This is a genomic window from Amycolatopsis sp. cmx-11-12, assembly GCF_046269425.1.
Classification (GTDB): domain Bacteria; phylum Actinomycetota; class Actinomycetes; order Mycobacteriales; family Pseudonocardiaceae; genus Amycolatopsis.
On sequence record NZ_JADNQM010000015.1, the window covers coordinates 55,305 to 112,032 of the forward strand.

At 68.5% G+C, this 56,728-nt stretch carries 54 protein-coding genes (2 of these 54 only partly in view); 24 read left to right on the forward strand and 30 right to left on the reverse strand.

The annotated features are described in order from the left end of the window. On the reverse strand, nt 1-371 hold the 5' portion of the coding sequence (gene dtd, locus ACLARN_RS21395) for a D-aminoacyl-tRNA deacylase (RefSeq protein WP_409493215.1). 55 nt of this gene lie to the left of the window's left edge; the window shows 371 of its 426 coding nt (coding positions 1-371); its start codon is at nt 369-371; its stop codon lies beyond the left edge, outside the window. Further along, nucleotides 371-1,867, reverse strand: coding sequence for a methyltransferase (locus ACLARN_RS21400; RefSeq protein WP_409493216.1), 1,497 nt, complete (start codon nt 1,865-1,867; stop codon nt 371-373). Before ACLARN_RS21400 ends, dtd begins: the two co-directional genes overlap by 1 nt. 27 nt (nt 1,868-1,894) lie before the next feature. Between ACLARN_RS21400 and ACLARN_RS21405 the strand changes: the two genes are divergently transcribed. Together ACLARN_RS21405 and ACLARN_RS21410 are read left to right on the forward strand one after the other, a co-directional pair. Next, nucleotides 1,895-3,160: an amidohydrolase gene (locus ACLARN_RS21405; protein WP_409493217.1), complete on the forward strand. Its 1,266-nt coding sequence runs from the start codon at nt 1,895-1,897 to the stop codon at nt 3,158-3,160. A gap of 17 nt (nt 3,161-3,177) precedes the next feature. Then, nucleotides 3,178-3,531, forward strand: coding sequence for a DUF3099 domain-containing protein (locus ACLARN_RS21410; RefSeq protein WP_409493218.1), 354 nt, complete (start codon nt 3,178-3,180; stop codon nt 3,529-3,531). Here ACLARN_RS21410 and ACLARN_RS21415 read toward each other — a convergent pair whose 3' ends face one another. Genes ACLARN_RS21415 through ACLARN_RS21430 form a run of 4 tightly spaced genes read right to left on the reverse strand, consistent with a single transcriptional unit; the run spans nt 3,532 to nt 6,778 of the window. After that, on the reverse strand, nt 3,532-4,404 hold the full coding sequence (locus tag ACLARN_RS21415) for a carbohydrate kinase family protein (protein ID WP_409493219.1): 873 nt from the start codon (nt 4,402-4,404) through the stop codon (nt 3,532-3,534). It lies immediately after the preceding gene. Continuing rightward, nucleotides 4,401-5,318: a pseudouridine-5'-phosphate glycosidase gene (locus ACLARN_RS21420; protein WP_409493220.1), complete on the reverse strand. Its 918-nt coding sequence runs from the start codon at nt 5,316-5,318 to the stop codon at nt 4,401-4,403. Before ACLARN_RS21420 ends, ACLARN_RS21415 begins: the two co-directional genes overlap by 4 nt. Nucleotides 5,319-5,327: 9 nt before the next feature. Further along, complete coding sequence (locus ACLARN_RS21425; protein ID WP_409493221.1) at nt 5,328-5,972, reverse strand: hypothetical protein; 645 nt, start codon at nt 5,970-5,972, stop codon at nt 5,328-5,330. Continuing rightward, entirely contained in the window at nt 5,972-6,778 is an 807-nt protein-coding gene (locus ACLARN_RS21430) for a sporulation protein (RefSeq protein WP_409493222.1), read from the reverse strand. The genes ACLARN_RS21425 and ACLARN_RS21430 overlap by 1 nt, the downstream gene beginning before the upstream one ends. A 58-nt stretch (nt 6,779-6,836) precedes the next feature. Between ACLARN_RS21430 and ACLARN_RS21435 the strand changes: the two genes are divergently transcribed. Continuing rightward, entirely contained in the window at nt 6,837-7,079 is a 243-nt protein-coding gene (locus ACLARN_RS21435; RefSeq protein WP_005164469.1) for a DUF3039 domain-containing protein, read from the forward strand. 123 nt (nt 7,080-7,202) lie between these two features. Beyond that, nucleotides 7,203-8,039: a hypothetical protein gene (locus ACLARN_RS21440; protein WP_409493223.1), complete on the forward strand. Its 837-nt coding sequence runs from the start codon at nt 7,203-7,205 to the stop codon at nt 8,037-8,039. A 119-nt stretch (nt 8,040-8,158) separates the two neighbouring features. Here the strand turns inward: ACLARN_RS21440 and ACLARN_RS21445 are convergent, their stop codons facing one another. Both ACLARN_RS21445 and ACLARN_RS21450 read right to left on the reverse strand, forming a co-directional pair. Further along, the gene (locus ACLARN_RS21445) at nt 8,159-11,296 is read right to left on the reverse strand and encodes an efflux RND transporter permease subunit (RefSeq protein ID WP_409493224.1); all 3,138 of its coding nucleotides are present in this window, start codon (nt 11,294-11,296) and stop codon (nt 8,159-8,161) included. 122 nt (nt 11,297-11,418) lie between these two features. After that, nucleotides 11,419-12,522 carry a YihY/virulence factor BrkB family protein gene (locus tag ACLARN_RS21450; protein WP_409493225.1) on the reverse strand — a complete coding sequence of 368 codons (1,104 nt, stop codon included), beginning with the start codon at nt 12,520-12,522 and terminating at the stop codon, nt 11,419-11,421. 262 nt (nt 12,523-12,784) lie between these two features. Between ACLARN_RS21450 and ACLARN_RS21455 the strand changes: the two genes are divergently transcribed. From ACLARN_RS21455 to ACLARN_RS21475, 5 genes are all read left to right on the forward strand, one after another. After that, nucleotides 12,785-14,539, forward strand: a complete 1,755-nt coding sequence (locus tag ACLARN_RS21455; protein WP_409493226.1) for a DEAD/DEAH box helicase — start codon at nt 12,785-12,787, stop codon at nt 14,537-14,539. 315 nt (nt 14,540-14,854) lie between these two features. Continuing rightward, a complete protein-coding gene (locus tag ACLARN_RS21460) occupies nt 14,855-15,988 on the forward strand; it encodes a sugar ABC transporter substrate-binding protein (protein WP_409493227.1) in 1,134 nt (377 codons plus the stop codon). Between the two features lie 86 nt (nt 15,989-16,074). Then, the gene (locus ACLARN_RS21465; protein ID WP_409493228.1) at nt 16,075-16,848 is read left to right on the forward strand and encodes an ATP-binding cassette domain-containing protein; all 774 of its coding nucleotides are present in this window, start codon (nt 16,075-16,077) and stop codon (nt 16,846-16,848) included. Nucleotides 16,849-16,865: 17 nt separating this feature from the next. After that, nucleotides 16,866-18,326, forward strand: coding sequence for a sugar ABC transporter permease (locus ACLARN_RS21470; protein WP_409493229.1), 1,461 nt, complete (start codon nt 16,866-16,868; stop codon nt 18,324-18,326). 11 nt (nt 18,327-18,337) lie between these two features. Beyond that, nucleotides 18,338-19,519: an ROK family protein gene (locus ACLARN_RS21475; RefSeq protein ID WP_409493230.1), complete on the forward strand. Its 1,182-nt coding sequence runs from the start codon at nt 18,338-18,340 to the stop codon at nt 19,517-19,519. Here the strand turns inward: ACLARN_RS21475 and ACLARN_RS21480 are convergent. From ACLARN_RS21480 to ACLARN_RS21490, 3 genes are all read right to left on the reverse strand, one after another. Continuing rightward, nucleotides 19,516-20,118, reverse strand: coding sequence for a TetR/AcrR family transcriptional regulator (locus ACLARN_RS21480; RefSeq protein ID WP_409493231.1), 603 nt, complete (start codon nt 20,116-20,118; stop codon nt 19,516-19,518). The genes ACLARN_RS21475 and ACLARN_RS21480 overlap by 4 nt on opposite strands. Beyond that, the gene (locus tag ACLARN_RS21485; protein WP_409493232.1) at nt 20,099-20,953 is read right to left on the reverse strand and encodes an alpha/beta fold hydrolase; all 855 of its coding nucleotides are present in this window, start codon (nt 20,951-20,953) and stop codon (nt 20,099-20,101) included. Before ACLARN_RS21485 ends, ACLARN_RS21480 begins: the two co-directional genes overlap by 20 nt. A 105-nt stretch (nt 20,954-21,058) precedes the next feature. Beyond that, a complete protein-coding gene (locus tag ACLARN_RS21490) occupies nt 21,059-21,238 on the reverse strand; it encodes a hypothetical protein (RefSeq protein ID WP_016332937.1) in 180 nt (59 codons plus the stop codon). 489 nt (nt 21,239-21,727) lie between these two features. Here ACLARN_RS21490 and ACLARN_RS21495 point away from each other — a divergent pair, with 489 nt between their 5' ends. Further along, entirely contained in the window at nt 21,728-22,144 is a 417-nt protein-coding gene (locus ACLARN_RS21495; protein ID WP_409493233.1) for a GNAT family N-acetyltransferase, read from the forward strand. Further along, nucleotides 22,144-22,812, forward strand: a complete 669-nt coding sequence (locus ACLARN_RS21500; RefSeq protein ID WP_409493331.1) for a DUF6885 family protein — start codon at nt 22,144-22,146, stop codon at nt 22,810-22,812. The genes ACLARN_RS21495 and ACLARN_RS21500 overlap by 1 nt, the downstream gene beginning before the upstream one ends. Here the strand turns inward: ACLARN_RS21500 and ACLARN_RS21505 are convergent. From ACLARN_RS21505 to ACLARN_RS21515, 3 genes are all read right to left on the reverse strand, one after another. Continuing rightward, nucleotides 22,787-24,226: an APC family permease gene (locus ACLARN_RS21505; protein WP_409493332.1), complete on the reverse strand. Its 1,440-nt coding sequence runs from the start codon at nt 24,224-24,226 to the stop codon at nt 22,787-22,789. The genes ACLARN_RS21500 and ACLARN_RS21505 overlap by 26 nt on opposite strands. A gap of 304 nt (nt 24,227-24,530) precedes the next feature. After that, the gene (locus tag ACLARN_RS21510; RefSeq protein ID WP_409493234.1) at nt 24,531-25,193 is read right to left on the reverse strand and encodes a response regulator; all 663 of its coding nucleotides are present in this window, start codon (nt 25,191-25,193) and stop codon (nt 24,531-24,533) included. After that, nucleotides 25,190-26,383, reverse strand: a complete 1,194-nt coding sequence (locus ACLARN_RS21515) for a sensor histidine kinase (RefSeq protein WP_409493235.1) — start codon at nt 26,381-26,383, stop codon at nt 25,190-25,192. The genes ACLARN_RS21510 and ACLARN_RS21515 overlap by 4 nt, the downstream gene beginning before the upstream one ends. Before the next feature lie 109 nt (nt 26,384-26,492). Here ACLARN_RS21515 and ACLARN_RS21520 point away from each other — a divergent pair, with 109 nt between their 5' ends. The 3 genes from ACLARN_RS21520 (at nt 26,493) to ACLARN_RS21530 (ending at nt 28,588) form a co-directional block, all read left to right on the forward strand. Next, a complete protein-coding gene (locus ACLARN_RS21520; protein WP_409493236.1) occupies nt 26,493-27,083 on the forward strand; it encodes a hypothetical protein in 591 nt (196 codons plus the stop codon). Then, nucleotides 27,080-27,289 carry a hypothetical protein gene (locus tag ACLARN_RS21525; protein WP_409493237.1) on the forward strand — a complete coding sequence of 70 codons (210 nt, stop codon included), beginning with the start codon at nt 27,080-27,082 and terminating at the stop codon, nt 27,287-27,289. The genes ACLARN_RS21520 and ACLARN_RS21525 overlap by 4 nt, the downstream gene beginning before the upstream one ends. A 99-nt stretch (nt 27,290-27,388) precedes the next feature. Then, entirely contained in the window at nt 27,389-28,588 is a 1,200-nt protein-coding gene (locus ACLARN_RS21530; protein ID WP_409493238.1) for a hypothetical protein, read from the forward strand. Nucleotides 28,589-28,650: 62 nt separating this feature from the next. On the opposite strand, the gene ACLARN_RS21535 is transcribed toward ACLARN_RS21530, so the two are convergent. Both ACLARN_RS21535 and ppgK read right to left on the reverse strand, forming a co-directional pair. After that, complete coding sequence (locus ACLARN_RS21535; protein WP_409493239.1) at nt 28,651-30,051, reverse strand: RNA polymerase sigma factor; 1,401 nt, start codon at nt 30,049-30,051, stop codon at nt 28,651-28,653. Between the two features lie 246 nt (nt 30,052-30,297). Next, nucleotides 30,298-31,059 (reverse strand): polyphosphate--glucose phosphotransferase, encoded by a 762-nt coding sequence (gene ppgK / locus ACLARN_RS21540; protein WP_409493333.1) that lies wholly within the window; start codon nt 31,057-31,059, stop codon nt 30,298-30,300. 67 nt (nt 31,060-31,126) lie between these two features. On the opposite strand from ppgK, the gene ACLARN_RS21545 reads away from it, so the two are divergent. Further along, a complete protein-coding gene (locus ACLARN_RS21545; RefSeq protein WP_409493240.1) occupies nt 31,127-31,945 on the forward strand; it encodes an inositol monophosphatase family protein in 819 nt (272 codons plus the stop codon). A gap of 3 nt (nt 31,946-31,948) precedes the next feature. Here the strand turns inward: ACLARN_RS21545 and cei are convergent, their stop codons facing one another. Further along, nucleotides 31,949-32,629 carry an envelope integrity protein Cei gene (gene cei, locus ACLARN_RS21550; protein ID WP_409493241.1) on the reverse strand — a complete coding sequence of 227 codons (681 nt, stop codon included), beginning with the start codon at nt 32,627-32,629 and terminating at the stop codon, nt 31,949-31,951. Nucleotides 32,630-33,081: 452 nt separating this feature from the next. Here cei and ACLARN_RS21555 point away from each other — a divergent pair, with 452 nt between their 5' ends. After that, nucleotides 33,082-33,390, forward strand: a complete 309-nt coding sequence (locus ACLARN_RS21555; protein WP_005164528.1) for a DUF4193 domain-containing protein — start codon at nt 33,082-33,084, stop codon at nt 33,388-33,390. A gap of 126 nt (nt 33,391-33,516) precedes the next feature. On the opposite strand, the gene ACLARN_RS21560 is transcribed toward ACLARN_RS21555, so the two are convergent. Next, nucleotides 33,517-34,011 carry a DUF3093 domain-containing protein gene (locus tag ACLARN_RS21560; RefSeq protein WP_409493242.1) on the reverse strand — a complete coding sequence of 165 codons (495 nt, stop codon included), beginning with the start codon at nt 34,009-34,011 and terminating at the stop codon, nt 33,517-33,519. A gap of 24 nt (nt 34,012-34,035) precedes the next feature. Here ACLARN_RS21560 and dut point away from each other — a divergent pair, with 24 nt between their 5' ends. Beyond that, a complete protein-coding gene (dut, locus tag ACLARN_RS21565) occupies nt 34,036-34,518 on the forward strand; it encodes a dUTP diphosphatase (protein WP_026467910.1) in 483 nt (160 codons plus the stop codon). Continuing rightward, nucleotides 34,518-35,171 carry a DUF3710 domain-containing protein gene (locus tag ACLARN_RS21570; RefSeq protein ID WP_409493243.1) on the forward strand — a complete coding sequence of 218 codons (654 nt, stop codon included), beginning with the start codon at nt 34,518-34,520 and terminating at the stop codon, nt 35,169-35,171. Before dut ends, ACLARN_RS21570 begins: the two co-directional genes overlap by 1 nt. On the opposite strand, the gene ACLARN_RS21575 is transcribed toward ACLARN_RS21570, so the two are convergent. After that, a complete protein-coding gene (locus ACLARN_RS21575; RefSeq protein ID WP_409493244.1) occupies nt 35,168-35,875 on the reverse strand; it encodes an alpha/beta fold hydrolase in 708 nt (235 codons plus the stop codon). The two genes, ACLARN_RS21570 and ACLARN_RS21575, sit on opposite strands and share 4 nt — an antisense overlap. A 103-nt stretch (nt 35,876-35,978) precedes the next feature. Between ACLARN_RS21575 and ACLARN_RS21580 the strand changes: the two genes are divergently transcribed. Both ACLARN_RS21580 and ACLARN_RS21585 read left to right on the forward strand, forming a co-directional pair. Continuing rightward, entirely contained in the window at nt 35,979-36,359 is a 381-nt protein-coding gene (locus tag ACLARN_RS21580) for an OB-fold nucleic acid binding domain-containing protein (protein ID WP_409493245.1), read from the forward strand. A 9-nt stretch (nt 36,360-36,368) separates the two neighbouring features. Further along, complete coding sequence (locus tag ACLARN_RS21585) at nt 36,369-37,094, forward strand: DUF3159 domain-containing protein (RefSeq protein WP_409493246.1); 726 nt, start codon at nt 36,369-36,371, stop codon at nt 37,092-37,094. Nucleotides 37,095-37,105: 11 nt separating this feature from the next. On the opposite strand, the gene ACLARN_RS21590 is transcribed toward ACLARN_RS21585, so the two are convergent. Together ACLARN_RS21590 and ACLARN_RS21595 are read right to left on the reverse strand one after the other, a co-directional pair. Beyond that, nucleotides 37,106-37,762: a potassium channel family protein gene (locus ACLARN_RS21590; RefSeq protein WP_016332961.1), complete on the reverse strand. Its 657-nt coding sequence runs from the start codon at nt 37,760-37,762 to the stop codon at nt 37,106-37,108. Further along, the gene (locus ACLARN_RS21595) at nt 37,762-38,427 is read right to left on the reverse strand and encodes a potassium channel family protein (protein WP_409493247.1); all 666 of its coding nucleotides are present in this window, start codon (nt 38,425-38,427) and stop codon (nt 37,762-37,764) included. Before ACLARN_RS21595 ends, ACLARN_RS21590 begins: the two co-directional genes overlap by 1 nt. A 98-nt stretch (nt 38,428-38,525) precedes the next feature. Here ACLARN_RS21595 and ACLARN_RS21600 point away from each other — a divergent pair, with 98 nt between their 5' ends. The 3 genes from ACLARN_RS21600 (at nt 38,526) to ACLARN_RS21610 (ending at nt 42,337) form a co-directional block, all read left to right on the forward strand. Continuing rightward, nucleotides 38,526-40,559, forward strand: coding sequence for an APC family permease (locus ACLARN_RS21600; RefSeq protein WP_409493248.1), 2,034 nt, complete (start codon nt 38,526-38,528; stop codon nt 40,557-40,559). Further along, nucleotides 40,556-41,761, forward strand: coding sequence for a class I SAM-dependent RNA methyltransferase (locus ACLARN_RS21605; protein ID WP_409493249.1), 1,206 nt, complete (start codon nt 40,556-40,558; stop codon nt 41,759-41,761). The genes ACLARN_RS21600 and ACLARN_RS21605 overlap by 4 nt, the downstream gene beginning before the upstream one ends. Before the next feature lie 330 nt (nt 41,762-42,091). Continuing rightward, nucleotides 42,092-42,337: a hypothetical protein gene (locus tag ACLARN_RS21610; RefSeq protein WP_409493250.1), complete on the forward strand. Its 246-nt coding sequence runs from the start codon at nt 42,092-42,094 to the stop codon at nt 42,335-42,337. Between the two features lie 78 nt (nt 42,338-42,415). Here ACLARN_RS21610 and ACLARN_RS21615 read toward each other — a convergent pair whose 3' ends face one another. The 5 genes from ACLARN_RS21615 to ACLARN_RS21635 all read right to left on the reverse strand — a co-directional run bounded on the left by ACLARN_RS21615 (nt 42,416) and on the right by ACLARN_RS21635 (nt 49,048). Continuing rightward, the gene (locus tag ACLARN_RS21615; RefSeq protein WP_409493251.1) at nt 42,416-42,562 is read right to left on the reverse strand and encodes a hypothetical protein; all 147 of its coding nucleotides are present in this window, start codon (nt 42,560-42,562) and stop codon (nt 42,416-42,418) included. 345 nt (nt 42,563-42,907) lie between these two features. Beyond that, nucleotides 42,908-44,167, reverse strand: coding sequence for a DUF222 domain-containing protein (locus tag ACLARN_RS21620; RefSeq protein WP_409493252.1), 1,260 nt, complete (start codon nt 44,165-44,167; stop codon nt 42,908-42,910). 319 nt (nt 44,168-44,486) lie between these two features. Next, nucleotides 44,487-46,040 (reverse strand): GMC family oxidoreductase, encoded by a 1,554-nt coding sequence (locus ACLARN_RS21625; RefSeq protein ID WP_409493253.1) that lies wholly within the window; start codon nt 46,038-46,040, stop codon nt 44,487-44,489. Continuing rightward, nucleotides 46,037-47,548, reverse strand: a complete 1,512-nt coding sequence (locus tag ACLARN_RS21630) for an APC family permease (protein ID WP_409493254.1) — start codon at nt 47,546-47,548, stop codon at nt 46,037-46,039. Before ACLARN_RS21630 ends, ACLARN_RS21625 begins: the two co-directional genes overlap by 4 nt. 15 nt (nt 47,549-47,563) lie before the next feature. Continuing rightward, nucleotides 47,564-49,048, reverse strand: a complete 1,485-nt coding sequence (locus ACLARN_RS21635) for an aldehyde dehydrogenase family protein (protein WP_409493255.1) — start codon at nt 49,046-49,048, stop codon at nt 47,564-47,566. Nucleotides 49,049-49,267: 219 nt separating this feature from the next. Here ACLARN_RS21635 and dxs point away from each other — a divergent pair, with 219 nt between their 5' ends. Beyond that, nucleotides 49,268-51,172: a 1-deoxy-D-xylulose-5-phosphate synthase gene (gene dxs, locus ACLARN_RS21640; protein WP_409493256.1), complete on the forward strand. Its 1,905-nt coding sequence runs from the start codon at nt 49,268-49,270 to the stop codon at nt 51,170-51,172. Between the two features lie 151 nt (nt 51,173-51,323). Here the strand turns inward: dxs and ACLARN_RS21645 are convergent, their stop codons facing one another. The 4 genes in view from ACLARN_RS21645 to speB are tightly spaced (at most 21 nt apart) and all read right to left on the reverse strand, a layout consistent with a single transcriptional unit that may run on beyond the window. Next, the gene (locus tag ACLARN_RS21645; RefSeq protein WP_409493257.1) at nt 51,324-52,766 is read right to left on the reverse strand and encodes a purine-cytosine permease family protein; all 1,443 of its coding nucleotides are present in this window, start codon (nt 52,764-52,766) and stop codon (nt 51,324-51,326) included. A gap of 21 nt (nt 52,767-52,787) precedes the next feature. Beyond that, nucleotides 52,788-54,194, reverse strand: coding sequence for an aminobutyraldehyde dehydrogenase (locus tag ACLARN_RS21650; protein ID WP_409493258.1), 1,407 nt, complete (start codon nt 54,192-54,194; stop codon nt 52,788-52,790). Continuing rightward, complete coding sequence (locus tag ACLARN_RS21655) at nt 54,191-55,846, reverse strand: thiamine pyrophosphate-binding protein (protein ID WP_409493259.1); 1,656 nt, start codon at nt 55,844-55,846, stop codon at nt 54,191-54,193. The genes ACLARN_RS21650 and ACLARN_RS21655 overlap by 4 nt, the downstream gene beginning before the upstream one ends. Then, nucleotides 55,843-56,728, reverse strand: the 3' portion of a protein-coding gene (speB, locus tag ACLARN_RS21660) for an agmatinase (RefSeq protein ID WP_409493260.1). 68 nt of this gene lie beyond the right edge of the window; only the last 886 of its 954 coding nucleotides appear in the window; its start codon lies off the right edge, out of view; its stop codon occupies nt 55,843-55,845. The genes ACLARN_RS21655 and speB overlap by 4 nt, the downstream gene beginning before the upstream one ends.

Here is a 56,728-nt window from a genome sequence, read left to right on the forward strand (position 1 = left end):
ATGGCCCCGAACCGGCCGGTTTCGACCCGCGCGCCGCGTTCGCGCAAGGCGTCGACGACGGCCGTCACGAGCGGTTCGGCGAGTTCGGGCCGGGCGGCCGCCGTCCACGACGGACGGCGGCCTTTGCGGGTATCGCCATAAAGGGTGAACTGGCTTACGACAAGTAGGGGAGCGCCGGTGGTGGCACACGACTCCTCGTCACGAAGTATGCGAGCTTCGTGCAGTTTGCGTGCCATCGTGGCCGCCTTCGTCACGTCGTCGTCGACGTGAATTCCCAGCAGTACCAGCAAACCCGGTTCGTCGATGGCGCCCGTCACCTCGTCGCCGACGGTCACGCTCGCTTCCGTGACCCTCGTCACCACCGCGCGCATCAGACGGCGGGGAGGAGCATGCCGTGCCGCACCAGTTCGCGGACGACGGGCAGCGCGGCGGCGGCCAGTTCCTCCGGTTCGAGCCCCTGCGCGGCCGCCAGGAGCACGATCAGGTCTTCCAGCGGCAAGGCGCCCTGGCAGCCGGCGAGCAGCCGGGTCGCCAGTTCGTCGACCTCGTGCGACCACCCTGGGCCGTCGGTGCGGTGCAGCCGCTGGACGGTCGTGGTCCAGCCCTCGTCGCCCGGCTCGGCGACGCTCTCCAGCAGGACACTTTCCGGGACACGGAAACGGACATCCAGTAACGAATCCCCGTTGGCGCGCAGCCACTCCACCCGGTCAAGCCAGTTCGCGGCCTCGGCGCCCAGTGGGTCGTCGTAGGCCTGGCGCAGGTCTTCGCACACGATCGTCGGCGTCTGGTTCGATGCGCGGCGAAGGGTGACGAAGCCGAAACCGATGCCCTGGACGTCGTTCTCGGCGAACCAGTCGAGCCAGGCGCCGGATTTCGCCCTGCCCTCGGGGGAGCGGGGGTCGATACCCGCGTCGCGCAGCCACGTGCCGACGTACAGACCCGGATCCGCGATGTCGCGCTGGACGAACCACGCGTCGGTCTCGGCGGGCAGCCAGCGGGTCACCCGGTCGCCCCAGTCCTCGCCCTCGACGTGCAGCCAGGACGCGAGGAGGTGGCCGGTGCCACCGTCGTTGAGGAACCCGGGCAGCTGCCGCACCACGAGCGCGCTGGCGTCGTCGCCGGCCAGGCCGGAGTCGCGGTAGGTGTAGTCCACGCGGGGCGGGCCGACCACGAACGGCGGATTGCAGACGATCTGGTCGAACCGGCGTCGCGCGACCGGCGCGAACCATTCGCCCCGCACGAGTTCGACGTCGAGTTCGTTGAGCCGGAAGGTGGCCGCGGCGAGCGCCAGCGCGCGGGCCGAGAGATCGGTGGCGGTGACCTTCTTCGCGTGGCGGGTGGCGTGCAGCGCCTGGACGCCGTTGCCGGTGCCGAGGTCGAGCAGGCTGCCGACCTCGCGACGGCTGGTCGCGCGGATCAGGCTGAGCGAGGCGTGCCCGACGCCGAGGACGTGGTCCTCGGGCACGGCCTGGCCGAGGATGTCCGCATCGAGGTCCGAGACCACCCACCACGAGCCTTCGTCGTCGCCGTGCGGGCGGACGTCGAGACCGGCTCGGTAGCCGTCGGCGACGGGGACGAGCACCATGGCGGCGACCGCGTCATCGAGGGACAGTGGCGCGAAAGCGGCCTCGACGTCCTTCTCCGATTCGGTCGAGCCCAGCAGGAAGAGCCGGATCAGCGTGCCGAGTTCGCCGGAGTCGCGGGTCGCGCGATGGGCGAGTTCGGGTTCGCCGCGGCCGAGGGCGGCGTGCGCGGAGCCGAGGGCGTCGACCACGCCGTCGGCGTCGTAACCCGTCCGGCGGAAGGCGTCCCGCAGCCTCGCGCAGACGTCGTCGGACAGGTCGGGGAAGGCCGCTGGTGTGCTCACGGTGGGTAATACTGCCAGGATGAGCTTGTGAGCCTCGAACGTGTCCTGGCACCGCTGCAGGCGGCGCTGCCCGGATTGGAAGACCTGTACACCGACCTCCACCGGCATCCGGAGCTGTCGTTCGCCGAAACCCGCACCGCCGCCGAACTGGCCCGGCGTCTGGAGGCCGACGGCTACGAGGTGCACACCGGGATCGGCCGCACCGGCGTCCTCGGCGTGCTGCGCAACGGGCCAGGCCCGAAGGTGATGCTGCGCGCCGACATCGACGCGCTGCCGGTCGAGGAGAAGACCGGCCTGCCCTACGCGAGCACCGCGCGTGGTGTCGACGCCGAAGGCCGCGACGTACCGGTGATGCACGCCTGCGGACACGATATGCACGCCACCTGGCTCTCCGGTGCCGCCTCACTGCTGGCTGCCGGGCGCGAGCACTGGTCCGGCACGCTGATGGTCGTCTTCCAGCCGGGGGAGGAGGCCGGGGACGGTGCCGTCGGGATGGTCCGCGACGGTGTCTTCGAACCCGCGGGCAAACCCGACGTCGTGCTCGGCCAGCACGTCGTACCCGGTCCGGCGGGCTGGGTGCTGACCAGGCCGGGTGTGATCATGGCCGCCACCGACGCGCTCCGCATCACGCTGCACGGCCGGGGCGGGCACGGCTCACGTCCCGAGACCACGGTGGATCCCGCGGTGCTCGCCGCGTCCGTGGTGCTGAAACTGCAGACCATCGTTTCGCGGGAGATCTCCGCGACCGAGTCGGCGGTGGTGACCGTCGGTTCGCTGCACGTCGGGACCGCGCACAACATCATCGCCGACCACGCCGTGCTCGAGGTCAACATCCGGTCGTTCGACCAGGCGGTGCGGGAGAAGGTCGTCGCGGCGGTCGAGCGGATCGTCAACGGCGAGGCGGCCACCGCGGGCGCGCCGAAGCCGCCGGAGATCGAGCGCATCGGCGCCTTCCCGGTCACCGAGAACGACGAGAAAGCCACCGAAGGACTCGCCGCCGCCTTCCGCGACCACTTCGGCGACGGCCGGGTCATGCCCGCGCCGCTGGTCACCGGCAGTGAGGACTTCAGCGAGTTCGGTCGCGCCGCCGGGGTGCCGTCGGTGTTCTGGCTGGTCGGCGGGCTGGACGAGGACCAGGTGATCTCCGCGATGACCGACGGCCGGTTCGAACAGGACATCCCGTCGAACCACTCGCCGCTCTTCGCGCCGATCCCGCATCCCACGCTTTCGGCCGGCGTCGAGACGCTCGTGGTCGCGGCCTTGCACCGGCTCACCCACCCGGGTGTCGGATGAGCCCGGCGAGTGGGAGCATGGAAGCCGGAGGTGGTGCTGTGAACGCGCCCGCCCACGGTCCCGAACCGAGGGAACCCGCTCCGGTGCTGATCACCGAAGCCGCCCCGTCCTACGAAGAGCAACTCGCCAAACGTAAGCGGAAGTACATCATCATGATGTCGTTCCGCATCCCGTGTCTCATCCTCGCCGGGATCTTCTACGAGACCTGGTGGCTCGCGCTGGCGCTGATCGCGATCTCGATCCCGCTGCCCTGGATCGCCGTCCTGGTGGCCAACGACCGGCCGCCGCGCAAGAGCGAGTCGGTCAACCGTTTCCAGGCCGAACCGACCCGCATCGAGGGCGGCGGCCACCAGGTCATCGACGGCGGCTGATCAGGGCTGCGGCCCGACCTTCGCGACCGCGCGGGCACCCAGCCGGGTGCCCGCCCGCAGGACCTCCACGGTGGACTCGCCGCGCAGCCACGCCGCCAGCACACCGGCGTCGAAGGCGTCCCCTGCGCCGGTGGAGTCGATGCAGTCGACGGGCTGCGACGGCACCGAAGTGATGGTGCCGCCCGCGTCGATCCAGCTGGCGCCGTCGAGACCCGCGGTGACCACGACCTCGCCCACGTAGTCCAGCAGTTCCTTCGCCGCCTCCGGATCACTCGACCCGGTCAGCGCGACCAGTTCGCTCGTGTTCGGCATCAGCAGGTCGACGCCGCGTACGTCGTCGAGGAAGGCCGCCGGATCGGTGATCAGCGTCGCCGCCTGCGGATCGACCGACGTCGTCAGCCCGGCCTTCTTCGCCGCCGCCAGCGAGGCGAGCGCCGCGGGCCGCGAGGACGGCTGCAACAGGACGTAGCCCGACAGGTGCAGGTGACTCGCCCCGGTCAGCGCCTCGTCGGTGATGTCGGAGGGACTGAACCGGGAGTTCGCGCCGCGGTCGGCGAGCATGCTCCGCTCACCGGTGCCGTCGACGAGCACCACGACGCAGAAGGTCGGCTCGTCGGGGTCCACCGCGAACTCGCAGCGGACGCCCGCCGCTTCCAGTTCGCTCTTCACCATGCGGCCGCCGGAATCGTCGCCGATCCGGGCGATCAGCGTGGTCTCCGCGTCTTCGGCGCGCAGCCAGAGCGCGGTGTTCGCGCCCGCGCCACCGCTGGTGAAGTGGACCTTCGCGCGGATGTCGCCGCCGTGCGGGATGGGACCCTCGTGCCGCGCGACCACGTCGAGGCCGACGTCGCCGACGACCACGATCCCGCTCATGCCGCGTTCCCGGCGAGCGCGACGGCGACCTCGGTGGCCAGTTCCGCGTTGGACAGCACCAGTGCCTCGTTCGCGTCGAGGCTCACGCCGCCGCTGGCGGTGTGGAAATGCTCCAGCAGCACAGGTGTCACGTCCTTGCCGTGCACTCCTCGCGTCCGCAGGAGTTCGAGCCCTTCGGCCAGCAAGCGGTCGTGCAGCTCTTTGTCCATTTCGGACGCTTCCGGAATCGGGTTCGCCAGCAGTACACCGGATTCGGCGTGCGCGCGATGCGCGGCGATGACCGCGGCGGCCCGCGCGGCGTCGTCGACCCGCCACGGCACCTCGAAACCGGACGAGCGGAGGTAGAACGCGGGGAACTCGCTGGTGCGGTAGCCCAGCACGGGCACCGAGTTGGTCTCCAGCACTTCGAGGGTCGCCGCGATGTCGAGCACCGATTTCACGCCGGAGCAGACGACCGTGGTCGGCACCTTCGCGAGCACGCCCAGATCCGCCGAGACGTCCCAGCTCTGTGCCGCGCCCTGGTGCACGCCGCCGAGGCCGCCGGTGGCGAACATGCCGATCCCGGCCGCGGCGGCGAGCGCCGCGGTGCTCGCGACCGTCGTCGCCCCGGACCGGCCGAGGCCGACGGCCGGGCCGAGGTCGCGCAGAGAGAGCTTGTCCAGGTCGGCGCCGGGCGCGCAGACGCGCTCCAGCTGCTCGCCGGTGAGCCCCACCAGGGGGACGCCGTCGAGCACGGCGATCGTCGCGGGGACGGCGCCGCCGTCCCGGACGACCTTTTCCAGCCGCCGGGCGACGTCGAGGTTGCGGCCGGGCGGGAGACCGTGGGAGAGGATGGTGCTCTCCAGCGCGACGACGGGGTCACCGGCGGCGAGGGCGGAGGCGACCTCTTCGTGAAGGGACAGTTGCGGAGTCACGAACGAACATCATCGGTGATGTGGGTCAGCGTCACGCCATCGGGTCAGTTCGTTCGCGAGGTTCTCCCGCGCCTTGCTCTCCCAGCGTGCCCGTGCGATGTCGCTGCGGTACAGCCGCGGCCGGGCCAGCAGGTTCTCCAGCACGGCCACGCGTCCCGCACGCCAGTCTTCGTCGGAGTAGATCGAGTACTCCGCCCGGACACCGGCCGCGTATTCCTCGTACACCTCGGGTTTGGCGCCGAGAATCGCGAGGTCGGCGTCGAGCAGTGCGGTGGCGAGGAGGTCTTCCCCCGGCGCGGAGTGCTCGATCGTGGCGAGGATCAGTTCCTCCGCGCGGGTGATGTCGGCCGCGGGGACCCCGGCGTTGGTGAGTTCGTCGCGGGTCCAAGCCGCGCTGGCCCGTTCGTCGTCGCCGGGGCGGGCGTCGTAGACGACGTCGTGCGCCCAGGAGGCGACGGCGACGATCGCCCGTTGCCGGGCACCCAGGCCGAACGCGACGGCGAGGTCACCGCTGTCGTGGGCGACGGCGGTGACGTGCCGGAGATCGTGATAGCGGCGGTGCGGCTCGGCGTAGCGGGTCTCGAGGTCGTTCCACGCGACCGCGGCGACCAGGTGATCGCCGCCGAGCCGCGTGATCGCGGGCAGCCAGTCCATCAGTCGAAGATTCCGCGCGACTTGGCCACTTCGTGCAGCCAGCCCTCGATCTGCGGCTCCCATTTGACCCGCTCCAGCGCGGCGTGGTCGACCTTGAACAGGCCGAGGAACTCCTGCCCGCGACCGCCGAACCCGCCGCTCTTGGACACCCGGACCCGTTTGGTCACCTCCAGCACGACCTGCGTCTCCGCCGCCGAGGACAGGAAGGTCACCGCCACCGAGGTGAAGACGTTCGCGAACCGCGGCGAGGGGGTGAAGCGGATCTCCTGGAAGAACGGGAGCTGCTGGGTCGCGCCGTTGATCCGGCCGCGTTCGAGCACGGCCTCGCGGAAGACGAAGCCGATCCGGCTGAAGGCGTCCAGTATCCGTTTCTGGGCGGGCAGCGGCTCGATCGCGGCGGCGTCGACGTCGGCCGGGTCGGTGACGGAATTCGCGATGTCGAGGCTGGTTTGCAGGCCGACGGCCATGCCGTGCAGTGGTTTGCCGAAGACGCTGGAGATCGGCGTCTCCCATGGCAGGGCGACCTCGAACGGGATGCGGATCTGCTGGCCGGGCGCGACGCGTTCGCGGCCTGCCAGCTGCTGGGTGCCGAATTCGAGGTCTTCGAACTTGGGGCTGTGCTCGTCCGGCGTCTGGACGCGGGCGAGCAGCTGCACCGAGAGACCGTTGATCTCTTGATCGACTTCGCCGCCGAGCAGCAGGACCTCGCCCCGCAGGGCGCGGCCGGGGGAGACCGAACGGTCGAGCAGCCGGGCGTCGATCTTCGCTCCGCCCGAACCGAATGTCGCGAGCACCTTCTGGAACATGAGCGAGATCCTGCCAGGTCCCCGGTGTGCGCAGGAGGTTTTGGGGCATTATGGAGGGGTGAGTACACAGACCCTTCCGAAGCCGGATACCCGTCCCGAGGGCACCGACGGCACCGACGACGACGCGCCGAAGATGTTCCACTACGTGCGCAAGAACAAGATCGCCGAAAGCGCGGTCATGGGCACGCACGTGGTGGCGCTGTGCGGCGAGGTCTTCCCGGTGACGAAGTCGGCGAAGCCCGGTTCGCCGGTCTGCCCGGACTGCAAGAAGATCTACGACGGTCTCAAGCCGGGCGACTGACACCTGGCCGTCCGGTGTCCGAAACCGGACAAGATCTGAAAATCCTTCACATGGTGGCTGTCCGTCCCGGTGATCGCTGGTAATCAGTACCCGCCAGCGAAAACCCGCCGGGACGGAGCCTTCATGCGTAGAACCGGGATCGTGCTCGTCATCGCCGCGTTGGTCGCGGTGTTCTCACCAGCCGCCGCCCAGGCCGTGACAGGCTGGACCACGGTCGGTTCGGACAACGCCCGCCCGCTCGACGAGGGCCAGGGCCTGGCCACCATCGAACGGCCTTCCGGGACCATCTACCGCTACACCGGGATCGCGACCGTGCCGGTCGACCTGTCCTCGAAGGGCTGGGGTCACGTCGGCGACCCGGGTTCGGCGCAAGGCTGGTACGTCGAGCCGTATCAGCGCGACGACCGGGGCGCGAAGCTCTTCCGTGTCGAGTCGCCGAACGGGACCTGGGCGAACTACACGCACGCGCTGGAATCGTGGGAAGCGAACAACAACTCGTTCGCCGCCGTGACCCCCGACGCGCGCTGGATGGTGGCGGGCGAGTGGGGCACGATGGACCGGCTGCTCGTGCACCCGATGCCCGGCGTCGCGCATACGAACCCGTCGGCGAACCTGCCGTACTCGTCCGCGATCCGGCTCGACCGGCCGGTGCGGGACATCCAGGGCTGCGACTTCGTCACCGCGACCCGGCTGCTGTGCGCGTCCGACGACCCCGACGGCTCGCTGTTCGGGACGACCAAACCGCTGCTGCAAGTGGATCTCTCCGGTGCGCTTTCCGGTTCGGACGTCACCGGCCGGGTGACCTCGCTGGGTCAGCTGCCTTTGAAGAGCATCTGTAGCGGGAACTTCGAAACCGAAGGCGTCGACGTCGCCGCCGACGGGATCCTGCGGGTCGTGGTCCTGTCGCCTTCGTGGTGCGTGGCCTTCGACAGCAAGACCTGGCGGTTCCGGAAGGCGTGACTCGCGTGATCAGACGGAGAACTCGCGTGGCTAGACGGAGAACTCGCGTGATCAGACGGGCAACAGCGTGTTGCCCCGCCGATCACGCGAGTTCTCCGTTCAATCACGCGAGTTCTCCGTTACCGCGCGGGCTCCGGAGTGAGATCCTCGGCGGCGGGAGTCGCTGAAGACCGTCGAGCATCCTTCTTCGCGCGGCGCTTTTCTTTCCGGGTCTCGACCATCGTGTACAGCGTCGGGACCAGGATCAGGGTCAGCAGGGTCGAGCTGACCAGCCCGCCGATCACCACGATCGCCAGCGGCTGCCCGATGAACCCGCCCTGACCGGTGAGGCCGAGCGCCATCGGGATCAGCGCGAAGATGGTCGCCGCCGCGGTCATCAGGATCGGCCGAAGCCGCCGCCTGCCGCCTTCGACCACCGCGTCGGCGACGCTCATCCCCGAAGCCCGGTACTGGTTGATCAGGTCGATCAGCACGATCGCGTTGGTCACCACGATGCCGACGAGCATCAGCATGCCGATCAGCGCGGGCAGGCCGAGCGCGGTCCCGGTGGCCAGCAGCAGCCCGATCGCGCCGGTCGCCGCGAACGGGATCGACACCAGCAGGATCAGCGGCTGGAGCAGGCTGCGGAACGTCGCCACCATGATCAGGTACACGATCGCGACCGCGGCCAGCAGCGCGAGGAACAGGTTCCCGAACGCCTCCTGCTGGTCCTCGCTGACCCCGCCGAGCTTGTACGCCGCGCCGCCGCTGAACGTCAGACCGTCCAGTTTGGACTGGATGGCCTTGGTGGTCGCGGCGAGGTCCGCGCCGGTGTTCTTGGCGGTGACCGTGGTGCTCAGCTCGCCCGAGGTGCGGTGCACCGCGGCCGGTCCGTCCACAGTGGACACGTTCGCGACGGTGTCCAGCCGGACGACGCCGGTGGCGCTCGGGATCGGCAGCGCCTTGATCGCGTCCACCGACACCGGGGCCGAGCCCGCACGCAGCACGATGTCGGTGCGCTGCCCGTCCACCGGTAGCTGGGTCACCGTGCGGCCGGCGATCGCCTGGTTCGCGATCTGACCGATCGTCGTGGCCGAAAGCCCGCTCGCGGCGGCCTTGGCGGCGTCGACCTCGACCTGCACGCGCGGCGAACCCTGCGCGAGGTCACTGGTCACCTCGGTCAGGTCCGGCACCCCGGACAAAGCCTGGCGGACCTGTTCGGCGGCGGGCTTCAGCGAGGCCTCGTCGGGAGCGGTGACGGTGATCGAGACCCCGTCGGAGTTGAAGCCGCCCGCTTCGGCGCCGATCTTGACTTCGCCGAGTCCCGGCCCGCTCAGCTTGCCCCGCAAGCGATCCGAGAGCGCGTCGAGGTCGGTGTCCTTGGCGACGGTGGCCTGGATGTTGGTCGCCGTCCCGCCACCGCCGAAGAAATTGCTCCCGCCGATGCTCACCTGATAGGTCTCGACGTCGGGTTCGGCGGCGAGTGCCTGCTCCACCGCGCCGGCTGCCTTCTCCTTGGCTTCGGAACTGGTGCCGGGCGGCAGTTTCTGCGAAAGGCTCAGCGTCGTCGATCCGGACTGGTCGAGGAAGTTCGTGTTCAGCTGCGACGCGAGCCCGACCGTGCCGCCGAAGATGATCAGCGCCAGCAGGACGACGGCGACGCGGCGCTGGGTGGCGAACCGGATCACCGGTACGTATCCGCGCTGGAGCAACCCGCGGCGTTCCTTGTCTTCCGCCGCCTGCCGCGTGAGTTCGGCCTCGTGGTCGTTCGCCGGCGTCTTGGGCGGCTTGAGGAACCAGTACGCGAGCACCGGCACGATCGTCAGCGAGACCAGCAGCGAAGCCAGCAGCGCCACGGTGACCGTGATCGCGAACGGCGAGAACAGCTCACCGACGAATCCGCCGACGAAGGCGATCGGCAGGAACACCGCGACGGTGGTGAGGGTGGACGAGGTCACGGCACCCGCCACCTCGCGCACGCCGTCGAGGACCGCGCGCTCTTTTTCCTCGCCGTACGCCAGATGTCGTTTGATGTTCTCCAGCACCACGATCGAGTCGTCGACCACCCGGCCGATCGCGATGGTGAGCGCGCCGAGGGTGAGCAGGTTCAGCGATAGATCACCGGTCCACAACGCCAGCAGCGCCACGACGACCGAAAGCGGGATCGACACCGCCGTCACGAGCGTGGACCGCAGCGACATCAGGAACAACAGGATCACGATGACCGCGAACGCCAGGCCCAGCAGGCCTTCGGTGGTCAGGCCGCTGATCGCGTCCTTGACCGGGGTGCCCTGGTCGAACACGACGCTCATCTCGGCGCCGATCTTCTTCGACAGCTCGGGCAGCTTGTCCCGCACCGATTCCGAGATCGCGACCGCGTTCCCGTTCTCCACCATGGTGATCGAGAGCCCCAGGCTCGGCTTGCCGTTGGTGCGCGTGATCGACGTCGGCGGCGCGAAGCCTGCCTGGACGTCCGCGATCTCACCTAGTTTGACCGGCTTGGGCGCCTGTGCACCGGGACGCGACGACGGCGAGGCCGACGGCGTCAGGTAGAGGTTCTTGATCGTGTCCACTGTGGTCGGTCCGCCGCCGACCTGGACGGTGAGTGTCTTGTCGCCTTCGGTGAGCGTCCCGGCCGGGACGGCGGCACCGGCGGTCTGCAAGGTGGTGGCGATCGACGATGGGTCGACGCCCGCCGCGGCCAGTTTCGCGTAGTCCAGCGCGATCGTGACCCGCGGTTGCCGCGCGCCGGTCACCGTGACCTCGCGGACGCCGTCGATCTTGCGCAGTTCCGGCGCGACCTCCCCGGTCAGCGCGGGCGCGAGCGCCTGCGGGTCACCGGTGGTCCCGGCGGCGAGCAGCACGACCGGGAGATCGTCGGTGGACCCCGCGGACACCGACGGTTCGGTGTTCTGCGGCAGCCGTGCCTTGACCCCGTCGACGACGCGCTGGATCTGCCCGACGGCGGCGTCGATGTCCGTGCCGAATTCGAACTGCGCGGTGATCCGCGACAAGCCCTCCGACGACGTCGAGTTCAGCTCTTCCAGGCCCTTCAGGCCCTGCAAACCGCCCTCGAGTGGCTCGGTGACCTGGCGATCGACCGCGTCCGGCGACGCGCCCGTGTACGGCGTGATGATCTGCGCCTGCGGGAACTGCAGTGAGGGGAACAGCTGCTGCTTGAGCTGCGGCAGCGCGAAAGCGCCGAAGCCGATGACCACCAGGGCGAGCAGCCCGATGAGACTTCGGTTGCGCAGGCTCAGTCTGGCCAGCGTGGACATGGCGGGATCCCCCAGGTAGTGCTCGGGAACATGTGGATTACCGCGAGCTTTTCATGGCGGGGGGTGGACTGGATTCACACTACGGGTGGAATCGGGCTACGACTTCGGGATGAGGTCGGGTGTCAACTTCGCCGTTCGGTCACCTGATCGGCTTCGCTCTGCGGTTCTTTGTTCACCGACTGTTCCGGTTCGCTCTCGTCGTCTTGACGGGGCCGCCGCAGCGGGACGGTCGTCCGTTCCCACAGTTTGCGGCCCTCCTCGGCGCGGATCCGCTCGCTGGCGCGTTCCATCTCCAGTCGCCGCCATTTCCGGCGCTGGCGTTTGGTCGCCTTGGCAGGCCACAATTCCTGGATCGCGCTGTTGAAGTACGCGCCGAAGACGACCGCGAGCCCGATGAAGAACATCAGCAGCAGGAACGCGATCGGCGCGGCGAGCGCGCCGTAGGTGTAGCCGGTCTTGGTGATCCAGTTCAGGTAGATCCGCAGGCCGATACTGGAGAGCAGGAAGAAGACCATGGCGAGCATCGCGCCCGGCAGCCCGCGGTGCCAAGGCAGCCTGCGCGGCAGGGACAGCTTGTACAGCGTCGTCAGCGCCAGCACGATCATCACGGCCAGCACCGGGTAGTACAGCGTGCCGACCCAGTACGACACCGTGCCGCGCCAGTCCGTGGGGAAGAACTGGGGGAGCAGGTCCGGCCCGATCGCCAGCAGCGGCAGTCCGACCACCAGGATGACCAGCCCGGCCAAGTAGAGCAACAGCGCGAAGATCCGCTGCCAGACGTCGTTGCGGACGCCGTACTGGTCGTGCGCCACGGTGATCGCGTCGACGAACGACGACATCGCCGACGAACCCGCCCACAGGGAGATCAGGAAGCCGACGGAGACGATCTCGCCCTTGCCGACGAACAGGATGCTGTTGACCGTCGGCTCGATGATGTCGTGCACGGCGTTGTCGCTGAAGATCGTCTTGCTGAAGGTGATGATCCGGTCGTGGACCGCGGTCACGACCTCCTGGCCGAACCAGTCGCCGACGAAGCCGAGGCAACCGAGGAGACCGAGCAGCAGCGGCGGCAGCGACAGCGTCTGCCAGAACGCGGCTTCGGCGGCCTCGGAGAAGATGTTGCCTTCCCACGCCTTGGTGAGCGTGCGGCTGAGCAGGCGCAACGGGCCCCTGCGGACCTTCGCGACCTCGGCGGCCGGCTCTTCCCGGCCGTTCTCCTCGCTCATGCAGCTCCTCCGCCAGCGCCGAGCGCCCTTGACGGTGTCCAGCATGGTCCATGTCCCGGCATTCGGCTCGCCACCCCTGGGTTTTTGGGTGAGTAAACCGACAACGGGGGTGGCGCTTCCGGCGTTCCACGGAGGCGGCGGGTAGGCTCACTGGAGTGCCCTCACCTCAGGCGCCGGCGTCGCGGCCGGATACCAAAGTGGGGGTTTTCGCTTGTGGCAAGGCGATTGACCAGGGGTTTCGGTGAGGGAGGAGGGGAACCGCATGGCGGAAACGGTTGAACGTGATCGAGGCGAGCTGGGCGCGCCTCCCGCGGCGAAGGACAGCACCGCCCGTCCGCTGCGTGCCTGGCAGCGCCGCGCGCTGACGAAGTACCTGACGAAGAAACCGCAGGACTTCCTGGCCGTCGCGACGCCGGGCGCTGGCAAGACGGTGTTCGGGCTCCGCATCGCCGCCGAGCTGCTGAGCGACCGGACCATCGAGAAGATCACCATCGTCGCGCCGACGGAACACCTGAAGCACCAGTGGGCCGCCTCCGCGGCGGCCGCGGGGATCGCGATCGACTCGAACTTCCGCAACGGCGCCGGTGCCACCTCGCGCGACTACCACGGGGTCGCGGTGACCTACGCTCAGGTCGCGGCGCATCCGACGCTGCACCGGGTGCGTACCGAGAACCGCAAGACGCTGGTCATCCTCGACGAGATCCACCACGGCGGTGACGCGAAGTCGTGGGGTGACGCGATCCGCGAGGCGTTCACGCCGGCCGTCCGCCGTCTCGCGCTGACCGGGACGCCGTTCCGTAGCGACGACTCGCAGATCCCGTTCGTCACCTACGAGCCCGACGGTTCGGGCTTCCAGCGCAGCAAATCCGACCACTCCTACGGCTACGCCGACGCGCTCGCCGACGGCGTCGTCCGGCCGGTCGTCTTCCTCGCCTACTCCGGTGAGGCCTCCTGGCGCACGAGCGCGGGGGAGGAGTTCACCGCGCGGCTCGGCGAGCCGCTGACCGCCGAGCAGAACGCGCGGGCCTGGCGCACGGCGCTCGACCCGGCCGGTGAGTGGATCCCGTCGGTGTTGCAGGCCGCGGACACCCGCCTCGCGCAGTTACGCGCCAACGGCATCCCGGACGCCGGTGGCCTGGTGATCGCCACCGACCAGGACTCCGCGCGCGCCTACGCCAAGATCCTGGAACGCCTCTCCGGCCAGACCCCGACGGTCGTCCTCTCCGACGACCCCAAGGCGTCCGGGCGGATCAAGGAGTTCTCCGACTCGACCGACCGCTGGCTGGTCGCTGTCCGGATGGTGTCCGAGGGCGTCGACGTCCCGCGTCTCGCGGTCGGCGTCTACGCCACGAGCGCGTCGACCCCGCTGTTCTTCGCGCAGGCCATCGGCCGGTACGTGCGTTCGCGCAAACCCGGTGAGACGGCGTCGGTGTTCCTGCCGAGCGTGCCGGTGCTGCTGGAACTGGCCAGTGAGCTGGAGGCCCAGCGCGACCACGTCCTCGGCAAACCGCACCGCGAGAAGGAAGGCTGGGAGGACGAACTCCTCGCCCAGGCCAACCGCACCGAGGACGAGCCGGGCGAAGAGGAGAAGGCGTTCACCTCGCTGGGCGCCTCCGCCGAACTCGACCAGGTCATCTACGACGGCAACTCCTTCGGCACCGCGGTGTTCTCCGGTTCCGACGAGGAGCAGGAGTACCTCGGCCTGCCGGGGCTGCTGGAACCGGACCAGGTCCGTGCCCTGCTGCGGAAGCGGCAGGAAGAGCAGCTTTCGGACGAGAAGCGGCGCAAGCCCAAGGCCGAGCAGGAGGCGCCGGTCGCGCGGCCGCAGTCGGTCAGCGAGCGGCTCGGCGCCCTGCGCAAGGAGCTGAACGCGCTGGTGGGCGTGCACCACCACCGGACGAGGAAGCCGCACGGCGCGATCCACAACGAACTGCGCCGCGTCTGCGGCGGCCCGCCGACCGCGATGGCGTCCGTCGAACAGCTCGAAGAGCGGATCGTCACCCTGCGCACCTGGTAGCGCCCTCCCACCGCTGTTATGAACGGACCGTTCATAACACATTTTGTTATGAACGGTCCGTTCATAACAGCTGCCGCAACCAACGATAATCACGCTGCGTGAGTGGTGGCGGTCACACTGTCAGCGGACCTAGACTGCGTACGTCTTGCTACGGCCACGTTGCCAAACCGTGTCCATTTGATGAGGCTTAATCGATCCAGCCGTCTTCCGTGAAACCCTTTCGGCGGCATATGTTGTCGCCCACAACATATGCGCGATGGTGCGATCGGTCCGCCTGGATCGCCGCCCGCGAGCAAGATTCGGAAAGGTTCGAGGATGCGCAGCAGAACCCTTACCCTCCTCGCCGCGACGGTGGGCGCCGGCCTGGTGCTCTCCGCCTGTGGCGCCAACTCCGCCGACTCGGGCAGCGGCAACTCCTCGCAGTCCGCCCCCGCCCCCGGCGGTGCCGCCGCCGGTGGCAAGGTCGGCGTCATCCTGCCGGAGACCGCGACCTCCGCGCGCTGGGAGTCCTTCGACAAGCCGTTCCTGACCAAGGCGCTCAAGGACGCGGGCTTCGACGCCGACGTCCAGAACGCGCAGGGCGACGTCCAGAAGTTCACCACGCTGGCCGACGGCATGATCGCGCAGAACGTCAAGGTCCTGATCATCGCCGCCATCAACGGCGAGGTCGGCTCGGCGGTCGCCAAGAAGGCGCAGGCCGCGGGCATCCCGACGATCGACTACGACCGCCTGAACCTCGGCGGCAGCTCCGACTACTACGTCTCGTTCGACAACGAGAAGGTCGGCCAGCTCCAGGGCCAGGGTCTCGCCGACGCGCTGAAGGACAAGAAGGGCGCCGAGGTCGTCATGATCGAGGGTGCCCCGACCGACAACAACGCGACGCTGTTCGCCAACGGCCAGAAGTCCGTCCTGCAGCCGAAATTCGCCAGCGGCGACCTGAAGCTCGTCCGTGAACAGGCCATCGACAACTGGGACAACCAGAAGGGTGGCCAGACCTTCGAGCAGATCTTGACCGACAACAAGGGCAAGGTCGACGGCGTCGTCGCCGCGAACGACGGTCTCGCGGGCGCGGTCATCACCGTGCTGAAGAAGAACGGCCTCAACGGCAAGGTCCCGGTCACCGGCCAGGACGCCACCGCGGACGGCCTCATGGCCATCCTGCGCGGCGACCAGTACATGACCGTCTTCAAGCCGATCAAGGAAGAAGCCGAGGCCGCGGCGAAGCTCGCCGTCCTGCTGGCCAAGGGCGACAAGGCGGGCGCCGACGCGCTGGCCACCGGCAAGGCGAAGGACCCGAAGGGCAACCGGGAGGTCAAGTCCGTGCTCCTCGAGCCGAAGCTGACCACCAAGGACGGCGTCAAGGAGGTCGTGACGCAGGGCTACGTCAAGGCGGCCGAGATCTGCGGCGGCGACCTGGCCGCGGCGTGCACGCAGCTCGGTATCTCCTGACCCGTTAATCCAGACGACCGGGCCGGGGTGTGCTCCCGACAGCGCGCCCCGGCCCGGTTCCCAGCCGGGAGAATTCGAGAACCCCCATGAGTGAACCCATCCTCGAACTGAAGCAGCTGAACAAGAGCTTCGGACCGGTCCACGTTCTCCACGACGTGGACTTCAACGTGCGCGCCGGTGAGGTCACCGCGCTGGTCGGCGACAACGGTGCGGGCAAGTCCACGCTGGTCAAGTCGATCGCCGGGATCCACGGCTACGACTCGGGCACGGTGAAGTTCCAGGGCGAGCCGGTGCACATCCACGGCCCGCGCGACGCCGCGGATCTGGGCATCGAGGTCGTCTACCAGGACCTCGCGCTGGCGGAGAACCTCGACATCGTGCAGAACATGTTCCTCGGCCGGGAACGCGGCAGCAAATGGCTGCTCGACGAGGCCAGCATGGAGAAGGCGGCCCGCGAGACACTTGCCTCGCTTTCGGTCCGCACCGTGAAATCCGTCCGCACGCCGGTTTCGGCCCTCTCGGGTGGGCAACGGCAGACCGTCGCGATCGCCAAGTCCGTGCTGTGGGACTCGAAGGTGGTGCTGCTCGACGAGCCGACCGCCGCGCTCGGTGTCGCGCAGACCCGTCAGGTGCTCGACCTCGTCCGCCGCCTCGCGGAGCAGGGCCTCGGAGTGGTGCTGATCAGCCACAACATGGCCGACGTCTTCGAGGTCGCCGACCGGATCGCGGTGCTCTACCTCGGCCGTCTCGTCGCCGAGGTGCACACCAAGGACGTGACCCACGGCCAGGTCGTGGAACTGATCACCGCCGGCCGCTCCGGCGACCTCGGCCTTGCCCGCCCCGAAGCCGCCGTCCTGTGAGCGAGAAAGAACCGGAAATGACTGAGACTCCTGCAAAGCCCGCCTCGCCGGAGGGGGGCAAGTCGGCGGCCGCCGCGCTCAACCCGTCGGCGGCCATCACGGACTTCGGCATCGACACGACATCGATGTCAACGGGCGAGGCGATCGGCGACTACTTCTCCCGGCTCAAGGCGGGGCAGCTGGGTTCGCTCCCGGCGCTGCTCGGCCTGTTCGTACTGGTGATCGTGTTCGCCTCGCTGTCGGACACCTTCCTGACGATGAACAACATCGCGAACCTGATGGCGCAGGGCGCCGGCAAGGCGATCATCGCGATGGGCATCGTGTTCGTACTGCTGCTCGGCGAGATCGACCTGTCCGCGGGTACCGCGTCCGGGGTCACCGCCGCCGTACTCGCGATGCACTACGTGCGTAACGGAAACCTGTTGGGCGGTATGGGGAACGGCGTGTTCATCACGTTCCTCGTGGTACTCGCGATCGCCGGTCTGCTCGGGGTGATCCTGCGGATCTGGGCCGGTGTCGGCTTCGCCGTGCTCGCCATCGCGCTGGTGCTGTCCGGAGCGGCGGCCAACCCGTGGATCGAGATCGTGCTCGCGATCAGCGTCGGTGGCGCGATCGGTGTCCTCACCGGCTTCCTGGTCTCGAAGATCGGCATGCCCTCGTTCGTCGTGACACTGGCGCTTTTCCTTGCCTGGCAAGGCGTCATCCTCCAGTTCATCGGTGAAGGCGGCACGCTCGGCATCAGCACCTCGGACGTGCTGTTCAAGGTCGCCAACGGCAATCTGTCCACAATGGGCAGTTGGATCCTGTTCGTGATCGCCGCCGGTGGATTCGCCGCGGTGTCCCTGGGGCAGCACTTCTCGCGGCTCAAGCGGGGCTTGGTCACCCAGCCGACGCCGATGGTGCTGTTCAAGGTCGGCGCGATCGCGGTCGTCGCGGCCATCGCGACGTATCTGCTCACGATCAACCGCGCGCCCAACCCGAACATCGTGATCTCCGGTGTCCCGTACGTCGTGCCGATCGTGCTCGCGCTGCTGGTGCTCGGTACCTACGTGCTCAACCGCACGCAGTACGGCCGCCACATCTACGCCGTCGGTGGCAACCGGGAAGCGGCCCGCCGCGCCGGTATCAACGTCGAGAAGATCCGCGCTTCGGTGTTCGTCATCTGCTCGGCGGTGGCGGCGATCGGCGCGATCGTCTACTCGTCGAAGGTCGGTTCGGTCGACCCGCAGGCCGGTGGCCTCAACACGCTGCTGTTCGCGGTCGGTGCCGCGGTCATCGGTGGCACGTCGCTGTTCGGCGGCAAGGGCCGGGTCGTCGACGCGGTGATCGGTGGTCTCGTGCTGGCGGTCGTGGAAAACGCGCTCGGCCTGCTGAAGCAGTCGGCGGCGGTGGTCAACATCGTCACCGGTTTGGTGCTGCTTCTCGCGGCGACGGTGGACGCGCTGTCCCGGCGCCGCGCGGCTGCGTCGCCGCGCTGAGTCCGCATGGAATGATGAAGCCCGTGACCAGCACACCCGTTGCACGACCAGACGAGGTGCGCAGGCACAACCGCACGACCCTGCTCCGGTTGCTGCACGTCAGCGGCCCGAGCACCAGGGCGACCTTGGCCACCGAGCTGGGGCTCAACCGCAGCACCATCAAGACCCTCGTCGACGGGCTCGCGGAAGCGGGCGTCGTCGAGGAGAGGGTCCCCAGGCCGGGACGAGGGGCGGGCCGCCCCTCGCTCCTGGTCCTGCCGCAGCCGCACGCGGCGGTGGTGCTCGCGGTCGACCTCCAGGTCGAACACGTGGCGATCGCGCTGGTCGGGTTCGGCGGCCAGATCCTCGGGCGCAACAGCTGGAACCTCCACGGCCGGATGCGGGAGGCCGACGAGGTGATCACGCATGTGATCGAGTCGACCACCGTGCTGGCGGGCGACCTCGGCGTGCAGCCGATCGCCGCGGGGGTGTCCGTCCCCGGCGTCGTCCGTCGCACGGACGGGTACGTCCACGAGGCGCCCAACCTGCGCTGGACCGACGTGGCGCTCGGGGAACGGCTCGGCGGTGTGCTGCGCATCCCCATCCTCGTCGGCAACGACGCCGAACTCGGCGCCATCGCCGAACACCTGCGCGGTGCCGCGCGGGGCTCGTCCGACGCCGTGTACGTCTCCGCCGACGTCGGTGTCGGTGGCGGGATCATCGCGGACGGCTCGTCGCTGCGCGGCGGCTCCGGGTACGTCGGCGAGATCGGGCATATGTCGATCCGGCCCGGTGGCCGTCCCTGCTACTGCGGGTCCAGCGGCTGCTGGGAGACCGAGGTCGGCGAGGCGGCCCTGTGCCGCGCGCTCGACCTGCCCGAGGACACCCCGCGCGGGGCGATCCTGTTCGAACTGCGCGAACTGGGCCGCGACCCGCATGCGGCCGAGGAACGGCTTTCGGAGTTCGCGGAATGGCTGACGCTGGGCCTGGTGAACGTGGTCAACCTGCTCGGCCCGCAGCTGGTCGTGCTGGGCGACCTGCTCACCGTGCTGCCCGATTCGGTCGTGCGGTCGGTGGCGGCCGAGGTCCGGCGGCGGAGCCTGGTCAGCCGGGCGGTCGGCGGGACGCAGATCGTGAGCTCCGCGCTGGGCGCCGACGTGAAGCTGCTGGGCGCGGCCGAAGCGGCGTTCGAGATGATCCTGGACACGGTCTAGGACACGCGAACGAGACCGGCCAGCAGGGCCACCAGAGCGGCCAGAGCCTTCTCCTTCGCCGCTTCGCGGTCTTCCGCGTGCGCGATCATCAGCGCCGCCTCCGCGCAGGCGCTCAGCACCAGTTGCGCCAGTTCCGGGACCGGCGCCTCGACCAGCAGCCCGTCCGTCGCGGCTGCCTCCAGGATCTCCGTGATCAGACCCAGCCCGTACCGGGTCTCCAGCCGGCGCCATTCCTGCCAGCCGAGGACGGAGACGGCGTCCGTGAGCGCGATCCGCACCACTTCGGGCCGCAGGCACAGGTCCAGGAACCGGCTCAGCACGCCGAGCGCCCCCGACCACGGATCGGCCGTCGAGCGCAGGACGGTCTGCAGTTCTTCGGTGATCTCCGTTTCGATCTGCTCGATCACGGCGCGGAACAGTCCCTGTTTGTCCCCGAAGTGGTGGTACAGCGCGCCACGGGTGACGCCAGCCGCCCGGACGATCTCGTCGGCGGGCACGGCGGCGTAGCCCTGCTCGGCGAACAGCGTGCGTGCCGCCGTGATCAGGGCGGTCTGCGTCGACTGCGATCGCTCGGTCTGGCTACGTCGTGGCGTGGGCACGCAGGAATTCCACCACCATGGCGCTCAGTCGCTCCGGCTGGTCCTCCGGCACGAAGGTGTACGAGTCCTCGATCGTCTTCAGTTCGGCGTTCGGCAGGACCCCGGCGAGCTTGCGGCCCAGCGACAACGGGAAATGCCGGTCCTCGGGTGCCCAGACCAGCAGCACCGGCTTCTCGAAGGCGGGCAGCCGCTCGGCCGCCGTCAGCGTGTAGCGCTTGTCGATGCTCGCCATGAACCGGCGCAGGTCGTCGCGGATCTCCGGGCTCCGCCTGCTGGGCAGCAGGTAGGCATCCAGGACGTGGTCCGGCACCGGACGTTTGGCCAGCCAGAGGAAGTCCGTCGACTTCAGCAGCCATCGCCAGCGCAAGGCCTGGACCACCGGCCAGGTGCCGCCGGGGATCCGGGCCAGCAGGCTGAGCGGCGAGAACATCGGCGGCAGGAACCGCTCGAAGCTGTCCGACGGGGTCAGCACGACCCGGCCGACCCGTTCGGGGGAGGTGGTCATGAGCAGCTGGGTGAGCGCGCCGCCGGTGTCGTTGGCGACCACGGTGACGTCGGTCAGGTCGAGTACCTCGAGGAACCGCGCGATGAGCGCGGCCACTCCGGGCGGGCTCAGGTCGGCATCGGGGACCGGGATCTCGTGCGAGCCCAGTGGCCAGTCCGGGGTCAGGCAGCGGAAGCCCGCTTCGGCGACGGTAGGGGCCACGTTGCGCCAGAGCAGGCCGTTGGTCAGCAGACCGTGCACGAAGACCACGGGAGGGCCTTCGCCGCGGTCGCGGTAGCGGATACGGGCACCGCCGAGGTCCACCTCGCCGAGGGGTTCGCTGATAGTCATGCCATCAACATACATGCTGTATGTATGTGTTTGTAGTGTAAAAAACAGGGCGGCCGGCGTGCTCCATAGGGGAGCAGCCGGCCGCCGGTGGTCGTGGACTGGTGGCTACCGCTGAATGTCCGCGGACATTTCTTTGAGCTTCGTTTCGTGTGCGCGGGCGTGGTGACCACAGAAGAGCAACTCGCCACCGGTGCTGAGAATGGCTCGAACCTGGGCTGCAGCTCCACACCGGTCGCATCGGTCGGCAGCGGTCAGTTCGGGGCGGGTGAGCGTCGGTGAAGTCATTGGAGTCTCCCTCCGTCCCGGCACCGGTGACCCGGTGCCATCGATCCAGCTACGACCACTTCGGCACTGATGCCGGCAACGTTCGTTCCCGGCCCCGCCGTGTTCGTGCTTCCACTCTTCCAGACGTTTGGCGACCCGCAAGTGTTCCCGTGCGGGTGTCTCATTTGTCACTGGTAATTACCTCGTATGTCGTAGCGTAATCACGCAACGTAGGAGACGACTACCCGTCGAACCGCCTTTTCCCACGTCAGGCACCATGCGAGGGTGCTTATCGCAGTCGTCCGGAAGCGTCTCGCGGGCGTGCCGGCGCCGGTCTTGTTCGTTCTCAGCGGAATTTCCATGAACGCCGGTGCGGCCGTCGCGGTAGGTCTCTTTTCGGTCGCCTCACCCGCAGGGGTGGCACTGCGTTCACCGGGAAACGTGATGACTCGGCGCCCCTCTGAGCGGGATACTGACCAGCCTGTGGCGCTACCAGCACCGGGAGGACACGTGGCCGACATCCGACGGGCCGGCACCGTCGAGGAGGTCGTCGCCGCCGAGCACCTGTTCGACGGCCCCGCACAGCGGACAGCCTCCGAAAAGTTCCTCGCGGGGGAGGAGAACCACCTGCTGATCGCCTACGAAGACGGGCACCCGGCGGGGATGATCACCGGCACCGAGGTGACGCATCCGGACAAGGGCACCGAGATGTTCCTCAACGAACTCGACGTCAGCCCGGACTACCAGCGGCGCGGTATCGGCCGTGACCTGGTCGACGCGCTGGCCGCGATCGCGCGGGAGCGCGGCTGCCGCGGGATGTGGGTCGGGGTCGAAACGGACAACGAAGCCGCGTTGGCGACCTACGCTTCGGCCGGGGCGGCGAACGAGGGGCCGTTCATCATGCAGTCGTGGGTCTTCGAAGACTGATGTCCTCCGGAATCGACGGCGACCGGACCGGCCTGTCCGGTCGCCGCTGGCTACCCGGCGGCGAGCATCTCGTCGCCGTCGCGCGAGCCGAGCTCCCGCAGAAGGACGGGCTCGCGGGGCCCTTCGCGGCGCTGGCCGCCCTGCGCGCCGCGGGGTTCGACGTCGCCGATCAGGACGAGGTCGCGGCATCGGCCGGCACCACGCCGGAGGGCCTGTCGCGGGCGATCGTGGCGTTGTCGGGCGGACGGCTCGCCGCGGTGCCCGCCACCGGGAACTGGGCGCCGCAGTCGTTGTTCATGCTCCTGGCCGCGTTGTGGCACCTGCCACGGGTGGCGTTGATCGCGGAGGTCGACCCGGCCGAATTCGGCGCACACGACACCCCGGCACGAGCGCTGCTCGACTACCTCGACACGGGCGTCCCGCCGCTGTGGTCGTCCCGCTGGCGTCCGGCGGCCGGGCACTCCGTCTTGGTGGCCGGGATGCGGATCGGCACCGAAGGAACCTTGTTGTCCATTATGGACGGTTATCCGTCCTTGGGGGACAACGGGTTGCACGACCAGCCGGTGGAATGGGTGGCCGCGGCGCTGCACCGGATGCTGGTCGTGGTGGACGACGGCGACGCCGGGGCCGCCGTCGCCGCGATCACGACGGCCGGTCTGTGGAGCTGAAGTCGTCCTTCGCGAAGCGGGAGTTCCTGCGCCCGTAGAAGACGTAGATCAGCAGGCCGAGCAGCAGCCACGCGGCGAACCGCAGCCAGGTCATCACGTCGAGGTTGAGCATCAGGTAGAAGCACGCCAGTGCCGCCACGATGGGCAGGTAGGGCGAGAACGGCACGGTGAACGGGCGCTCCAGATCCGGGCGGCGCTTCCGCAGTACCGGGACGGCCAGCGCGACGATGATCATCGCCGACAGCGCGCCGATGCTGACCATGTCGGCGAGTTCGGAGATCGGGACGAACGCGGCCAGCACCGCGATCAGCACGGCACCGGCGATGGTCATCCGGTGCGGGGTGCCCCAGCGCGGATGCGCCGTGCCGAACTTCTTCGGCAGCAGGCCGTCGCGGCCCATCGCGAACCCGATCCGGCCGATCGTCACCAGTTCCACCATCATCACCGACGTCAGCCCGGTGACCGCGCCGAGCGAGATCAGCGCGCCGACCCAATGCTGCCCGACCCGGTCGAAGGCGTCGGCGAGCGGGGCGCCCGTGTCGATCTCGGTGAACGGCACCATCCCGGTCAGCACCAGCGAGACCCCGATGTAGAGCAGGGCGCAGACCCCGAGCGCGCCGAGGATGCCGACCCGCAGATCACGTTTGGGGTTCACGGTCTCCTCGCCGAGGTTGGCGAGCGCTTCGAAACCGGTGTAGGCGAAGAAGACGACCGCGGCGGCGGTCACCATGCCCGCGATGCCGTAGACGGACTGTTCGAGTCCGAGCGCGGCTTGCACGATCGGCTGGTGCAGTGTCCCCGCCGTCTCCGTTGGCGGCTGTGACGGCGGGATGAACGGGGTGAGGTTCTCGCCGCGGACGTAGAACACACCGACCGCGAGGATCAGCACGCAGACCGCGACCTTGACCAGCACGAGCAGATTCGTCACCCGCGCCGACTCCTTGATCCCGACGACGGCGATCACGGTCAGCACGGCGATGATCACAACCGCGCCGATGTTCACTTTCGCGTCTTCGCCGAACCAGTCGGGGGAGAGCCCCATCAGGTTCGCGAGGTAGCCGGACCAGCCACGGGACACGACGGCCGCGCCGAGGGCGAACTCGAGCAACAGGTCCCAGCCGATGATCCAGGCGAACGTTTCGCCGAGGGTGGCGAAGGCGTAGGTGTAGGCGCTCCCGGCCGTCGGCACGCTGGAGGCGAGTTCGGCGTAACAGAGGGCGGCCAACCCGGCCACGACGGCGCCGAGCACGAACGAGAGGGTGACCGAGGGGCCGGCGTGGGATTTCGCCTCGACACCGGCGAGGGTGAAGATCCCGGTGCCGATGATGATGCCGACCCCGAAGCCGATCAGGTCGCGCCCGTGCAGGCGGCGTTTCAGCTCCCCCGAGTCCTGTCGCTTCAGGACCTCGTCCACGTCCAGTGTTCGCCGCATGAAGGGTCACGCTAGAAGATCGCCGTCCACCCCGCAGATCGGTGGAAGGCGCGGTGCTCCAGGGTCACCTGCTCTGCTGTTCCCGGTTCATGTTCCCAATGTCGCATTCGAGTCGCTGAGCGTCTCAAATGAGGCATTGGTGACATCAGCCGCTGTCGTGACCGGCTGAGGAGTGACCGAGCGTGACAGGTGTGTAGAAATAGGGACACTCAACGTCCCTATTTCTACACACCCTCGGCACCGACCACCCCGCGCCCCTCCGGAAACCTCGAGCCGCTGGGGAAGCTCAGCCCTCCAGGACGACGCCGTTCTCCTGCGCGAGGATCGCCGCCTGCACCCGCGACCGCAGTTCCAGCTTCGTCAGCACCCGCGACACGTGCGTTTTCACCGTGGTCTCGCCGATGTGCAGCCGCGTGCCGATCTGCGCGTTGGACAGGCCGCCACCCAGGCACGCCAGTACTTCACGCTCGCGTTCGGTCAGGTCGCCGAGTCCGTCGGGAACGAGGGACGGCTCGCGGGTCCCCGCGGCGAAAGCGGCGATCAGCTTCCGCGTGACCTGCGGGGCGAGCACCCCTTCACCCGCCGCGACCAGCTTCACCGCCTCGATCAGCCGCGACGCCTCCACCGACTTCAGCAGGAACCCGGCCGCGCCCGCCCGCAGCGCGGCGTGGACGTACTCGTCGAGATCGAAGGTGGTCAGCACGAGGACCTCGCACAGCCCCTCGGCGGTCAGTTCCCGGGTGGCCGCGATGCCGTCGACGCCGGGCATCCGCACGTCCATCAGCACGACGTCCGGCTTCAGCGCCTTCGCCTGGCGGACGGCTGTCGCGCCGTCGGCGGCCTCGCCGACCACCTCGATGCCCTCGGCGTTGCCGAGGATCATCATCAACCCGGCACGGATCGCGCCGTGGTCGTCGGCGACCAGCACTTTGATGTTCTCGTCGCTCAAGACCCCTCCAGAGGCAGTTCGGCACGGACCAGCCAACCCGCACCCGACGGGCCCGCCGCGAGCTTGCCGCCGACGGCGGCCGCCCTTTCCCGCATGTTCAGCAGGCCGAGCCCGGTCCCGGCGCCGTCGGGGGGACCCGGTCGAAGATCATTGCGTACTTCGACGGTGAGTATGCCTCCGCCGACGCGGATGTCGAGCGAGGCCCGTCCTCCCGCGCCGTGTTTGACGGCGTTGGTGAGTGCCTCCTGCGCGATCCGGTACGCCGTCAGATCGACCGCCGCCGGCAGGGTGCGCGACGGGTCCACAGTGGACCCGACCTCGACCTCCAGCCCGCTGGCGCGGGCCGATTCGACCAGTTTGGACAGTTCGGCCAGCCGGGCGGGCGCGGTCGGTTCGATCTCGGTGCTCCCCGTCGAAGGATCCGCGCGCAGCAGTCCGATCATCGCGCGCATCTCCTCCAGCGCGCTCACACTGTTCTCCCGCACCGATTCCAGGACCTTCCTGGACAGTTTCGGGTCGGCGGTGGACATCGACAACGCGGCCTCGGACTGGATCGCGATCGCCGACAGATGCCCGGCGATGACATCGTGCAGATCCCGCGCCATCTTCGAGCGTTCCCCCACCACGGCGGCCTTCCGGTCCAGCTGGCCGATCTTGGCCAGTTGCACCGCGTTCGCCCGCTCGCTGTCGGCGATGTCCCGCTGCTGGCGCACGTTCGCCGCCCACCACACCGGGGTGACGAGGAACGGCAGGAACGCGAACGCGAGGACGATCGCCAGCCGCCACTGCGCGGAGAAGACGAGCGCGAGGCCGACCACCGCGAGTGTGCCGATAGCGGCGATCCCGATCATCAGCCTGCTGACGCGCCGCGAACCATGGAGCGTCGTCGCGTAGAGGAAGTCGGTGAAGACGATGAGAATCGGCAACGAAGGACCGAGTGCGACGTCCACGCCGACCACGACCAGCGCGCACAGCAGTCCCCACGGGACCTTGCGGCGCAGCAGCTCCAGCGAGCACAGCACGGTCAGCTCGATCAGCCGGACCCACAGTGGCGTGTCGTCCTTGCCGCTGAGCAGCACCTGCATCCCGCTCACGTAGACCAGCATGCCGAGGACCCAGGTGCCGAGGGCGATGACGAGGTCCTGCTTCCACAGCGGAAGCCGGTTCAGGCGCGGGAAGACCATGGGCACCCGTCCATCCCAGCACACCGGGACGAGGGACGGGTCCTCCTAACTGATGACGATGATCTCCTGCCCTTCGCCGACGCGGTGAACCACCATCCCGGGTGAAGCTTGAAACGTGAACAAGATCTGGGGATTCTTCGAGGAAAATCCGATGGCGGCGGTGATCGCCGCCGGGGAGATCGGTTTCTGGGTCGTCATCGTCGCCGGCCTGGCGGCCCGCTATCTGCTCAAGCTGAAGCGGACGAGCGTCGTGCTGCTGCTCCTGACTCCGGTGATCGACCTCGTCGTGCTGGTCGCGACGGTCATCGACCTGCGGAACGGTGCCGAGCCGAACTTCGTGCACGGCCTCGCCGCGGTGTACCTGGGCTTCAGCGTGGTGTTCGGGCACTCGATGATCAAGTGGGCCGACGTGCGCTTCGCCCACCGGTTCGCGGGTGGGCCGCCACCGCCGCCCAAGCCGAGGGGCCCGGCGAGGCTGCGCGCCGAATGGCGTGACTGGGGCAAGTGCGTGCTGGCCTGCGGGATCACCGCGGGAGTGCTGCTCCTGCTGACCCTCATGGTCGGCGACACCGGGCAGGCCGACCAGTTACGAGGCTGGCTGCCGCGGCTGGGGGTCGTGACAGCCATCTGGTTCGCCACCGGGCCGCTGTGGCAGCTGCTTTCACCGAAGGACGACGACCGGGTTTCGGAAGGGGCGCGACGATGATCGAACTACTGGGAATCCTGCTGCTGGTGCAGGGCGGGGGCGGGCTGATCAACCGGCTGCTGGGCAGCAGCAACCCGAGCTGGTTCGTCCAGCTCCACCTGCTCCCGCCGGGCATGCACATCGTGGCGAGCGCGCTGATGGTGGCCGCGGGCGTGGCGGTGCTGTTCTCCGAACGCGCTCGCAAGCAACGCCGCCGGTCAGAGTGACACGGCCGCGCGTCGAGGAATCCTTGGCCGAACGCGGGCTTCCCGTGTCCTGACGCGGTTTGTATCGAAAGTATGCGCGGGGCCGGGAGGCTCGCGGGTATGAAGAGGCTGGGACTTCTCGCTTCACTGCTGCTGGTGTTCGCGCTCATCCCCGGGGCCGCGTCCGCCGCGGCCGCCTTTCCGAAGATGGACGCGGCCACGGTCGACGGCTTCCGCTGGACGTCCGGTACGACCTTCGACACCTATGGCGCCCGGATCGCCGCGCTGGAGAGAAAACTCCCGCCGCGCGGCATGGCGGAGATCCTGTCGTCGGCCAACCGCAAGGCCCGCCCACTGTGCCACGGCACGTATCTCGCGACGGCGCTGAAACCGGCCGGATTCTGCTGGGAGGACGCCAATGACGACAAGACCAACGACTGGATCCCGCAGGGACTGACCGGTTCCGGCGACGCCGACGCGGCGACCGGGAAGGTCGGCGGCAAGCGGGTCGTGGCGACGTCATGGCACACCCCCGGTGACACCATGGTCCGGCTGTCCTTTGTGGACGCGACCGGCCTCGGCTACCGGCACGTGCTGCTCGTCGAGCCGACGTCCGACGACAACTTCGCCGTCGTACAAGGACACGGGCACGGGATGACCTGGATCGGGAACCGGTTGTTCGTCGCGACGACCGGGGGAGTGGTGCGGGTCTTCGACACGACGCGTTTCTGGAAGGTCGACGACAGTTCCGGCGTCGTCGGGAAGGGCGCGGACGGCAAGTACCACGCGGCGTTCTACGACTACGCGATGCCGCAGATCGGCGCGTTCTGGTATCCCGGCGGCGGCACCTGCACCAACGCGCCCGGGCCGCGCCCGTGTCTCTCCACGATGTCCTTCGACCACAGTGACAGCTCGATCGTGACCTCGGAACACCTGCCCAAGGCGTCCGGAAGCCGGGTGCTGCGGTGGCCGTTCGACCGCGCGACCGGTTTGCCCAAGCTGTCGGCCGACGGGACCGTGCACGCGAAGGAAGGCTTCGTGTCGCCGGTGTGGGGCATGCAGGGAGCGGTGGCGCGCAACGGATACTTCGTGATGACCGGTACCTGCCCCGAGTACGCCGGGGTGGCGGGCGACCATCCGTCCTGCCTGCACGGCGGGGTCGGCGGTACGTCGACGTCGCGGCTGAGCGGCAAGGCCCCGGTGAACTCGCAGAACCTGTCGTACTGGCCGGCGACGGGGGAACTCTGGCTGATGAACGAACAACTCCGGGAACGCGTGACCGTGCACGTCCCCTGGACGACCCTGACCGGCCGCCCCTGACCCACGCGAAAGACCCCGTCACCTCCAAGCATGGGTGACGGGGTCTTTCGTGAGCCTGGGACCTAGTCCAGGTAGTCGCGCAGCACCTGCGAACGCGACGGGTGACGCAGCTTCGACATCGTCTTCGACTCGATCTGCCGGATGCGCTCACGGGTCACCCCGTACACCTGGCCGATCTCGTCGAGCGTGCGCGGCTGGCCGTCGGTGAGGCCGAACCGTAGCCGCACCACCCCCGCCTCACGTTCGGACAGCGTCTGCAGCACCGACTGGAGCTGGTCCTGCAGCAGCGTGAACGACACCGCGTCGACCGCGACGACGGCCTCGGAGTCCTCGATGAAGTCACCGAGCTGCGAGTCGCCCTCGTCGCCGATGGTCTGGTCGAGCGAGATCGGCTCGCGGGCGTACTGCTGGATCTCGAGGACCTTCTCCGGGGAGATGTCCATTTCCTTCGCGAGCTCTTCGGGGGTGGGCTCGCGACCGAGGTCCTGCAACAGTTCACGCTGTATACGGCCGAGCTTGTTGATGACCTCGACCATGTGCACCGGGATACGGATGGTGCGGGCCTGGTCGGCCATCGCGCGGGTGATCGCCTGACGGATCCACCAGGTGGCGTACGTGGAGAACTTGTAGCCCTTGGTGTAGTCGAACTTCTCGACCGCGCGGATCAGACCGAGGTTGCCCTCCTGGATCAGGTCCAGGAACGCCATGCCACGGCCGGTGTAGCGCTTGGCCAGCGAGACCACGAGCCGGAGGTTCGCCTCCAGGAGGTGGTTCTTCGCCCGCTCACCGTCACGCACGATCCACTTGAGGTCGCGCCGCATCTGGGTGACGAGTTTCTCGCCCTCCTCTTCGGCGTTGCGGACGCGCTCGGCGGCGTAGAGCCCGGCCTCGATGCGCTTGGCGAGCTCCACCTCCTCCTCGGCGTTCAGCAGGGCGACCTTGCCGATCTGCTTGAGATACGCGCGGACCGAGTCGGCCGAAGCGGTGAGCTCGGCGTCCTTACGGGCCTGGCGCAGCGCCTCGGACTCCTCCTCGTCCCAGACGAAGTCCGGGTTGTCGGAGGTCTTTCCGGCGTTCTTGTCGGCCGCCGTACGGCGCGCGCGAGGAGGTGTGTCTTCGACATCCTCCTCGGACTCCGCGTCCTCTTCCGTCTCCTCGGTGACCGTCGCGTCGACGACGTCCACCTCGACCTCTTCGAGGTCGGACAGATCCGGGGTTTCGAGGTCGGCTTCGTCGAGCTCGCCCGGACCGTCTTCCGGTTCGCCGTCTTCGGTCTTGGCACCCTTGGTGGTGGGTTTCTTGGCCGGAGCCTTCTTCGCCGGGGCCTTCTTCGCGCCGGCCGCCTTGGCGGCGGTCTTGCGCGCCGCGGGCTTCGCCGCGTCGGTGGCTGCCTCGTCGGCCGGCTCGCCGGCTGCGGTCGCTGTCTTCGTCCCGCTTCGGGTTGCGGTTCTTGCGGCTGCCACTTACGCCCTTTCGCAGCGGTCGAACATGACGAGCCGAGGCGTGATGGTCTCGGCTGCCTCAAACTTCGGGGAACACCCCTCGGCCTGCGGTTTCCCTCGTTCTCGTGGGTGCCGCCGCCGTGGGCCGTGTTCCATTGTAACGACGATACGTGACAGCGTCGCGCCGCGGACCACCACCCGGCGGGCGCGACACGCCGTCCGACCCGCCGAAGTGACATCCGCGGCGCGGATGTCAGCACGGGCGCGTCAGTGCTCGATGCCCTCCGCGGCGGCGGCCGCCGCGCCGACGATGCCCGCGTTGTTCTGCAGGGACGCGACGATCACCGGCGTGCGGATGTCCAGCAGCGGGACCCATTTGTGCGACTTCTTGCTGACCCCGCCGCCGACGATGAACAGGTCCGGCCAGATCAGGTTTTCGAGCACGGAGAGATACCTGTTCACCCGTTCCGCCCATTCGGGATAGGACAGTTCCTCGTTGTCCTTCACCGACGCCGCGGCCTTCTTCTCCGCGTCGAAACCGTCGACCTCGATGTGGCCGAACTCCGTGTTGGGCACGAGTTTGCCGTCCTGGAAGACCGCGCTGCCGATGCCGGTGCCGAAGGTCAGCAGCGCCGTCACGCCGCGCCGGGCGATCGGGTCGCCCCAGCGGATCTCGGCCATGCCCGCGGCGTCGGCGTCGTTGAGCATCGCGATGTCGTCGACGCCGCGGCCGAGCCGCTTGGCGAACAGCGCGTCGGCGTCGGTGCCGATCCACTTGCGGTCGATGTTGGCCGCGGTGTGCGCGACGCCCTTCTTGACCACCGCGGGCAAGGTGACGCCGACGGGCCCGTCCCAGCCGGCCTGGCCGGTGATCTCCGCGACGACGTCCGCCACCGCTTCGGGGGTCGACGGCTTCGGCGTGTCGATGCGGATCCGGTCGCCGATCAGCTGTCCCCCCGCCAAGTCGACCAGCGCGCCCTTGATCCCGCTGCCGCCGATGTCGATACCGAAACCTCGGGTCGCCTCCACCACGGACGTGGTCCCTTCTCGCACGATTCAGAAGCCTGCCTCGGAGACTTTAACCGGATGTGGTGACATGGCGGACGTGGGAGTTGACGAGACGTTGCTGAAGAGTGTCGCCGAGCGTGTCGCGGGCGAGGCCGCCGAACTGGTCCACGAGGCCTGGACCGGGATGAACGGGGGCCGCGAGGTGCGGGTGGACACCAAGTCCGCCGACACCGACGTGGTGACCGCGGTGGACCACGAGTCGGAACGGCTGGTGCGCGCACGGCTGGCCGAACTCCGCCCGGACGACGCAGTGCTCGGCGAGGAGGGCGGCGGGACCGCAGGTGACGGGGTGACCTGGGTGGTCGACCCGATCGACGGAACGGTGAACTTCCTCTACGGCCTGCCGTGGTTCGCCGTGTCGGTGGCCGCGCAGGTCGGCGGGGTGTCGGTGGCGGGCGCCGTCGTCGAGCCGGTCAGCGGCCGCCGCTGGACCGCCGCGCGCGGACAGGGCGCGTTCCTCGACGGGCGACCGCTGTCGGTCAACGCCCCGGACCGGCTCGACCTGACCCTCGTCGGCACCGGATTCGCCTACAAGGTCGAACGACGCACGAAGCAGGCCCGGTTCGTCGCCGAACTGGCGACGAGGGTGCGGGACGTCCGGCGCAACGGCGCCGCCTCATTGGACCTGTGCGCGGTCGCGGCGGGCTGGCTGGACGCCTACGTCGAACACGGCCTCGGGCAGTGGGACTGGGCCGCGGGGGCGCTCATCGCCGCCGAGGCGGGAGCCCTGGTGTTGCTTCCGGGGGAAGACGCCGAGCTGGGACCGGACGCGACGTTCGCGGTGGCGCCGTCGATCGCGACGCCGTTGCGGCAGGCGCTGATCGACTCGGGTGCGGGCGCGATCTGAGCGTCAGCAGGGCGTTTCGCGGGCGGCCTTCAGCAGCGCCTGGTCGATCACCGGGGCACCACCGGCCGACTGCTCACCGCCGCCGCTGCCCTGTTGCGCCTTCGACCATTGCGTGAGCTGGTCGAGGACCTGGCGCGCCTCCGCCTTCGGGCGGACGTCGCCGAGCAGGGTGCCGGTGGTGAACGTGACCGAAGCGTCCTTGCGGTTGTCCTTGACCAATTCGGCGCACGGGACCACCAGGCTCAGCGTGCGGGCCGCGGCCGCGCCGTTCTCACCGAAGCGAATCTGGCCGCGGCATTTGGCTTCCGCGTCCTTGTAGGCCGGGTCGACGTCCGGCTCGAGCACCTGGGAGAAGCCGAGTTCCCGGAGCGTGCTGGTGACGATGCCGCCTTGGCCGCGGACCTGGGATCCGTTGAGCACCTGGACGGCGACCTTGTCCGGCGGGACCGGCGCCCGGTCGTCGAGCCCGTTGTGCGCCAGCGGCGTGTAGGTGACCCCTTGCTGCGGGACGGGCGGCGGATCGCAGCGGATCTTGGCGTCGACGTCCGAGCCGCTCGTCACGACGTTCACCCAGACGATCACCGCGCCGAGCGCCAGCACCCCGATCACGATGAGTGCGGGCAGCGGCTTGTACTTGCGGTACGGCCTCGTCCCGCGGTCCCCGATGCCGTTCCCCGACGCCACCTGCCAGTCCCTTCCCCAAAGCCCGGATCCCCGGACGGTGCTTTATCTCACCATCGTGTCCGATCAGCCTATGCGTTGCGGCGGAGGTGATCGGCGCGGGCCTCCGGATAGCACCACGCGACAGCCACTCCGGGCAAGCGGCCGGGCCCATGGGGTGAGCTTCCCGACGCAGGGGCAACCCATTCGGACGACAGGCGTCTTTCAGACAGGTTCCCCCTGTTGGGTGACGTAATCGCGGCAATGTCTGACTCGTTGCAGAGCCGGTATCGGCGTGAGCTACCCTTCGCGGGCTCAGGCGGCAGTAAGAGGCGCAAAAGAGAGACCTCGCTCACTGCCCAGCCGGGCACAAACAGGGGCGCTGGGACGTTAACCAGCGGCACGAAGGACTCACGAGCCGCGCGCTCGCGGGTCCGGGCCATCTGACATCGAAGCATCGCAGGGGTGAGGGACAAATGGCGACCGACTACGACGCTCCGCGCCGCAGCGAAGCCGACGAGCTGGCCGAAGACTCGTTGGAAGAACTCAAGGCACGGCGCAATGAAAACCAGTCCGGCGTCGTGGACGTCGACGAGGACGCGACCGCCGAGAACTTCGAACTGCCGGGCGCGGACCTCTCCGGACTTTCCGGCGAGGACCTGACCGTGAAGGTCGTGCCCAAGCAGGCCGACGAGTTCACCTGCTCCGTCTGCTTCCTGGTGCATCACCGCAGCAGGCTGGCGGAGGAGAGTGGCGGACGGCTCATCTGCCGCGACTGCGCCTGAGCCTACGGGCACAGGCGACGGCGCGACAGGGGTTTCGGGGTTCTAAACAGGAATAAGGGGGTCGGCCGCGAGGCCGGCCCCCTTTCCTTTGAAAAACACGAGCCTTGGAAAAACACGAGCCTGTGTCTAAGCCTTCGAGGCGGGCTGGCGGAGCAGCGCGGCCACCTTCTCCGGGTGCCGGGTGCTGAACAGCCAGTACGGCGTCGGGTCGTCGGGATCGGTGAGCCAGACCCGCACGACCGGGCCGACCCAGCCCCGGTGCAACACGAAGGCCGCCGGATCGGCGTCGCGGCCGAGGGCCTTCCGCTTGTCTTCCTTGCCGATGACCTCGACGTCTCCCGCGAACTTCAGCGGCAGGTGCGCGTCGCGGAGCCACAGCTCGGGCTCGGCGCCACCGGTCACCCGGACGCGGGACCGGCCGAGCGAGATCATCAGCGCGATCACCGCGGGGATCAGCACCACGTACGGCAGCCAGCCGCGGAGCCCGGGATAGCCCATGTCGATCTCCGCCGCCAGCAGCCCGCCGCCCAGCAGCGGCAACGGCCAGCCCCACCACGGGACGTAGAGCCGCTCTGAATGCTTGATGGCGCCGCCTTCGGCCGTGTTCACGCTTTCACCCACGCGTTCAGGGTAGTCTCGCCGCCCGTGTCCACCGTTCAGGTACTGCTTTCCCGGATCGATCCTTCGGTCCCCCTTCCCGCCTACGCGCGTCCCGGTGACGCCGGCGCCGACCTCGTCACCACCTCGGACCTCGTACTCGCGCCCGGTGAACGCGGCGTGGTCGGAACGGGTGTCGCGATCGCCCTGCCGCCCGGGTACGCGGGCTTCGTCCACCCTCGTTCGGGCCTCGCGGCCCGCGTCGGCCTCTCGGTCGTCAACACGCCCGGCACGATCGACTCCGGGTACCGCGGTGAGATCCGCGTCTGCCTGATCAACCATGATCTCTCCGAGAAGGTCGTGCTCACCCGCGGCGACCGGATCGCGCAGCTGGTCGTGCAACGGGTCGAACAGGCCGAGTTCGTCGAGGTCGCCGAACTCGAGTCGTCCGAGCGCGGCGAGGGAGGGTATGGCTCCACGGGCGGACACGCCACACTGGGAGCCGGAGCCAGGGAAGGAACGGAGAACTAGTGGGGATTTTCGGACGCAAGCGCGAGGCCAAGCCCAGCGGACGGCACGCCGCGCCCGAGGTCGAGGACCGCCCCGGCGACGACGGCGCCGAGGAACTCGAGCCGCAGCTGTCGGAAACCTCCGACGGTCCCTTCGACGTCGAAGACGCGCCCGAGGACGGCATCCCGAGGATCGACCTCGGCTCGGTGAAGGTGCCGGTTCCCGACGGTTCCCAGGTCCAGGTCGAGATGGACCCGGAGAGCGGCGGCGTCCGCGCGGTGCACGTCGTCACCGAACAGGGCCAGATCACCGTCAGCGGCTACGCGGCGCCGCGGTCCGGCGGCCTGTGGAAGGACGTCAGCACCGAGCTCACCGAGCAGCTGCGCGCCGACGGCGCCAAGGTCTCGGTCGGTATGGGGGAGTGGGGGCTGGAGCTGTCCGCGATCGTCGGCGACGTCGCACTGCGGTTCGTCGGGGTCGACGGCCCGCGCTGGATGCTCCGCGGAGTCATCGCCGGTCCGCAGTCGGAGGCGTCGCAGGCGCCCGCGGTGCTGCGCGAGATCGTGCGGCACACCATCGTCGACCGCGGGGACGCGCCGATGCCGGTCCGCACCCCGCTGACCATCACGCTGCCCGACGCGGTCGCGCAGCACATCGCCGAACAGCAGGGCTAGCGGGCTTTCAGCCAGGCCAGGACGGTCGCCCGGCCCAGGGATTCCCGGTCCGTGCCGAGGGCGGTGAGCGTCGACTCGCCGACCTCGGCGCGCGGCAGGGCGTCCGCCCACGCGCGGGCGACCTCCACCGGATGGATCGGGTCGTCCACACACGCGCCGATGCCCGCGGGCACGTCGAGGCCCTTGAGTTCCGCGAGCGCCGGGGCGGGATGGGACGCTGCCGTCCGCAGGCTCGCCGCCAGTCCGGCACCGTGCCGTCGCCACGCGCGGCCGAGTTCCGCCGAAAGCCACTCCGGGACGCCGTCGGACGATTTCGCCAGCGCGCCGTCGACGCCGTTTTCGGCCACCAGATCGGCTGACAGCCGCGCGGCGAGCGACGCGGGTGCTCGCCCGGCTGGGCCGTTCCAGGCCGGGAGGGCGGCCAGCAGGCCGGTGCAGCGGCCTGGATTGCGCACCGCCCACTCCGCGGAGAGATGCGCTCCGAACGAGATGCCGCCGACAAGCAGCGGGCCGTGCTCGCCGGACAGCCTGTCCAGCTCCGCGAGATAGCCATCCGCGAGCCGGTCTCCCGGCGGTGGTGGCGGGGCGAGCAACCGGATGCCGAGCGCCCGCAGCGGGCCGGAGAACACGCCGCGCACGAACACTTCGTCGGACCCGGTGCCGGGGAGTACTACTGCCGTCGTAGGCGGAATAGCGGAGGTCACGTTGCAATCTTCTCCTGAACCCGTTTCCCTGGTCTGAACGCAGTTACGCTGGATTACGCACGGGCCGTTCAAGTCGGGGGCCCCGGAGCACAGGAGCACCGTTATGTCCGCCAAAGACGGCGGCTACTTCAGCCGGTTGGTTCGCAAGCTGACCAGCGACGTCGACGATCTCGACGCCGACGACCTGTCCGAAAAATCCGAGGCCGGCGGCGCGCAGCGCGCCTGTGACTGCCGGTCGGGTCAAGAGGTGACGGTGCTCGGCAGACTCCGCAGCGTGGAGCTCTGCCCGACCAACGAGGCCGCGACACTGCAGGCCGAGCTGTTCGACGGCACGCAGGGTGTGACGCTAATCTGGCTCGGACGCCGCCGGATCCCCGGGATCGAACCCGGGCGAACCATCAAGGTGCGCGGCCGGATGGCCGAACGTGATGGTCAGAAGGTGCTGTACAACCCCTATTACGAACTTCAGAGCCCTGTGAGTTGATCCTCTATCGTGACTGAACCCGCCGGCGGCGAGCAGAAGACCGACGACAAGAAACCCCAGCCCAGCCTGCTGGAACAGATGGGCGGGCTGTCAGGACTGTTCTATTCCTCGCTGCCGGTCATCGTGTTCGTGATCGCGAACGCCATCTTCGGCCTCACGGTGGGCATCTGGGCCGCCGTCGGCAGCGCGGTGGCCATCACGGTGCTGCGCGTCGTGCGCAAGGAGCCGCTGCAACCCGCTATCTCCGGGTTCTTCGGCGTGGCGATCGCGGCGTTCATCGCCTACCGGACCGGTTCGGCCAAGGGCTTCTTCCTGTTCGGTATCTGGACGAGCCTGGTCTACTTCGGGGTCTTCGTGCTCTCCATCGTCGTGCGCTGGCCGCTCGCCGGTGTGGTGTGGAACGCGCTCAACGGCAGCGGCCACGCCTGGCGCAAGGACAAGAAGTCGCTGATCTCCTACTCGATCGCGACCGGTGCGATGGCGCTGATCTTCGGCGCCCGGTTCATCGTGCAGCGCTGGCTCTACGACGAGGACTACACCGGCTGGCTGGCCTTCGCGAAGATCGCGATGGGGTACCCGCTGTACGCGCTCGGCCTGCTCACCGTCGTCTGGGCGGTGCGGCGGTCGGAGAAGCACCTCAAGGCACAGGCCGAAGAGACCCCGCGCGAAGAGACCGACGCCGAGGTCGAGGCTCGCCTGCGCGAGAAGTACGCGCAGGCGCCCGACACGGCCTAATATCCCCGCTTTCAATATCCCAGCGCGGTCCGGATCTCCGGTTCCACATCCGAGGTCGCCACGAACAGCAGCTCGTCGCCCGGCTCCAGCGGGTCCTCCGGCTGCGGCACGATCACCCGGTCACCACGCAGGATCGTCACCAGCGCCGCGTCCCGCGGCAGGTTGATCTCGCTGACCGCCTTGCCCGCCAGCGGGGTCTCCTCCGGGAGGGTGAGTTCGACCAGGTTCGCCTGGCTCTGCCGGAACGTCATCAGCCGCACCAGATCGCCGACGCTCACCGCTTCCTCGACCATCGCCGCGAGCATCCGCGGGGTCGACACGGCGACATCGACGCCCCAGGCGTCGTTGAACAGCCATTCGTTGGCCGGGTTGTTCACCCGCGCCACCACCCGGCGCACCGCGAACTCGGTCTTCGCCAGCAGCGACACCACCAGGTTCGCCTTGTCGTCGCCGGTCGCGGCGATCACGACGTCGCACTCCTCGATGCCGGACTCCTCGAGGATCGACACCTCGCAGGCGTCGCCAAGCACCCAGTCCGCCTGCTCGACGGTGTGCGGCTCGAACTGGTCGGCCTCGCGCTCGATGAGCATCACCTGGTGGCGCCCGTCGATCAGCTCCGCGGCGATCGACCGGCCCACCGCGCCCGCCCCGGCAATCGCGACCCGCATCAGTTCTCCTCTTCCGGTTCGCGAGCGGCGACCGTGGTCACGTCGCTGACAGTGCCCGATTTCGCGGCGACGTAGACGACGTCGTCGGCCTGGATCACGGCCTTGGTGTCGGGCAGCACCGCGGTGCCGAACCGCATGATGAACGCGACCCGCGCGCCGGTGGTGTCCTGCAGGTCGCGCACGCTGTGCCCGACCCACCCCTCATGCAGCGGGAGTTGCAGGAGCGCCACGCTGCCGGAAGGGTCGCGCCACTCCGAGGCGACGCCGTCGGGAAGCAGGGTGCGCAGGAACCGGTCGGTCGTCCACGGCACGGTCGCCACGGTCGGGATGCCGAGCCGTTCGTAGACCGCCGCGCGCTTGTGGTCGTAGATCCTGGCGACGACCTTGTCGATGCCGAAGTTCTCCCTGGCCACCCGCGCCGAGATGATGTTGGAGTTGTCGCCGCTGGACACCGCCGCGAAAGCACCCGCGCGTTCGATCCCGGCCTCGATCAGCACCTGGCGGTCGAATCCGACGCCGACCACCTGCTGACCGTGGAAATCAGTGCCGAGCCGCCGGAACGCCTGCTGGGTCTTGTCGATGATGGCGACGTCGTGCCCGAGCCGCTCCAGCGCCGCGGCCAGGGATGCGCCGACTCGGCCGCATCCCATGATCACCACGTGCACGCACTGCCTCCTTAGTTCGCGGACGTTTCACCCGTCCGCAGGTACCCAGACACACCAGCGCCGAACCTACCGTGCACACCGTTAGCTAGTCTTCTGCGGTGTCGAAGTTCCCGACCGTATTGAAGCGGCTCGTCCTCGGACGTCCATTCCGGAGTGACCGCCTCTCGCATACGCTCCTGCCGAAGCGCATCGCGCTGCCGATTTTCGCGTCCGACGCGTTGTCGAGCGTCGCCTACGCGCCTGAGGAAATCTTTCTGACGCTCAGCGTCGCCGGCCTGTCCGCGTACGCGTTCGCGCCCTGGATCGGGGTCGCCGTCGCGGTCGTCATGCTGGTCGTCGTCGCGTCCTACCGGCAGAACGTGCACGCCTATCCCAGCGGCGGCGGTGACTACGAAGTCGCCAACACCAACCTCGGCGGCAAATTCGGGCTTACCGTGGCCAGCGCGCTGCTGGTCGATTACGTGCTCACGGTGGCGGTGTCGACGTCGTCCGGGGTGGCGAACATCGGCTCGGCGGTGCCGTGGGTGGCACAGCACAAGGTGATCGCCGCGGTCGTCATCGTGGTCGTGCTGACCGCGCTGAATCTGCGCGGAGTTCGCGAATCGGGCAAAACCTTCGCGATCCCGACCTACGGGTTCATCATCGGCATCCTCGGCATGGTGATCTGGGGCCTGATCGAGGCCGCCTCCGGCGCCGACATGCGGGCCGAGAGCGCCAATTTCGAGTTGCACGAAGAAGCCTCTCTGACCGGTTTCGCGTTCTTCTTCCTGCTGCTACGGACCTTCTCCTCCGGCGCGGCGGCGCTGACCGGGGTCGAGGCGATCAGCAACGGCGTCCCGGCGTTCCAGAAGCCGAAATCGAAGAACGCGGCGACCACCTTGCTGATGATGGGTGTGCTCGCGGTGACGATGCTGGTGGGCATCATCACGCTGGCGATCATCACCGACGTCAAATTCGCCGAGCACCCCGCGACGCAGCTCACCGGCGCCCCGGCCGGCTACGAGCAGAAGACGATCGTCGCGCAGATCGCGGCGGCGGTGTTCGCCGACTTCACGCCGGCGTTCTACTACATCTCCTTCGCCACCGGCATCATCCTGCTGCTGGCCGCGAACACCGCGTTCAACGGTTTCCCGGTGCTCGGCTCGATCCTCGCGCAGGACCGCTACCTGCCGCGTCAGCTGCACACCCGCGGTGACCGGCTGGCGTTCTCCAACGGCATCCTGTTCCTCTCGGCGTTCGCGCTGGTGCTGATCATCGCGTTCGACGCCGAGGTCACGAAGCTCATCCAGCTCTACATCGTCGGGGTGTTCGTCTCCTTCACGATCAGCCAGGCGGGCATGATCCGGCATTGGAACCGCCTGCTGGCCAGAGAGACCGACCCGGCGGTGCGGCGGCGGATGCGGCGTTCGCAGACGGTCAACGCCGTCGGTCTCACGATGACCGGCACCGTGCTGATCATCGTGCTGATCACGAAGTTCCTGCTCGGCGCCTGGATCGCGATCGCGGCGATGGTGGCGATCTACATCCTGATGACCGCGATCCGGAAGCACTACGACCGGGTCGCCGAGGAATTGCGCGAAATGGACCGGAAGCCGGTCGTTCTGCCTTCGCGCAACCACGCGATCGTGCTGATTTCGAAACTGCACCTGCCGACCCTGCGCGCGCTTTCCTACGCCAAGGCCGTGCGGCCCGATGTGCTCGAAGCCGTCACCGTGAACGTCGATGACATGGAGACGCGCAAACTCGTCCAGGAATGGGACGACCACAACTTCAAGGTGCCGCTGAAGGTGATCGAATCGCCGTATCGCGAGATCACGAAACCCGTGCTGGACTACGTGAAGCGTGTCCGCGGCGACAATCCGCGCAACGTGGTCACCGTGTTCATCCCGGAGTACGTCGTCGGGCACTGGTGGGAGCAGGTGCTGCACAATCAGAGCGCGCTGCGGCTCAAGGGACGCCTGCTTTTCCAGCCCGGCGTCATGGTGACCAGTGTGCCGTGGCAGCTCGAATCGTCGGAAAAGGCGATCAAACGCGACCGGAAGGCGCGCCCCGCGGCCGGTGACGTCCGGCGCGGATTCTCTCCCGTGGTCAAGCAGACCGAAAAGACGAAGGACAAGGAAAAATCAGAATGAGTGTGGACGCGTCGACCGGTACGTGGCTCGGACGGACGATCGAGCTGGAGGTCGGCGCGGTCGCGCACGGCGGGCACTGCGTCGCGCGGGCGGAGGGGCGGGTCGTGTTCGTGCGGCACGCGCTGCCCGGCGAACGCGTCCTGGCCTCGGTCACCGAGGACAAGGGCGGCTCGTTCTGCCGTGCCGACGCGATCGAGATCCTGGAGGCGTCACCGGAACGGGTGGAGCCGCCGTGCCCGCTCGCGGCGCCGGGGGAGTGCGGCGGCTGCGACTGGCAGCACGCCACACCAGGGCACCAGCGTGAACTCAAGGCCGCCGTGGTTATGGAGCAGCTGAAGAGGATGGCCGGGATCGAGCGCGAGGTCGTCGTCGAAGCGCTCGACGGTGGCCCACTGGACTGGCGTAGCCGCGTCCGGCTCGTCGCGGGCAAGGACGGCCGCGCGGGTTTCCGGGCACACCACAGTCACCGCGTGATCCCGATCGACGACTGCCCGATCACCGTCCCCGGCGCGCTCGACGACGTCGTGTCGCGGAACTGGCGGCCCGGCAGCGAAATCGAGGTCACCAAGGACGGCGAGGGGCACGTGCACCTCCGCGACCTGTCGACGGTCCACGGTAAGACCAAGTCCCGGCAGCTGGCGGGCGGGCTCGCCGTCCAGCACGCGGCGGGCCGCGACTGGCGCCTGGACGCCCACGGCTTCTGGCAGGTCCACCCGGCCGCCGCGGACACCCTGGCCGCCGTCGTCGCCGAATGGGCCGAAGCCCCGCGCGACGGCGTGGCCTGGGACCTGTACGCGGGTGTCGGCCTCTTCGCCTCGGTGCTCGCTTCGCAGGTCGGCCCGGGCGGGCGGGTCTTGGCCATCGAATCCGGCCGCCGAGCCGTGTCGGACGGTGAGGAGAACCTGGCCGACCTCCCCCAGGTCCGCTGGCGCTCCGGCCGCGTCGAGCACCTGCTGGCCGATGCCCCCAAACCCGTCGACGTCGTCGTCCTCGACCCGCCGCGCAAGGGTGCGGGCAAGGCCGTCGTCGAATCGATCGTCGAAGGTGCTCCCGACCGGATCGTCTACGTGGCGTGCGATCCGGCGGCACTGGCCCGGGACATCGCGCTGTTCGCGGAGCACGGGTATGGGCTCAGCGACCTGCGTGCTTTCGACGCTTTCCCGATGACGCACCACGTCGAATGCGTTGCGTTGTTGCAATAACGGAGAATTTGTAGACCGTCGGAATGGATGAGCTTCTTTCGGCTTGTCCGGGTGCTGGGCGCTCGCTAACTTGAGTCTCGTTGTTTCCGGAAAACGGAAAGCGGGAACTCCCCATGCGAATCATGAATTATCTGACTTCGGTCTGTGGTGATTGCGATGGCAAAGGCTGTGCCGGTTGCGACGGCCACGGCACGATCACCATCGTGGAGGACTGACCGAGTGCTCCCGTCAATGCTCCCTCCCGGAGTCACCGCACAGGAAATCAGTTACCGGAATGGCCGGAAGCAGGTCATCTACACGGCGCCGTACCCCTCTGAAGGTCCGGTTCTCGTGCAGGATCTGCTGGGGCGGCAGGCGTGGATGTTCATGTATGCCCACTTCGTCTTCACCTGGGCCGAAGGCGCGGTCCAGGTGCAGGTCAGTCACGGCACGTTGAGCGGGCCGAAGATGCCGCTGTGGCAAGGGATTAGTATCCCCGGCTACTGGTCGGGACCCGCGCTGGCGGAGTTCGGGCAGGCGTGGGCGCTGGAGCAGATGTCCGGCAGGCGGGGCACTCCGGCCATCATCACCGATTGATTCCGAGGACCGGCAGGCAGTCTTGAACGGCGACGAGTTCGACGTCGTCGCGCCGCCGCGTGGCCCACTGCTCGCGGGTCAGCCTCCGCCGTTCGGCACGTAACCCAGAGCTTGGGAGACGCGATTCGAGGCGTGATTGTCGAAGAAGGCATCGCTGCCTGCTTCACGGGCTCCGAACCCGTCGAAAGCGAGATGCAGCACCGCCTGCCGCATTTCCTTGCCCAAGCCGCTGCCCCGCAGGTCCGGGTCGACTTGGCGCGCATCACATATTCGGGGCTGAGGCTCCTGCCGTGGTCGTGAGTGGCGTCGCCAGGGAGACCGCACCCGGCACAAGCCGAGCGGGGAAGATTCAGTCGCCGGGAAGTGTCCCCTGTGGACAGTGAAAGACTCCCTGCCTTGACGCTGGCGAAGAAGACCTTCACAGCAGAGACCCGGACACGACACCTTTGCCTTACCCCTCAATAGAACACGAATCGCCACTCACGACCCCGTGACCGAAGCGGCCTGGACGCGGGCAGCCTGAGGAGCCCGTCGCCGGTGTGGCTGGCGGGCTCCTCGGGTGGTGCGGGGTCAGGCGGGGGCGCGGTGGAGGATGTTGCGCCGGGGACTTCGTAGCGGGTCCAGATACTGCGGCGGAATGAATTCAGGTAGCCCGTCTCCCGCCATCCGGACTTGCCAGTCGTCGTGGTGGATCAGCCGGTGGTGGAAACCGCACAGCAGGACCAGATTCCGGAGATCGGTCAGCCCGCCGTCTGCCCAGTGATGAATGTGGTGGGCGTGGCAGTGTTTCGGGGCCCGGTGACAGCCGGGGAACGCGCATCCCCGGTCCCGGATGTTCAACGCCCGCCGCTGTCCGGGGGTGACGAATCGTTTGAGCCGTCCGACATCCAGGGGTTCACCGGCGGCGCTGAGCACGGCGGGGATCATGAGGCAGTCGCAGGCCATCATCCGGGCGTCGCGGGCGGTGATCTCGCCGACGAAGTCCAGGCAGGCTTTCCCGACCCCGGATCTCAACGCGTCGAGGCCGATGGTGACGTGCACCATCGTCCGGTAGCCGGATGTGCCGGGCTGGTCGGGGCAGGCGATCGCGAGGTCCACCAGGTCGGCCCAGGCGTCGCCTCGGCGTTGCGGCAAGGTCCTGCGGTCGGCCTGGCCGAACTCGTCGACCGGGCGCCGGGCAGCGTGGGCGTCGAGGACGGCGGCGGTGCGGGCACCGGTCTCCGGGTCGAGCAGGCCGGAGAACTTCCAGAACCCGTCCTTGCGGCGCTCGATGAACATCTCCCGGCGGGGCTGGGCGGGTTCGGGGTCTTTCGGTTCGTTCCCGTCGGGGTCCAGATGCGCGAGCAGGTCGGCACCGGCGTCGATGATTTCCTTGGGACCGCTGTCACGGGCCAGAGTGGCGAGGATCTTGTCCGCACCCTCGACTTTCTCTCGTGGTACATCGGACGGGATCTTCCGGAGTATTTCCAGGATCAGGTCGATGTGCTGCTCCCCGATCGCCCCTTCGGCGGCCGCGGTACCGGTCGCGGGCGCGAATGCCGGAACCTCGGCGCCACCCACTCCTGAGGTGGGGTTCAACGCCATCGCCCGGTCCACGAATTTTCCCGCGTCTCCCCGGGAAATCCTCGCGACGTCCGCGAACCACAGCTTCGCGTTGCCATAGCCGAAAAGGTCGTCCGCGCCACGAGACTCGATCTCCGCCAAATACTTTCCCAGACCGGCGGAGGCCACCCTCATCACCTGCAACAGATGCGTCACGCCATGGGCAAGCTCCAGCTTGCCGGCGCGCCACAAATCTTGCGGCAGTTCAGGAAGGAAGGTCTCGGACACCCCTTCACAATACCGGAATCTGCCGAACAAATGTTCGTAATTTTAAGCAACAATGGTATTTGCGCGTTTACCACTGAAGGGTGAATTGGTGCGCCAGGTGTTGTGACCCGGTGCGACTGCCCTTCGCAAGTAGTCGACTACTTGCGAAGGTTTCGCCGATCTCCATCGTCGTGACGTGCGTGACTGGAGGGACGACACGCCTGCGATCGGATTCCGCGGCGCGTCGTCCGGCTAGACACGCGCGTCGTTCGTCCAGTCACGCGAAACCACCGCCTGCCCTTCGCAAGTAGTCGACTACTTGCGAAGGGCAGGGCGAAAGTCAGGAGCGCGCATCCTCCTTCAGCATGTCCGCGCATCGTTCACCGATCGCCATCGTCGTGATGCACGGGTTCACCGCGACCAGGAACGGCATCGCCGAACCATCGGCGACCCGCAGGCCCTCGACCCCGCGCACCCGCAGCCGCGCGTCCAGTACGGCCGACGGGTCCCCGTCTCCGCCCATTTTCGCGGTGCACGAGGGGTGATAGACGGTGTTGTGCGTCTTGCGCAGGTATTCGGCGATCTCGTCGTCGGTCTTGACGTCCTTGCCGGGCGCCAGTTCCTTGCCTGCCCATTCGTCGAGGGCGGGTTGTTCGGCGATCTTGCGTGCCAGTTTGATGCCGTAGGTCATCACGCGCATGTCGTGCGGATCGCTGAAGTACCGTGGGTCCACCTTCGGCTTGTCCCGGTAGTCACGGCTGCGCAACCGCACGGTGCCGGTCGAACGGGATCGTGTGACGTTCGGCGTCAGGCAGAAACCGTTCTCGGTCGTCGGGTAGCCCTGTCGCAGGGTGTTCATGTCGAACGGCACGGAGCCATAGTGGAACATCAGGTCCGGTCGGTCGAGGCCTTCTTCGGTGGTGGTGAAGATGCCGATTTCCCACCATTGCGTGGATTCCGTCACCATCGGCTGGAGCGCGTCCCACTGGATGACGCCTTCCGGGTGATCCTGAAGGTTCTCGCCGACGCCGGGGGAGTCCACCAAGACCTCCACGCCGACCTCCCGCAAATGCGCGGCGGGGCCGATGCCCGACAGCATCAGGAGTTTCGGGGTGTCGATGGCGCCGGAGGACAGGATGACCTCGCGCCGCGCCCGCAAAGAAACACCGTGGATCAGGTCGTCGGCCAGGTATTCCGCGCCGGTGCAGCGTTTGCCGTCGAACAGCAGGCGGCGGACGCGGGCACCGGTGATGATCTCCAGGTTCGGCCGCTTCCCGATGATCGGGTGCAGATAGGAGACCGACGCCGACGATCGCGTGCCGTCCTCGCGTGCGTTGATCTGGAACCAGTTCGCGCCGTGTGTCACGGTCTTGCCGGAGTTGAACTCCGTCCGGGGGATGCCCGCCTGCTCGCAGGCTTGCAGCAGCGCGACGCCGGTCGGGTCGTTCGGCGGCACCGAGCGGATGGTCACCGGACCCGAGCGGCCGTGGTGGTCGCCGGGGCCGTCGTTGGTCTCAAGACGTTTGTACAGCGGGAAAATGTCCTTGGCCGACCAACCGGGCAGGCCGAGTGACGACCATTCGTCGAGGTCTTCCGCCGGCGCCCAGAACGCGATGCACGAGTTGTGCGACGAGCAACCGCCGAGCACTCGCGCGCGGGCGTGGCGCAGGAAGGAGTTGCCGGACTCCTGCGGTTCGACCAGGTAGTCCCAGTCGTACCCGGATTCGAGCAGCCCCATCCACTTCGTCAGTTCCAGTACCGCCGGGTCGTCCACATCGGACGGTCCGGCTTCCAGGAGCGCCACGGTGACGTCCGGGTCCTCCGAGAGTCTCGCCGCGACCACCGAACCCGCCGTCCCGCCGCCGACGACGATGTAGTCGAACTCTCCGGTCACTGTGCTGCCTCCTCGGGATGTGCTTCCGCGGCGTGATCGGCGAGGATGCCGCTCTTGTGCCGCAGGACGAACCAGTAATACGCGAAACCGATGATCGCCACCGCCCCGACGAACAGCACGGCCCCCCATTCGAGGTACCAGTGGTAGGGCTCGGTCGCGTTGTAGACCTCGCGCCGCGGCCACGCCAGGTTCACCACGATCGCGCCGCCCCAGAGCACACCGATGATGTTGACCGGCAGGCCCAGTTTGCCGAGCGAGAAGTACTTGGTGCCCTCGGCCTTGGGCGGCGGCCACTGGCCGCGGAAACGCTTGACCAGCATCGGGATGGTGACCAGCAGGTACGCCAGGTAGATCATGATGATGCCGATGCTGGTGATCACCGTGAAGATCTGCGGCTGGCCGACGTTGACCACCAGGATCAGCACCGCGATGACACCGGAGACGATCGCAGGAATCACCGGCGTCTTCGTCTTCGGCGACACCCGTGCCAGGTGCTTCCCGGCGGGCAGGTTGTTGTCCCGGCCCATCGCGAACATCATCCGGATCGACGCCGACTGCACGGCCAGGTTGCAGACCGTGATGGCGATGACGACGGCCAGCAGGAAGATCGTGCCGATCGTGCTGCCGAGGACATCGAGGACGATGAACTGGAGTCCGCCCGTGGCGATCTCCGGGTTGTTGATGTCGCCGACGGCCATCAGCGCCAGGATCAGGATCAGCCCGCCGATGATGAACGACGCGATCAGCGCGCGCAGGATCGCCTTGGGCGCGTTCTTGCGCGGGTCGTGCGATTCCTCACCGAGCGAACTGGCCGTGTCGAAGCCGTACATGACATAGGTCGACGCGAGCGAGGCGACCAGGAAGGCCCCGAAATAGCCCCAGGGCTGGTCGGCGCCGGTGTTGTTGGTCTGCATCACGACGTCGGGGCCGCGGGTGATGTTCACCGCGAGCGCGATGATCAGCAGGACCGCGGCGACCAGTTCGATGAACACGCCGGCGCTGTTGATCCGGGCCATCAGCTTGACGCCCCACGCGTTCACCAGCGTGGTGAACAGGATCAGGATGGTGCCGAGGATGACCGCGTTCACCGCGCTGTCGCCGGAGAACGAGAAGAACGACGAGATCTGGGGGAGCGTGATCTGATACGCCAGCGCGACCGCGGCGATGCTGACGATCGACGCGGTCAGCATCATCCACCCGGCCATCCAGGCGACATGCGGGCTGCCGAGCCGTTTCGACCAGTTGTAGATCGATCCGGCGACCGGATAGTGCGCGGCCAGCTCGGCGAACGACAACGCCACCATCAGCTGCCCGACGAACACCATCGGCCATGACCACCAATAGGCGGGCCCGCCGAAGCTGAAGCCGAAGTAGAACAGCTGGAAGGTCCCGGTCAGGATCGAGATGTAGCTGATCCCGGCGGCGAAGGTGTGGAAATTGCCGAGCGTTCTTTCGAGTTCCTGTTTGTAGCCGAAACCGGCGAGGCCGTCGTCGGAAGGATTACTCATCGGCACTTCCCGTCTTTAGTTGGACGCCGGCTCCCCTGAGAACCAGCGCTGTGGTTCGGGCCGGAGGTTCTGGTAGATGTGCTTCGCCTCCACGTACTCGGCCAGCCCCGTCGGGCCGAGCTCGCGCCCGAAACCGGATTGCTTGTAGCCGCCCCATTCCGCCTGCGGCAGGTACGGGTGGAAGTCGTTGATCCAGATCGTGCCGTGCCGCAGCCGGTTCGCGACCCGCTGCGCGCGCGAGGCGTCGGAGGTGAACACCGCGCCGGCGAGGCCGTAATGCGTGTCGTTGGCGATGCGGACGGCGTCGTCCTCGTCGGTGAAGGTCTCGACGGTGAGCACCGGGCCGAACGATTCGTCGACGACGGCGCTGCTGCCCTGCTTCACGTTGTCGAGGATGGTCGGCAGGTAGTAGTGCCCCTTCGCCAGCTCACGATCGTCGGGGCGTTTGCCGCCGGTGCGCAGGACGGCGCCCTCTTCGAGAGCCGCGGCGACGTAGCGTTCGATCTTTTCCAAATGGGCGGCCGAGATCAGCGGACCGGTTTCAGCCTTCGGGTCGAAAGGTCCACCCAGTCGGATCAGTTCGGCCCGGCGGACGAGTTCGTCGACGAACTCCTCGTGCCACTCCTCCTGGACGATCAGCCGCGCGCCCGCCGAGCAGACCTGTCCGGAGTGCAGGAACACCGCGGTCAGCGCGTAGTCGACGGCGGTGTCGAAGTCCGAGTCGGCGAAGACGACGTTCGGGTTCTTGCCACCCAGTTCCAGCGCGACCTTCTTGACGGTGGCGGCGGCGGACGCGGCGATGATCTTCCCGGTCGCGAGCCCGCCGGTGAACGAGACGAGATCGACATCCGGATGCTCCGAAAGAGGAGCCCCGGCCTGCGCGCCCGCCCCGAGCACCAGGTTCGCGACACCGCCGGGCAGCCCGGCCTCCGTCAGCAGCCTCATCAGCATGATGCAGGTGTGCGGGGTCAGTTCGCTGGGTTTGAGGACGAAGGTGTTGCCCGCCGCGAGGGCGGGGGCGACCTTCCAGATCGTCTGGAGGAGCGGGTAGTTCCACGGCGTGATCAGCCCGCAGACGCCGACCGGCTCGTGCACGATCCGGCTGAACGCGTCCGGGTTGCCGGTGTCGACCACGCGGCCGGCGTCGTTGGCGGCGAGTTTGCCGAAGTAGCGCAGGCACGCGGCGATGTCGGCCATGTCGTACTTGCTCTCGACCAGCCGTTTCCCGGTGTCGAGCGACTCGGCGCGGGCGAAGGCCTCGGCGTCGCGGTCGAGCAGGTCGGCGACCTTCAGCAGCAGGTCACCGCGTTGGGGAGCCGGGGTGTTCGGCCAGGGCCCGGTGTCGAAGGCCTTCCGAGCGGCGGCGATGGCCGCTTCGGTGTCCTCACGAGTGCCTTCGGCGACCTCCGCGACCAGCGACCCGTCCGCGGGGCAGCGGATCTCCCTGCGACCACCGCCGATCGCGTCGACCCACTCGCCACCGATGAAAAAGTCCGCCATCAAGCCCCTCCGAAACCGGCTCCTGCTCAACCGTCGATCAGCGATTATCGCGGCCACCCGACGTGACCGCTACTTGGCAAAAGAGACCATGTTCACACCGTCGGGTGCCGTGTGGTGATTTTCTGACATGTGACCCGTGACGCGGTGGACGGAAGACTCTCAGGTGCCCTCCGTAGACTGGCCGGAACGGCGGAATGAGGAACCAGGCGAGGTGGGAGAGTGACGTTGCTCGAGTCCGTGCACGGACCGGCCGACTTGAAGCGGATGGACCAGGAGCAGCTCGGCGAGCTGGCCGCGGAGATCCGCGACTTCCTGGTCGAGAAGGTGCGGCTCGCCGGTGGTCACCTCGGCCCGAACCTGGGGGTCGTCGAGCTGACGATGGCCCTGCACCGGGTCTTCGACTCGCCGAGCGATGCCATCGTATGGGACGTGGGTCATCAGGCCTACGTGCACAAGATCGTCACCGGACGCCACGACGGCTTCGGCAAGCTGCGCCAGCTCGGCGGCCTCACCGGCTACCCGGCGCGCGCCGAGAGCGAGCACGACCTCGTCGAGAACAGCCACGCGTCGACGGCGTTGTCCTATGTGGACGGTCTGGCGAAGGCGTTCGAACTCGGCGGTGGCGGCAGGCACGCGATCGCCGTCGTCGGCGACGGCGCGCTGACCGGCGGTATGTGCTGGGAAGCGCTCAACAACATCGCCGCGAACCCGCGCCGCCCGGTCGTCATCGTCATCAACGACAACGGCCGCTCGTACTCGCCGACCATCGGCGGCGTCGCCGACCACTTGGCGTCGCTGCGGTTGAAGCCGGGCTACGAGCGTGTTCTGGACCGTGGCAAGGAACTTCTGCGGCACACGCCCTTCGTCGGCAAGCCGATCTACGCGGCGCTGCACGCGGCGAAGGCGGGGCTCAAGGACGCGCTGAGCCCGCAGATGATGTTCTCCGACCTCGGCCTCAAATACCTCGGGCCGGTCGACGGGCACGACCTCGGCGCGCTGGAGAAGGCGTTCCAGAGCGCCCGCGACTTCGGCGGCGCGGTCATCGTGCACGTGGTCACCGAAAAGGGCCACGGCTACGAGCCCGCGGTGACCAACCAGGCCGACCAGATGCACCAGACCGATCCGATCGACCCGGAGACCGGCCTGCCGCCGGTCAAGGGGCCGAGCTGGACCGGTGTCTTCGCCGACGAACTGGTCAAGATCGGCGCCGACCGCGAGGACGTCGTCGCGATCACCGCGGCCATGCTGCGCTCGACCGGACTGCACAAGTTCGCCGAGGCGTACCCGGATCGCTGGTACGACGTCGGCATCGCCGAGCAGCACGCGGTGACTTCGGCCGCCGGTCTCGCGATGGGCGGTAAGCACCCTGTCGTCGCCGTCTACTCGACCTTCCTGAACCGGGCGTTCGATCAGGTCCTGATGGACGTCGCACTGCACCGCCAGCCGGTGACGCTGGTGCTGGACCGCGCCGGTATCACCGGGCCGGACGGGCCGAGTCACCACGGCATGTGGGACCTGTCGCTGCTGGGCATGGTGCCGGGCATGCGGGTCGCCGCGCCGCGCGACGCCGGCACGCTGCGCGAAGAACTGCGCGAAGCCGTCGCGGTCGAGGACGGGCCGACGACGCTGCGGTTCTCCAAGGGCGGCGTGATCGACTCGGTTCCGGCTGTCGAACGGGTCGGCGTGGTGGACGTGCTGCGCAAGCCGTCCGGTGACGCCGACGTGCTGCTCGTCGCGGTGGGCGCGTTCGCGATGCTCGGGCTCGCCGCCGCGGACCGGCTGGCGGACCAGGGCATCGGCGTGACCGTGGTGGACCCGCGCTGGGTCGTCCCGGCGCCCGCCGAACTGGTGGCGCTGGCGGAGCAGCACAAGCTCGTCGTGAGCGTCGAGGACAGTGGCCGTCACGGTGGTTTCGGTTCCGCGCTGGCCGCGCTGTTCCGCGACGCCGAATGCGACGTGCCGCTGCGCGACCTCGCTGTGCCGCAGGTGTTCCACGACCACGGGTCGCGCGAGGAGGTGCTGGCCCGCGTCGGGCTCACCGCGCAGGACGTCGCGCGGCGGGTCACCGAGTGGTCCGCGAACCTGGCGAGCCGGACTCCGGCGCCGGAGGACACGCACCGCTGACAAGCGCTATGAACGGCCCGTTACTTGCAAAATTTGCAAGTAACGGGCCGTTCCGTCGTTCGGCGTTCTTCGACCAGGCCGCGCGCGGCTCCCACCCGAAGGTGATCGCCGACGTCACCATGAAGGCGGTCCGGGCCCGGCGCCGGTTCGCCTAAACCGCGACAGCGGGTTCCGTGACGGGCTCCGTGTACGAGTAGACCTCCGGCGGTTCAGGGAAGAGCTTGACCAGCACCGGATACGCGATCGCCGCCGTGCACAGCGTCACCACCATGCTGATGTCGACGCCGCCCGCGATGTCCTTGAACGGCCCGGCGATCATCGGGGTGTTGGCGGTCAGCAGGCCCAGCGTCGTCGCCGGGATCCACGCGGCCATCGCGCGCCAGTTCACGCCGCGGGTGAACCAGTAGCGCCCGCCCTTGCGGCCCTGGTTGAACACCTGGAGGTCGTCCGGGTCGTAGAACCCGCGCCGCAGCACGAACCCGATCATCATGATCACCATCCACGGCGACGTGCACAGCACGATCAGCGTGGCGAAGGCGTTGATGCTGGAGACCATGTCCAGCACGAAGTTGCCGACGAAGATGAACACGACACTGAGCGAGCCAATCAGCAGCGTCGCCTGTACCCGGCTCAGTTTCACGAAGATCGAACTGAAGTCCAGGCCGGTCCCGTAGAGCGACGTCGTGCCGGTGGACAGCCCGCCGATCAGGGCGACCACGATCAGCGGGATCGCGTACCAGAGCGGGGAGATCGCGGTCAGGCCGGTGATGTAGTCGGCCGGATCCGCGACCAGTGTCGCGGTGGCGATGCCGAACCCGAACGGCAGCAACGTCGCCACCTGCGCCAGGAACGGCGCCGCCAGCAGGGAACGGCGGCTGTGGCGCGCGGGGATGTACCGCGTCCAGTCGCCGAGGAACGCGCCGAACGAGATCGGGTTCGCCATCGTGGTGAGCGCGGCCAGGATCCAGGTCGGCCAGAACTCCCCGAGGGCGTAGGCGCCGGTGCCGGCGAATCCGGGGTCGAACGTGCCGCCGTAGGCCACGATCCCGAGCAGCATGATCGCCGTGCCCAGGGTGACGGCGACCCGGTTCACCAGCAGCATGAACCGGTAGCCGTAGATGCACACCACCAGCGTGGCGATCGCGATGACGCCGTACGCGACGCCGCGGAGCACCTCACCGCCGTCGAAGCCGAAAAGCCGTTGTGCCGCACCGGCGACGGCGTCGCCGCTCACCCAGACCGAAATGGCGAAGAAGGTGATCGCCGTCAGCAGGGAGAGGAAGGAGCCGACACAACGGCCGACGACGCCGAAGTGCGCGCCGGAGGAGACGGCGTTGTTGGTCCGGGTGAGCGGGCCGAACAGCGACATCGGTGAGAGCACCAGCGCGCCGACCACGACGCCCGTGGCGGTGGCCGCCACCGCCGCCCAGAAGCTCAGGCCGAAGGCGATCGGGAGCGTCCCGAGGATGATGGTGGCGAAGGTGTTCGCGCCACCGAACGCCATCCGGAACAGGTCGCGGGGCCGCGACGTCTGTTCCTCCGGCGGGATCGGCGCGATGCCGTGCTGCTCGACTTCGGTGATCTTCTCACCCATGGGGGACCTCCGGGTACAGCTTCAGGCGAAGCGGGTCATGACGTGCTTGACGCGGGTGTACTCGGCGAAGGAGTACGACGAGAGGTCCTTGCCGTGGCCCGAGTGCCCGAAGCCGCCATGGGGCATTTCCGAGACCAGCGGCCCGTGGGTGTTGACCCAGACGCAGCCGAAGTCGAGCTCGCCCGAGACGCGGGTCGCACGTGGAAGGTCGTTGGTCCAGATCGACGACGCCAGCCCGTAGGGAACGCCGTTGGCAAGGCGCACCGCCTCGTCTTCGTCCACAAAGGACTGAACGGTGATGACCGGGCCGAAGATCTCCTCCCGCACGATCTCGTCGTCCTGCTTCAGACCCGAGATCACGGTGGGGGAGAAGAAGAACCCGCGGTCACCGGCGGGGGCGCCGCCGGTCTCCACCCGGGCGTGCGACGGCAGCCGGTCGACGAGGCCACGCACCCGGCCGAACTGCGCCTCGCTGTTGAGCGGGCCGAAGTCCCGTCCCGGTGCCTGCGCCGCGGCGGCCTTGGTCAGCTCCGCGACGAACTCGTCGTGGATCGCCGCGTCCACCAGCACCCGGCTGCCCGCGGTGCAGTCCTGTCCGGCGTTGTAGAACGCCGCGCCGACGATGCCTTCCGCCGCCTCGGCGAGGTTCACGTCACCGAACACGAGCAGCGGCGCGTTCCCGCCGAGTTCCAGGTGCGTGCGCTTGAGGTCGGCCGCCGCGACGGTGGCGACGTCGATGCCCGCGCGGGTCGACCCGGTGATCGACACCATCTCGGTGATCGGGTGCTTCACCAGCGCGCGGCCGGTGTCGCGGTCGCCGCACAGCACGTTGAAGGCGCCCTGCGGCAGGAACTCCGCCGCGACCTTCGCCAGCAGCACTGCCGTCGACGGCGTGGTCTCCGCGGGCTTCAGCACGAGGGTGTTCCCGGCGGCCAGCGCCGGGGCGATCTTCCAGACGCCCATCATCAGCGGGTAGTTCCAGGGCGCGATCTGCGCGCAGACGCCGACCGGTTCGCGGCGGATCGCGGAAGTGTGCCCCGGCAGGTATTCCCCCGACGCGGTGCCCTCGAGTTGCCGTGCCGCGCCCGCGAAGAACCGCAGCGCGCTGACACACTCCGGGATCTCCTCGTCCAGCACGACGGACCGGATCTTGCCGGTCTCGCGGATTTCGAGCTCGGCGAACTCCTCCGCGCGGGCCTCGATGGCGTCGGCGATCTTCAGCAGCGCGAGCTGACGCTGGGCGGGCGTGCTCTTGCGCCACACCTTGAACGCCCGTTCGGCTGCCACCAGCGCGGCGTCCACATCGGACTCTTCGGACAGGACACTGGTGCCGAAGACGTCGCCGGTGGCGGGGTCCACCAGGTCGAGCGTCCGCGAGCCCGCCGCCGATACCTCGGCGCCGTCGATGAAGTTCAGGACCTGAGTCATTTCTTCTCCAGGTGGGTCGGCTCGAACATCTTCAGCAGAGCGGGGACGACTACCACCGACGGGCCGGGCGTGCCCAGCGCATCGGCGAGATCCTTCCCCACGGTGTCCAAAGAGGACACGGTGGCCGGGACGCCGAAAGAGCGTGCCAGCGCGGCGAAATCGGGTCGCGCGAGTTCGGTCGCGGTGGACTGCCCGAAGGCACCGGTCAGGTATTCGCGCAGGATGCCGTAACCGCCGTCGTCGATCACGAGCCACGTGACGTCCAGTTCGTGCTGGACCGCGGTGGCCAGTTCCGCGATGCCGTACATCGCGCCGCCGTCGCCGGACACCGCGAGCACCGGGCCGCCGGTGGCGGCCGCGCCGCCGAGCGCGCCGGGCAGACCGTAGCCGAGCCCGCCCGCGCCCTGCGCGGTGTGGATCGGCGCGCCATCGGGGTTCCACGCGGACCAGGCCCAGTAGGCCGCGATCGTCATGTCCCAGAACGTCTGTGTGCCTTCGGGTACCGCCGCGCGGATGTCGTCGATCAGCTTGCGCTCGGCTTCGAGTGGCTGGCCGTCGAGCCGTTCGCGCACCTTGGCCAGCAGGTCCGAGACCGCCGCTTCGGCAACGCCGTCCGGCTGCCGGAACGGTACCTGCTCCAGAAGTTCTTGCAGGGCGAGCCGGACGTCGGAGTGGATGCCCAGCGCCGGGTAGTTCGACTCCAATTTCCCGAGCTCGGCCTCGACCTGGATCATCCGGCCGCGCGGGGCGAACTCGCGGTAGTTGCTGGACAGTTCGCCGAGCCCGGAACCCAGCACCAGCAGCACATCCGCGTCCGAAAGGATCTCGGTGCTGTGCCAGTCCTCGAGCCAGGACTGCCCGGAAAGTTCGTGGTCCCAGCCGAAGACGCCCTTGCCGCCGAACGTCGACAGCACCGGGGCACGCAAGGCCTCCGCGAGCGCCTTCAGTTCCGCCCGCGCGCCCGAGCGCAGTGCGCCGCCACCGGCGAGGATCACCGGCTTCTTCGCCGCACCAAGGAGATTCGCGGCCTCGGTGATGAGTTCCGGCAAGGGTGCGAGCGGCGCGGGCCGAGCCGTCACCGAGGTGATCCGCGGCAGATCGGTCCGCGCCAGCAGGATGTCCTGCGGGATTTCGACCCACACCGGGCCATACGGCGCGGTCGACGCGGATTCCCAGGCCTCGCGCAACGCCGTCGGGATCTGGCTGACGGTCCGCACCACGTGCACGGACTTCACCACGTCGCGGAAACTGGCCTGCTGGTCGGGCAGTTCGTGCAGGTATCCGTGCCGCCCGCCGCCGAGCCCGGCGACCGGGATCTGGCTGGAGATGCCGAGCACCGGCACCGACGCGGCCCGGGATTCCTGCAACGAAGCCAAAGTCAGCAACGCGCCGGGTCCGGTCGACACGATCATCGGCGTCACCGGGACCGGGCCTTCGGGGTCCGCCGCGAGCCGGGCGCGGGCGTGCCCGTCGGCCGCGAACGCCAGATTGTTCTCCACCCGCGAGCTGATCACGCGGAGTTCGGGGCTGCGTCGCAGCGCTTCGAACAGGCCGAGCGCGTGCTGGCCGGGCAGGCCGAACACGGTGTCGGCGCCGAGCGCGCGGAGGGTTTCGACGACTACGTCGCCGCCTATCCGTTCTGCGTTGGTCATTCGCCCTTCCCCAAGCTGAGCAGGCTCACCAGGTCGTAGGCGACGTGGGAAGCCGCGATGGCGGTGATCTCGGCATGATCGTAAGCCGGGGCCAGCTCGACGACATCCGCGCCGATGAGGTTGCAGTCCCGCAGGCCACGCAGGATTTCCAGCAGTTCGCGACTGGTCATGCCACCCGCCTCGGGGGTGCCGGTGCCCGGCGCGTGCGCGGGGTCGAGCACGTCGATGTCGACCGAGATGTAGAGCGGGCGGCCGCCGATGCGCTGGCGCAGCGCGTCGACGGTCTCGGCGACCCCGCGGCGCATGACGTCGCCGGAGGTGACGATGCCGAATCCGAGACGGCGGTCCTCTTCCAGGTCCCGCTTGCCGTACAGCGGGCCGCGCGTGCCGACGTGGGACAGCGCTTCGGTGTCGAGGAGGCCTTCCTCGGACGCCCGCCGGAACGGGGTGCCGTGGGTGTACGGCTCGCCGAAGTAGGTGTCCCAGGTGTCGAGGTGAGCGTCGAAGTGCAGCAGCGCCACCGGTCCGTGCTTCTTCGCCGCCGCCCGCAGCAGCGGCAGCGCGATCGTGTGGTCGCCGCCGATGGTCACCAGCCGCGTCCCGCCCGCGGTCAGCGACTCGGCCTCGTCTTGCAGGGCCTCGATCGCCTCCCCGATGTTGAACGGGTTGAGCGCGATGTCACCGGCGTCGACCACCTGCGTCTCGGCGAACGGGGAGACGTCGAGTTCCGGGTGGTACGGGCGAAGGAGCCTGCTGGCCTCACGGAGCGCGGCGGGGCCGAACCGCGCGCCGGGGCGGTAGGACACCCCGGCGTCGAACGGCACTCCGACGACGGCGACGTCCGCGTGCTCGACCTGATCGATCCGCGGCAGCCTCGCGAAG

Coding starts and splice junctions, on each gene's coding strand:
- ACLARN_RS21410 (WP_409493218.1), top strand. CDS start 3,178: ATGGAAGCCGGAGGTGGTGCTGTGAACGCGCCCGCCCACGGTCCCGAA.
- ACLARN_RS21415 (WP_409493219.1), bottom strand. CDS start 4,404: ATGAGCGGGATCGTGGTCGTCGGCGACGTCGGCCTCGACGTGGTCGCG.
- ACLARN_RS21425 (WP_409493221.1), bottom strand. CDS start 5,972: ATGGACTGGCTGCCCGCGATCACGCGGCTCGGCGGCGATCACCTGGTC.
- ACLARN_RS21430 (WP_409493222.1), bottom strand. CDS start 6,778: ATGTTCCAGAAGGTGCTCGCGACATTCGGTTCGGGCGGAGCGAAGATC.
- ACLARN_RS21440 (WP_409493223.1), top strand. CDS start 7,203: ATGCGTAGAACCGGGATCGTGCTCGTCATCGCCGCGTTGGTCGCGGTG.
- ACLARN_RS21445 (WP_409493224.1), bottom strand. CDS start 11,296: ATGTCCACGCTGGCCAGACTGAGCCTGCGCAACCGAAGTCTCATCGGG.
- ACLARN_RS21450 (WP_409493225.1), bottom strand. CDS start 12,522: ATGAGCGAGGAGAACGGCCGGGAAGAGCCGGCCGCCGAGGTCGCGAAG.
- ACLARN_RS21455 (WP_409493226.1), top strand. CDS start 12,785: ATGGCGGAAACGGTTGAACGTGATCGAGGCGAGCTGGGCGCGCCTCCC.
- ACLARN_RS21460 (WP_409493227.1), top strand. CDS start 14,855: ATGCGCAGCAGAACCCTTACCCTCCTCGCCGCGACGGTGGGCGCCGGC.
- ACLARN_RS21465 (WP_409493228.1), top strand. CDS start 16,075: ATGAGTGAACCCATCCTCGAACTGAAGCAGCTGAACAAGAGCTTCGGA.
- ACLARN_RS21470 (WP_409493229.1), top strand. CDS start 16,866: ATGACTGAGACTCCTGCAAAGCCCGCCTCGCCGGAGGGGGGCAAGTCG.
- ACLARN_RS21475 (WP_409493230.1), top strand. CDS start 18,338: ATGATGAAGCCCGTGACCAGCACACCCGTTGCACGACCAGACGAGGTG.
- ACLARN_RS21485 (WP_409493232.1), bottom strand. CDS start 20,953: ATGACTATCAGCGAACCCCTCGGCGAGGTGGACCTCGGCGGTGCCCGT.
- ACLARN_RS21490 (WP_016332937.1), bottom strand. CDS start 21,238: ATGACTTCACCGACGCTCACCCGCCCCGAACTGACCGCTGCCGACCGA.
- ACLARN_RS21500 (WP_409493331.1), top strand. CDS start 22,144: ATGTCCTCCGGAATCGACGGCGACCGGACCGGCCTGTCCGGTCGCCGC.
- ACLARN_RS21525 (WP_409493237.1), top strand. CDS start 27,080: ATGATCGAACTACTGGGAATCCTGCTGCTGGTGCAGGGCGGGGGCGGG.
- ACLARN_RS21530 (WP_409493238.1), top strand. CDS start 27,389: ATGAAGAGGCTGGGACTTCTCGCTTCACTGCTGCTGGTGTTCGCGCTC.
- ACLARN_RS21545 (WP_409493240.1), top strand. CDS start 31,127: ATGGCGGACGTGGGAGTTGACGAGACGTTGCTGAAGAGTGTCGCCGAG.
- ACLARN_RS21555 (WP_005164528.1), top strand. CDS start 33,082: ATGGCGACCGACTACGACGCTCCGCGCCGCAGCGAAGCCGACGAGCTG.
- ACLARN_RS21580 (WP_409493245.1), top strand. CDS start 35,979: ATGTCCGCCAAAGACGGCGGCTACTTCAGCCGGTTGGTTCGCAAGCTG.
- ACLARN_RS21590 (WP_016332961.1), bottom strand. CDS start 37,762: ATGCGGGTCGCGATTGCCGGGGCGGGCGCGGTGGGCCGGTCGATCGCC.
- ACLARN_RS21605 (WP_409493249.1), top strand. CDS start 40,556: ATGAGTGTGGACGCGTCGACCGGTACGTGGCTCGGACGGACGATCGAG.
- ACLARN_RS21630 (WP_409493254.1), bottom strand. CDS start 47,548: ATGAGTAATCCTTCCGACGACGGCCTCGCCGGTTTCGGCTACAAACAG.
- ACLARN_RS21635 (WP_409493255.1), bottom strand. CDS start 49,048: ATGGCGGACTTTTTCATCGGTGGCGAGTGGGTCGACGCGATCGGCGGT.
- ACLARN_RS21645 (WP_409493257.1), bottom strand. CDS start 52,766: ATGGGTGAGAAGATCACCGAAGTCGAGCAGCACGGCATCGCGCCGATC.
- ACLARN_RS21650 (WP_409493258.1), bottom strand. CDS start 54,194: ATGACTCAGGTCCTGAACTTCATCGACGGCGCCGAGGTATCGGCGGCG.
- ACLARN_RS21655 (WP_409493259.1), bottom strand. CDS start 55,846: ATGACCAACGCAGAACGGATAGGCGGCGACGTAGTCGTCGAAACCCTC.